This window comes from Streptomyces sp. NPDC021012 (genome assembly GCF_044333355.1).
In the GTDB taxonomy this organism is placed as follows: domain Bacteria; phylum Actinomycetota; class Actinomycetes; order Streptomycetales; family Streptomycetaceae; genus Streptomyces.
In genome coordinates, this window is the sequence record NZ_JBIRQU010000004.1 from 113,249 (window position 1) to 170,414 (window position 57,166).

The following is a 57,166-nucleotide window of genomic DNA, read 5'->3' on the forward strand; positions in this document are numbered from 1 at the left end:
CCCCCGGCCGCGACCGCGAAGAGCACCGGCGACAGCTCGTGCCGCCGCGCCATCGGGATCCGTCCCAGGTGCAGCGCCTCGATCAGCGCGTACATCGACTCCAGGCCGAAGTGCGCGGGCAGCGCGCCCGCCAACTCCGTCGGCTCTCCCCGCCCGTCCTCGGCGCGGGCCGCGAACCACAGCGCCTCGTCGGCGAGTCCGCCGCCCCCGCCCCAGTCCCCGGAGATCTTCCCGATCGCCGGGAAGCGCGCGGTCCGCCCGTCCGGGGTCATCCCGACGCAGTTGATGCCCGCCCCGCACACCACGGCCACACCGCGCGGCTCGTCGACCCCGGCCCGCAGGATGGCGAAGGTGTCGTTGTGCACCCGCACGGACGGGCTCCAGCCCCGGCCGAGCAGCTCGGTCCGGAGCGAGGCCTCCTCCACCGGCAGGTCGGCATTGGCGAGACAGGCCGCGACCCGCGCGAACTCCACGGGGACACCCGCCTCGGCGCACGCCCTCCCGACGATCTCCGCGAGCCCGTCGACCGCCGCCCCCACCCCCACCAGCGGGGGCTGGAACCCGCCGCCGCGCGCCGCCCCCAGGACGGTCCCGTCCCGGTCGAGCACCGCGACGTCGGTCTTGCTGTTCCCCGCGTCGACCGCGAGGAGGAGGCCGTTCAGGTTCACGCCCACGCGAGGTGCTCCCGGTTGTGCGCGATCAGCCGGTCGGTGAGCCCGTCGGCGTACGCGTACTGCCCGACCAGCGGGTGCGCGAGCAGCGCCTTGAACACCCGGTCCCGGCCGCCGCGCAGCGCCGCCTCCAGGGCCAGGTCCTCGTAGGCCGTGACGTTCGCGATGAGACCGGCGTACAGCGGGTCCACCGGCGCGACCGGCAGCGGCGTGGCGCCGTGCGCGCCGACCGCCGCCTGCGTCTCGATGACGGCGTCGTCCGGCAGGAACGGCAGCGTGCCGTTGTTGTACGTGTTCACCACCTGGTACGGCGAACCCCCGCCGCCCAGCAGGGACGCCGCCAGGTCCACGGCCGCCTCCGAGTAGAAGGCGCCGCCCCGCTTGGCCAGCAGCGCCGGCTTCTCGTCGAGCGCCGGGTCCCCGTACATCTCCAGGAGCTCCCGCTCCATCGCCGCGACCTCGGCGGCCCGCGAGGGCTTCGTGCCGAGCTCCCGCACGACCTCGTCGTGGGCGTAGAAGTACCGCAGGTAGTACGAGGGGACGACGCCGAGCCGGTCCAGGACCGGGCGCGGCAGGCGCAGGTCGGCGGCGATCGCTTCCCCGTGCTCGGCGAGCAGCCGGGGCAGCACGTCCTCGCCCTCGGGGCCCCCGAGCCGTACCGCCCGCTCCCAGGTCAGGTGGTTGAGCCCGACGTGGTCGAGGTGGACCTCGGACGGGGTGACGTCGAGGAGCTTCGCGAACTTCCGCTGGAAGCCGATGGCCACGTTGCACAGGCCGACGGCCTTGTGCCCGGCCCGGAGCAACGCGCGCGTGACGATGCCGACGGGGTTGGTGAAGTCGATGATCCAGGCGTCGGGGTTGGTGCGGCGGACCCGCTCGGCGATGTCGAGGACGACCGGGACCGTGCGCAGCGCCTTCGCGAGACCGCCGGCCCCCGTCGTCTCCTGGCCGACGCAGCCGCATTCGAGCGGCCAGGTCTCGTCCTGCTCGCGGGCGGCCTGTCCGCCGACCCGCAGCTGGAGCAGGACGGCGTCGGCGCCCTCGACCCCGGCGTCGAGGTCGCCCGTGGTGACGACCTTCCCGTCGTGGCCCTGCTTGGCGAAGATCCGCCGGGCCAGGCCGCCGACGAGCTCCAGGCGCTCGGCGGCCGGGTCGACGAGGACGAGTTCGGTGATGGGCAGGGTGTCGCGCAGCCGCGCGAATCCGTCGATCAGTTCGGGGGTGTAGGTGGACCCGCCCCCCACGACAGCGAGCTTCATGAAATGACTCAGCCCTTCACTCCGGTCAGTGTGACTCCCTCGACGAACGCCTTCTGCGCGAAGAAGAACACGAGGATCACGGGGGCCATGACCAGGACGGTCGCGGCCATGGTCAGGTTCCAGTCGGTGTGGTGCGCGCCCTTGAAGGACTCCAGGCCGTAACTGAGCGTCCAGGCGGCCGTGTTCTCGGAGGCGTAGATCTGCGGCCCGAAGTAGTCGTTCCAGCAGGAGAAGAACTGGAAGAGGGCGACGGCGGCGATGCCGGGCTTCGCCATCGGGAGCACGACCCGGATCAGGGTGCGGAACTCGCCGCAGCCGTCGATCCGCGCGGCCTCGACGTACTCGTTCGGGATGGTCAGCAGGAACTGGCGCAGCAGGAAGATGGCGAAGGCGTCGCCGAACGCCATCGGGACGAGCAGCGGCCACAGCGTGCCGGAGAGGTCCATCTGCTTCGCCCAGAACAGGTACATGGGGATGATCACGACCTGCGGCGGCAGCATCATCATCGCGATGACGAGCAGCAGCGACAGGTGCCGGCCGCGGAAGCGGAACTTCGCGAGCGCGTACGCCACGGGGACGGACGACACCACGACGAGGACGGTGCCGAGCCCCGCGTACAGCAGGGAGTTCTTCCACCAGGTCAGGAAGCCCTCGGTCCGGAAGACCCGGACGTAGTTGTCCCAGTGCCAGGAGTTCGGCGTCAGGTCCCGGGTGAGCGCCTGGTCGTCGCTCATCAGGGACGTCAGGAAGACGAAGACGAACGGGAGGACGAAGAACAGGGCGGCGGCGATGCCGAGCGAGTGCACGGCGATCCAGTGCAGCAGCGCCTTGCGGCGGGCCCGCCGCAAGGCGGGGCTCGCCACCCTCGGGACAGGGACGGTTGCGGTGGTCATGGTTCAGTCACCCGAGCCGATCAGGCCGCCGCGCCGGCGCATCAGCAGCGCGGTGAAGGCCATGGAGAGTGCGAAGAGCACGAGCGCCACGACACAGGCGGCGCCGTAGTTGAACTGGTTGAAGCCGAGGCTGTAGATCAGCTGCGGGAGGGTCAGCGTGGAGTCGTCCGGATAGCCGGGCTGGAAGCCGGCGCCTGACCCGCCCATCTTCCCCGAGGCGACCTTGGAGGCCACGATCGGCTGCGTGTAGTACTGCATCGCGCCGATGATCCCGGTCACGACCGCGAACAGCACGATCGGGGAGATGTTCGGCAGCGTGACGTAGCGGAACCGCTGCCACGGGGACGCGCCGTCCAGTTCGGCGGCCTCGTACTGCTCCTTCGGCACGTCGAGCAGGGCGGCCATGAAGATGACCATGAGGTCGCCGATGCCCCACACGGCGAGGACGGTGAGGGCCGGCTTGGCCCAGGCCGCGTCGTTGAACCAGGAGGGGGCGGGGATGCCCACCGCCTCCAGGAACGAGTTGACCGGCCCGGTGCCGGGGTTGAGCAGGAAGACGAAGGCGAGCGTGGCGGCCACCGGCGGGGCCAGGTACGGCAGGTAGAAGAGGGTGCGGAAGACCCCGGCACCCGTCTTGATCTTGGTGATCAGCATGCCGACGCCGAGACCGAAGACGACCCGGCAGGTCACCATCACGACCGCCAGCCAGAGCGTGTTCTGCATGGCCGGCCAGAACTTCGGCATGTCGGAGAAGACGTACGTCCAGTTCTCCAGGCCCCGCCAGGTCGGCGGGTTGAGGCCGTCGTACCGCATGAACGAGAAGTACAGGGTGGAGACCAGCGGATAGGCGAAGAAGAAGCCGAAGCCGATCAGCCAGGGCGACATGAACAGCGCGGTGCGCAGGGCGTTGCGTCGACGCTTGGACCGCAGGGTGTACGTGGTCATGGTCGGTTACTTCGCGGCGGCGATGTCGCGGTCGATCTGGGCCGCGGCGTCCGCGAGGCCCTTCTTGAGGTCCGTGACCTCGCCCTTCTCGTACTTGTGGGCGAGGTCGGAGAGGGTCTCCTGGTAGGCGGGGCCGTTGATCGCGTTGTCCATGGTGGTGGACTTCGGGTGCGCGGCGATGTCCAGGAAGGTCTTGAAGCGGGCGTCGAACCTCAGGTTCGGGGACTTGAGCGCCTCGAAGGTGGAGGGGACGTTCCCGATGGCATTGGCGAACTCCACCACGGCGTCGGTGTCCGTGGTCATGTACTTGACCAGCTCCCAGGCCGCGTTCTGCTTCTTGCTCTGCGGCGCGATGCCCATGATCGTGCCGGAGAGGTAGCCCTTGCCGTACTCGGCGATCTCGTCGTCCGCGACCGGCAGCGGCGCCACGCCGACGTCGAACTTCACCCCGGCGTTCTTGATGAAGTTCAGCCGCCACTCGCCGTCCAGCTGCATGGCGACCTGCCCGGTCTGGAAGGGGTGCTTGGCGCCCCACTCGTCACCGAAGGTGGTGCGGTACTTGTCGAGCTTCTCGAAGCCGCCGAGCGAGTCCACCAGGGACTTCTGGTACGTCATCATCTCGGCGAACGCCGGGTCCTTCGCGACGTTCGACTTGCCGTCCTTGTCGAAGTACGCGTGGTCCCACTGCGACATGTAGTGCTCGACGACGGTCTCGTAGCCGAGGTAGTTCGGCATGAAGCCGAGCTGCTCGTACGAGTCGCCCCGGGACTTCGTCAGCGTCTTGGCGATCTTCGCGAACTGGGACCAGGTCTTCGGCGGGGCCTCGGGGTCGAGACCGGCCTTCCGGAACGCGTCCTTGTTGTAGTAGAGCCCGTACGCGTCGGAGAGCAGCGGCAGGGCGCAGCGCTTCCCCTCGAACCGGGTGTACTCCTGGAGGACCTTCGGGAAGGTCTTGTCCAGGTCCAGCTTCGACTTCTCTATGAAGGGCCCCAGGTCGGCGAGCGCGCCCGAGGAGCAGAACTTGCCGACGTTCGAGGTGGTGAACGAGGAGACGACGTCCGGGCCGTTCGAGCCGCCCGCGCGCAGCGCCTGGCCGAGCTTCTCGTCGTTGATGTCGCCGACGACCTTCACCTTGATGTTCGGGTGGGTCTTCTCGAAGCGGGCGACGTTGTCCTCGATCGCCTTGACCTCGGCGGGCGCGTTCCAGCCGTGCCAGAAGGTGATGGTGGTCTCGGCCTTGGGGTCGTCGGTGGCCGCGTTGTTCGCGGAGCCGGTACAGGCGGAGGCGAAGAGGGCGATCGAGGCGGTGGCGGCGAGCGCGGCGGCGGCTCTGCGGGGGCGTACGGGCATGGCGGTGTCTCCCTGGACGGTTTCGGTCTTGTGGGGGGGGCAGGGACGGTCAGCGCGAGGTGTCGAAGACCTCGTCGCGCGTGGTGGCGAGGGCGCTTTCGAGGGCCCCGCGCAGGACGGGGCTCCGGCGCACGGCGGAGAGGACCAGCCGGGGCCGGGACGGGGCGAGATCGGCGAGTTCGGACTGCACGCGCGCGCGGAGGGGTTCGCCGCCGGTGACGAGGGCGGACCCGGACAGCACGATCAGTTCGGGGTCGAGGACGGTGACGAGGGCGGCGAGTCCGACGGCGAGCCGCTCGGCGTACCGGTCGAGCAGCTCCGCGTACCGGGGGTCCTCGCCGTGCGTCTCGGCGGCGCGCGCGAGGAGCCCGGTCACCACCGGTACGTACGGCTGGTCGGGGGTCTCGATCCCGGCCTCGCGGGCGATCCGGGGCAGGGCCTGGATGCCCGCGAGCTCCTGGAAGCCGCCGGAGTTGGCCTTGGTGACCTGCCGTACGAGCGGGGTGCCGGGCACGGGCAGGAAGCCGAGTTCGCCGGCGCCCCCGGTGAAGCCGCGGTGCAGCCGCCCGCCGAGGACGAGGGCGGCGCCGAGGCCCCCCTCGTTCCACAGCACGGCGAAGTCGGAGTGGCCCCGGGCGGCGCCCAGGCGCTGTTCGGCGACGGCGACGAGGTTGACGTCGTTCTCGTACTCGAACGGCATGGGCAGGACGGCGGCCAGCTCCTCCAGGAGGGTGGGGGAGTGCCAGCCGGGCAGGTGGGAGGCGTACCGCAGCCGCCCGGTGGCCGGGTCGAAGGCGCCGGGGGTGCCGATGACCAGGCGCCGCACGTCCGCGCGGGTCAGTCCGGCCGCCTCGACGGCCCCGTCGAGGGCGTCGGTGACCTGGCGGACGACGCCGGAGGCCGCCCGGCCGGGGGTGCGGAGCTCGTACTCGCCGACGATCTCGCCCGTGACGTCGGCGACGGCCGCGTGGACGCGGTGCTGGTCGACGTCGAGCCCCGCTGCGTACGCGGCCCGCGCGTTCACCGCGTACAGCTGCGCGTTCGGCCCGGGCCGGCCCTCGCTGGTGCCGGTGGCGACGACGAGCCCGGCCGCTTCGAGCCGCGCGAGCAGCTGGGAGGCGGTCGGCTTCGACAGCCCGGTGAGCTTGCCGATCCGGGTCCGCGAGAGGGGACCGTGCTCCAGGAGCAGGTCCAGGGCGGCGCGGTCGTTCATGGCCCGCAGGACGCGCGGGGTGCCGGGGGTTCCCGGCGGCGTACCGGCCATGGGGATCGCACCTGCCCTCATACGGTGAAGCGCACTGTTAGGAAAGTTTCCTATCTGGTTGGGAGGAAGGTAAGGCGGCCGTCGCGACGTCGTCAATACCTGGGAACGCGGCACGCCCCCGAAGGCAACCGAAGCGTTACCGGCGGGGGCGTGCGACCCGTGAAAAGGGGGTTACTTGGTGAGGTCCGGCTTCGGCAGCGGGGTCGCCGCCGCGGACTGCGGGGAGCTCGTCGAGGCGAAGACCGAGGGGGCCGCCATGCCGGCCGTCGGGTCGGACTTGGGCTCCTCGGCCTGCGGCGGAACGCCGCCCACGATGCGGATGCCGGCCTCGTCGAGGCCCTGCTTGATGCGCCAGCGCAGCTCGCGCTCCACGCCCAGCTTCTTGCCCGGCATCGTCTTCACCGAGACGCGGACCGTCATGGAGTCGAGCAGCACCTCGCTGAGGCCGAGCACCTCCACCGGGCCCCAGAGGCGCTCGTTCCACGGCTCCTCCTTGGCCATGGCCTCGCCCGCCTGGGCGATCACGGCCCTCACCCGCTCCAGGTCCTCCGTCGGCCGGACGGTGACGTCCACACCGGCGGTCGCCCAGCCCTGGCTGAGGTTGCCTATCCGCTTGATCTCGCCGTTGCGCACGTACCAGATCTCGCCGTCCACCCCGCGCAGCTTGGTCACCCGCAGGCCCACCTCGACGACCTCGCCGGAGGCCACGCCCGCGTCGACCGAGTCACCGACGCCGTACTGGTCCTCCAGGATCATGAAGACGCCGGACAGGAAGTCCGTCACCAGGTTCCGCGCGCCGAAACCGATCGCCACGCCCGCCACACCGGCCGAGGCCAGCAGCGGCGCCAGATCGATCTTGAAGGCGCCGAGGACCATCAGCCCGGCCGTGCCCAGGATCAGGAAGGACGTCACGGAACGCAGCACAGAGCCGATCGCCTCGGAGCGCTGCCGCCGCCGCTCGGCGTTGACCAGCAGACCGCCGAGGGCCGTCCCCTCCACCGCCTGAGCCGAGCGGTTCATCCGGTCGATCAGCTTCGTCAGGGCCCGGCGCACGGCCCAGCGCAGCACGATCGCCACGACGAGGATCAGCAGGATGCGCAACCCGGTGTTCAGCCAGGTGGACCAGTTCTCCTCCACCCAGCTCGCCGCACTGGTGGCCCTCTCCGCGGCCTCGTCCAGGGTCACCGGTATCGGTTCGGGTTCGGTGGCAGCCGCCAGGGCGGACCAGGACACGGGACAACCTCCAGGCATCGCGTACGCAGGCCATCCACACTAACGGGGCGTCGGACAGGAGCCCGCAGCCGTGTTCGAGGGAGAGACGGACCTCACCCGGGCACATACCGGGGAGAGATGCCGATGTGGTCGAGAACACCCAGGTGCCACCACCCCGATCCCGGTACGTGGTGGCGCCGCGACCGGGCATGAGGAGAGACTGAGAGCAGTTCGTCCCGGCGCGAGCCACGCGCCGCCGGCGTCATAGGAGGCATCCGTGCCGCATGTCCTGGTCCTCAACGCGTCGTACGAGCCACTGGGCGTCGTACCGCTCCGCCGCGCACTCGTCCTCGTACTGGAGAACAAGGCCCTCTGTATCGAGGAGTCCGGCGCCTTCCTGCACAGCGAGACCCAAGTCCTCCCCGCGCCCAGCGTGGTGCGACTGAAGCGCTTCGTGCGGGTCCCCTACCGGGGGCCCGTTCCCTTGACCCGCAGAGCGCTCTTCGCGCGCGACGGCGGGCGCTGCGCGTACTGCGGGGGCGTCGCGACCAGCGTCGACCACGTCATCCCGCGCAGCCGCGGGGGCACGCACGCCTGGGAGAACGTGGTGGCGGCCTGCCGCCGCTGCAACCACGTCAAGGCCGACAAGCACCTGCGGGAGATCGGCTGGCGGCTGCGCCACCAACCCGCCCCGCCGACCGGCCTGGCCTGGCGGATCATCGGGACCGGACACCGGGACCCCCGCTGGCTGCCCTACCTGGAGCCGTACGGCGCCGAGGACGTCATGGCCCGGATCGACTCCGTCGCGGAGACCCCTGTGGGGGCGCTGACGACGGGTTGAGCCGGGCCTTTCGCGTACGCGGGACTTCCGTACGCGGGGACTTCCGGCGCGGAGAGCGGTCCACGCCTCAGGGGGTGGGCCGCTCCTCCGGCGTGTCCCGGGGTTCCTCCGGGGCGTCCTCGGGTGCCTCCGGCGGGGCTACCGCGTACGTCTCCACCGACCAGAGCGAGTAGCCGAAGCGGGTCGCCCGGGTCTCCCCCTGGACCCGCAGGAAACGGGTGTCCGCCGCGTCCATCCGGACCGACTCGCGGCCGCCCCTGCCGTCCGCGACGGTCGCCGCCGTCCGCCAGACCCGCCCGTCGGCCGAGACCTGGACCCGGTAGCGGGAGGCGTACGCGTCCTGCCAGTGCAGCACCACCTGCCCTATCCGGGCCGGCTCGGGCAGCTCCAGCTGCCACCAGGCACCGTCCTCCGCCGGGGAGGACCAGCGGGTCGCCGGATCGCCGTCCACCGCCGAGGCGGCAGGGAAGTCCGGGGTCTCGTCGCCCGAGGAGGAGGCCGTCGCCGTGCGCGCCAGGTCCGGGCCCGCCGTGCGCGGGAAGGCCCGCACCGTCAGGACCCGCTCCTCGCCCGCGAAGGACACCGGCACCCGGTACGAGCCCGCCGGCACGCCCGCGGCCACCGACACCTCCAGGGGGACGGTCGTCCGCGCGCCGCGCTCCACCGCCGCCCGCCCCGGCAGCCGCACCGCGATCCCCTTCGGGGTCTTCGCCGTCAGCGCCCCGCGCACCTCGCCCGCGCGCCGGCCCGTCAACTCCACGTCCACCCGCTGCGCCGGGCCGCCGATCTCCGCGTCCGTCTCCGTCCGGGCGAGCTCCAGACCGGCACGGGGCCCGTCCGCGAACCACGGCACGAGCGAGCGCACCCCGGGAGCCGGGCCGTCGCCGCTCCACACGACCCGCAGCGCGTCCGCCCGCAGCCCCTTCAGCTCGGTCTGCGTCCACCCGGAATCCGACAGCGGGCCGAGCGGCCGCCAGCCCTCGCCGGGCACGGACGCCTCCACGCGCGCGTTCCCGGCGACGTCCGGCTCGGCCATGACCGTCAGCGCCTCCACGGGCCGTGCCCGGCCGAGCCGCACGGTGTACGAGCCGGGGGCGCGGTCGGCCTTCGCCGCCGGGGTCCGGTCGGCGCCGGTCCAGGCCGCCGCCTCCGTCACCGCGCGCGTGAGGAACGGATCGAGGACCCCCGCGCCGACCGTCGCCCGGCTCGCCTTCAGGGCCTCCCGCTGCGTCTCCAGGGCGAGCTGCGCCCGCCAGGCCGCCCCGCCGTCGCCGCGCTCCTGGGCGAGGAGCATGTCGACCGCCGTCTCGCCCGCCCGGCCGTACCGGGAGAGCTGCTCCAGCCAGGGGCCCGTCTCGTCGTCGAGGGTCCCGTCGGCCGTGGCCGCGAGCCGCTCGGGAGCCCGGCGCATCACGGTGAAGGCGGCCCGCAGCTCGCGCGCCGCCTTCTCCCGCGCGACCGTGCCGGCCGTGCCGCCGCCCGTGCGGGACGCCCAGAACGCCTCCAGGAGCGGCTTCAGATAGGCCGATTCGCCCGCCGGGTCCAGGATCGAGGAGGAGCCGTTCCCGGCGAGCGCGCGCAGCGCCTCACGGGCGGCCGGATCCCGGCCCGCGAGGTCGTCCACCGCCGCCCGCCAGGACTCCCGGGGCCGGTAGCCCTTCGGGTTCCAGGCGTAGTCGGCGGCGGTGAACAGCGGGACGCGGGAGGCCGCGGGCTGCTCCATGGCGTGCGCGAGATAGGCGGCGGAACCGGCGGCCACGGCCGGCTCCCGGCCGGTGGCGGGGCCGAGGAACAACCGGTCCTGCGCGTAGTCGTTGACCGGGTAGTTGTCCATGGTGACCAGCGGGTGGCCGCCGAGCGCCTTGCGCGCCCCCGCCAGTTCGTTGCCGGTGATCGTGCGCGGGACGACGCCGACGCCCGTCCACGCCACCCGCACGCCCGCGTCGAGCGCCTCGGCGAACTTCGTGCGGTACGCGCTCGCGCCGTCCTGGTAGTACTCCGTCGGCATCACCGTCAGCGGCTCGGCGTCCGGGTGCCGTTCGGCCAGCCACCCGGCCACGGCGTTCGCCACGCGCGCGTGGGCGCCGGCCGCGGCCTCCGGGCCGCGCCCGAAGGCGTCGGCGTCCTTGTCGCAGTGCCACTCGTCGTAGGAGGCGTCCTGGAACTGGAGCTGGAAGGAGCGCACCCCCAGCCCCCACATCGCGTCCAGCTTCCGCGTCAGCGCCGTCACGTCGCCGTCCGAGGACAGGCACATGGACTGGGCGGGCGCCACGGCCCAGCCGAGCGTCACGTGCCGGGCGCGGGCCCGCTCGGCGAGCGCCCGGAACTCGTCCCGCTGCGCGGCCGGGTAGGGCTCGCGCCACTGCGCCTGGCGGTACGGGTCGTCCCCGGGCGCGTACAGATAGCGGTTCTGCTTGGTCCGGCCCAGGAAGTCCAGCTGGGCGAGCCGCTGCTCCAGGGTCCAGGGGCGGCCGTAGAAGCCCTCGGTGACGCCGCGCTCGGCCGTGCCGGGCCAGTCGCGGACGACGACCCCGGGGACCTCCCGGCCGCTCCCGAGGAGCTGACGCAGCGTCTGGACCGCGTGGAACAGGCCGTCCTCGCCGACCCCGTCCAGGACGACGGTGTCCCGCCCCTGGAAGCGGCCCGTCGCCAGCCGGTAGCCGCCGCGCGGCAGATCGAGCCGCTCGGGCACCCGCAGGGCCGTCAGCGCCGCCTCCGCGCCCGAGCCGCCGTCGTCGCCCGAGGGCCCGGCGGCCCGCAGCACCGGGCCCCGGCCCGGCAGCGCGGTGTGGACGGTCCGCACCCCCGAGGCCCGCAGCAGCTCGCGCAGGGCGGCGACCGCGTACGGATCGGCGTCGGCGTCCGTCAGCAGCGTCACCTCGTCCCCGAGGCGTACGGAGGGCCCGGCGGCGGCCAGGGACTGCGGGCGCGGCCAGACGGCCGGTACGCGCGCGGGGGCGGCGTCCGCCGAAGACGCGGCGGGGGGCGCGGGAGCCGAAAGCACGGCGGGCTTCGCGGGAGCCGTCCGCGTCGCGGGAGTCGGAGACGCGGCCGGGGCCACGGGGGCCACCGGTGCGGTCGGGACCGCCTGCGCCGAGCCCGGCACCGCGCCGCCGAGGAAGCCGCCGATGACGGCGGCGACGACGGCCGTCGCGGTGCGCTTCCTGCTCCCGAGGTGCACGCGGGTCTCCCTTCGGCCGGTCCCGGCGGCCCTGCCGGTTGGTCACGAATGAATCACGAGCCCACCACCCGTCGCACGGAAGTGTCAATGCACGTGGCCGATGTGTCGGCTTTGCCCGGCGAGCCGTCGGCGAGGTGACATCGCTTCGCCACGATCCGCCGGTAAAACGAGGTGCGGTGGGTAGGGCTTCAGTCATGCCTCAGGTCCCGCCTGTCGAGACGAACCGGGAGACCCCCGTGACCACGACCGCCCGCCCCCTCGGACGGATACGGCTTCCACAGCAGTCGGCACCGGCCGGCGCACCGCTGACCAGCGAACCACCCCTGCCCGCCGCCTCGCCCCTCACCAGCGAACCGCCCCTCGCCGTGGCGGCCCCCCTCACCAGCGAACCCACCGCCCCCGGCAGCGCGGGCGGCCCGGAGTCCCCCGGAGTGTGAAGTGACCCTGGCCCGTCTCGCCGCCCGCCACGGCGTCGCCACCGCCCACAGCCCCTCGGAAGGCGTCACCGTGCCCGTGCCGGGCGCCACCGTGGTGGCCGTCCTCGGCGCCCTGGGCGTCGACGCGACCACCCCGGAGGCGGTCGCCGCCGCCCTCGACGCGGCCGAACGGGCCGACCGGGAGCGCCTGCTGCCCCCGACCCTGGTCCGGTGGCAGGGGGAGGAGGTCCGCCCGCCGGAGGACCTGCCGCCCGGCACCCGGCTGCGGGTCACCACCGAGGACGGCGCGGTCCTCGGCGGCCGGGACTGGTCCGGGCTGCCGCCCGGCGTCCACACGGTCCGGGCGGAGGCCCCCGACGGGCGCGCGGCCACCGGCACCCTGATCGTGAGCCCCGCGCGCGTGCCCGGCCCTTCCCGCCGCTCGTACGGACTGCTCGTCCAGCTGTACTCGCTGCTCTCCACCCGCTCCTGGGGCATGGGCGACCTCGGCGACCTGCGGGAGCTCGTCACCTGGGCGGGCCGCGCGCACGGCGCCGGGTTCGTCCAGGTCAACCCGCTCCACGCGGGCGTGCCCGGGGCGCCGAGCGACCCCTCCCCGTACCGGCCGTCCTCCCGCCGCTTCCCGGACCCGGTCCATCTGCGGATCGAGGAGGTCCCCGAGTACGCCCTGGTGGGCCCCGAGCGCCGCGAGGAGCTCGACCGGATCCTCGCCGAGGCCGCCGAACTGCGCGAACGGGTCCTCGGCAAGGGCGCCCTGATCGACCGGGACGCCGTCTGGGAGGTCAAGCGGCGGGCCCTGGAGCTCGTCCTCGGCTCCGTGGACCCCGGGCCCGGCCGGCGCGCCGACTTCCACGACTTCCTCGCCGAGCGGGGCCGCGCCCTGGAGGACCACGCCACCTACCAGGCCCTCGCCGAGCGGCACGGCCCCCACTGGCGGAGCTGGCCCGAGGAGCTGCGCACCCCGCGCGCGGCCGAGACCGCCGTGCGCGCCGACCCCGCCCTGGCCGCCCGGGTCGACTTCCACTGCCGGCTCGCCTGGCTGACGGACCGGCAGCTCGCCGCCGCCGCCGCGGCCGCCCGCGAGGCCGGCATGGCGGTCGGGATCGTCCACGACCTGGCCGTCGGCGTCCACCCCGAGGGCTCGGACGCCTGGGCCGGGCAGGAGGCCTTCGCGGCCGGCATGTCGGTCGGCGCCCCGCCCGACGCCTTCAACTCCCGGGGCCAGGACTGGGGCCTGCCGCCCTGGCGGCCCGATGCCCTCGCCGCCGCCGGCTACGCCCCGTACCGGGGGCTCCTGCGCGAACTCCTGCGCCACGCGGGCGCGCTGCGCATCGACCACGTGATGGGCCTGTTCCGCCTGTGGTGGGTGCCGGAGGGCCGCGAGCCCACCGAGGGCACGTACGTCCGGTACGACGCCGAGGCGATGCTCGCGGTCCTCGTCCTGGAGGCGCACCGCGCCGGCGCCCTCGTCATCGGCGAGGACCTCGGCACGGTCGAGCCCGGCGTACGGGAGGAGCTGGCCCGGCGCGGGGTGTTCGGCACCTCCGTGCTCTGGTTCGAGCGGGACTGGGCGGGCACCGGCCGCCCGCTGCCGGCGGGGGAGTGGCGCGCGGAGTGCGTCGCCACCGCCACCACCCACGACCTGCCCCCCACCGCCGCCCGGCTCTCCGGCGAGCACGTCTCCCTGCGGCACCGGCTCGGGCTGCTCCCCGGCGACCTGGAGCACGAGCGGGCGGCGGACGCGGCGGAGACCGCCGAGTGGCTGGACGTGTTCGAGCGGACGGGGCTGCTCCCGGAGGGGCCCGGCGACGAGGAGGCCGAGATCAGGGCCGTGCACCGCTTCCTGCTCGCCACCCCGGCCCGGATGGTGGGCGCCTGGCTGCCGGACGCGGTGGGGGACCGCAGACCGCAGAACCTGCCGGGCACCTGGGACGAGTACCCCAACTGGCGGCTGCCGCTCGCCGGTCCGGACGGCCAGCCGCTCACCCTGGAGCAGTTCGCCGCCTCGCCCCGGGCGCACGCCCTGCTGCGCGAGCTGAGGGCCCGTACCACCGGCGGGAACGCCCGTACGGCACCCCCGGGCGCGCGGCTCGTTTAGGTGTTCGCTACTTTGGGGCCGTGGACAAGAAGAACGCTCTGCGCGCCGGCTCGCTCGCGGCCGGTACGACGCTGATGATGCTGCTCATGTCGTCCCCCGCGCTCGCGCTCACCCGCGACGACGGTGACGACCCGGCCCCCAAGCTGAGTGTCGTCGAGACCCTCGGCCTGTACGTGGCGGCGCCGCTGGTGCTGTTCCTGGTGATCGCCGGCCTGGTGATGGTGCTCGACAAGTCCAAGAAGAAGGCCTGACCGCCTTACGGGCAGCCGCCTCACGGGCGACCGCCCCACACGTCTCCGCCGAGGGCGCCGCACGGTACGCGAGGTACCGCGCGGCGCCCTCGCGTGCGTCGGGGCACGTCACACGGTGGTGGCGAGCAGCTTCCTGAGCAGCCCGGCCAGCTGCTCCGTCTCCTCCTCGGTGAGGGCGGAGTGCAGGGCGGCCCGCTGCTCCGCGAGACCGGCGGCGACGGCCTGGTCCACCAGTTCCATGCCGCGCTCGGTGAGGGTGACCCGCAGCCCGCGCCGGTCGTTCGGGTCGGGGCTGCGGGTGAGCAGCCCGGCCTTCTCCAGCTTGTCCAGCCGGCCGGTCATGCCGCCGGTGGTGATCATCAGCGTGGCGGTCAGCTCGCGCGGCGAGAGCGTGTAGGGCGCTCCGGACCTGCGCAGGGTCGCCAGTACGTCGAACTCCCCGAGCGCCATGCCGTAGGGCGCGTACGCCTTGTCCACCTTGCCGCGCATGGCGTTGGCCAGCCGGTAGATCCGCCCGAAGACGGCCATGGGGACGGTGTCCAGATCGGGGCGGACGAGCGCCCACTGGTCGGTGATGGCGTCGACGGCGTCGTGCTCGGGGGTGTGCGTGTCCATGTCCTCAGTGTTCCCTTCTCCGCTCCTCGGTCGCAAGAAAGCCACTCAGGAGCAAGCCGCTCGGTAGCAAGTCATTCGACAGCAAGTCACTCATGAGCAAGTCACTTACAGAAAAGCCTCTTGCGAGAAAGTAGCTTAGTGGTAAGTTACTCATCACGAAGTCAGTCCGGCGCCCGCCGGGCAGGTACTCACCGCAGGGGGAACCGTCATGTCCCGCAAGGCCGCAGTCACCGCGCTCACCGCCCTCGCCCCGATCTCCTGGGGGTCGACCTACTTCGTCACCACCGAGTTCCTGCCGCCCGACCGGCCGCTCTTCACCGGCCTCATGCGCGCCCTGCCCGCCGGCCTCCTGCTCCTCGCCCTCACCCGCAAGCTCCCGCAGGGCGCCTGGTGGTGGAAGTCCGCGGTCCTCGGAGCCCTCAACATCGGCGCCTTCTTCCCGCTCCTCTTCCTCGCGGCCTACCGGCTGCCCGGCGGAGTCGCCGCGGTCGTCGGCTCCGTCGGCCCGCTCTTCGTCGTCGGCCTCGCGGCCCTCTTCCTCGGCGAGAAGCCCACGGTGAAGACCCTGCTCACCGCCGTCGCCGCCGCCTTCGGCGTCAGCCTCGTGGTCCTCAAGGCCGGAGCCGCCTTCGACCTGATCGGCGTGGGCGCCGGACTGCTCTCCTCCCTCTCGATGTCCGCCGGCATCGTCTTCACCAAGCGCTGGGGCCGCCCCGAGGGCGTCGGAGCCCTCGCGGTCACCGGCTGGCAGCTCACCGCGGGCGGTCTGGTCATCGCGCCCCTCGCCTTCCTGATCGAGGGCGCCCCGCCGGCCCTGACCGGCACCAACCTGGCCGGCTACGCCTACCTCGCCTTCGGCAACACCGCGATCTCGTACTTCCTCTGGTTCCGCGGCATCGAGCGGTTGAGCGCCTCCTCGGCCACCCTCCTCGGCCCGCTCTCCCCGATCACGGCGGCCGTCATCGGCTGGGCGGCGCTCGGCCAGGCCCTCGGTGCGGTGCAGCTGCTCGGCATGGCGATCGCCTTCGGCGCCACCCTGGCGGGCCAGCTGGGCCCCCGTAAGGCCAAGGCCGTCGAGCCGGCCGCCGAATCGTTCAGCTCGGCTGAAAAGAACGGTCAGGAAGTTTCGATGGACCTGGAGGTTTCGGGGGTGCGACGGTAAGGGGCATGAGCCTCGACGCCGCCCGCAAGTCGACCGCCACCACCCAGGAAACCAGCGACGGAACCACCGACAGCACCACCGCAGCCACCGAGAGGCCGGCGCCCGCCAGGGACGCCGGCCTCGGCGTGCTCCTCGCGCTCCTCGCCACCGTCGTCTGGTCCGGCAGCTTCGTCGTCGCCCGCGCCCTCCACGACACCGTCCCCCCGGTCCAGGCCGCCTTCTGGCGCTGGATCGTCGCCCTCGTCGCCGTCGCCCCGCTCGCCGCCCGCGAGACCTGGCGGCAGCGGCACCTGATCCGCCGCCACCTCGGCTTCCTCGCCCTCGCCTCGCTGCTCGGCATCACCGTCTACAACACCCTGGTCAACCAGGCCGGGACCGCCACCTCCGCCGGCAACATGGGCATGATCATGGCCGCGTCCCCGGTCCTCATGGCGCTCTTCGCCCGCCTCGGCGGCAACCGCCTCGGCCCGCGCCGCACCACCGGCATGTCCATCGCCTGCGCGGGCGTCCTGCTCCTCGTCAGCAAGGGCTCGCTCGCCCCGGACTTCGCCACCGGCGACCTCTGGGTCATGGCCGCCGCCGTCTGCTTCGCCTCCTACAGCGCCCTGCTCAAGCGCCGCCCCGCCGAACTCGGCGGCCTCGCCTTCCTCTTCACCACCTTCGCCCTCGGCGCGCTCATGCTCCTCCCCGCGTACGGGATCAGCCTCGCCGTCCAGGGCGGCTTCGAGCCCACCACCGGCACCGTCGGCCCCCTCGTCTACGTCGGCGTCCTCTCCTCCGCCGTCGCCTTCTTCGCCTGGAACAAGGCCGTCACCCTGATCGGCGCCGCCCGCGCCGGGATCGTCTACTACCTCCAGCCCGTCTGCGTCGCCCTCCTCTCGTACGCCCTCCTCGGCGAGCGGCTCGGCCTCCTCGGCGGGGCGAGCATGGTCCTCATCCTCGGCGGGGTCGCCATGAGCTCGGCCCGGTAGCCGAGGCCGGATGACCGAGGCCAGATGACCGAGGCCCTGAGGAACGAGGCCAGGTAACCGGGGCCAGGTAACCGGGGCCAGATAACCGAGGCCCTGAGGAACGAGGCCCGATATGTTGCGCCCCATGACCGAGTGGGACATCAAGAAGCTCCAGATCCTCCGCACCCTCCGCGACCGCGGCACCGTCACCGCGACCGCGGAGGCGCTGCTCATGACCCCCTCGGCCGTCTCGCAGCAGCTCACCAACCTCGCCAGACAGCTCGGCGTGCGGCTCCTGGAGGCCCAGGGCCGCCGGGTCCGCCTCACCGACGCCGCCCATCTGGTGCTGCGCCACGCCGAGGTGGTCTTCGCCCAGCTGGAGCGCGCCGACGCCGAACTCGACGGCTACCTGCGGGGCGAGGCCGGGCAGGTGCGGGTCGCCGCCTTCTCCACCTCCGTGCCCGCGCTCCTCGTGCCCGCCGTACGGCAGCTGCGGACCGCCCACCCCGGGCTCGACGTCCGCGTCCGGGAGGCCGAGGCGGCGGAGGCGTACGAGCTGCTCACGGCCGGCGAGGTCGACCTCGCGCTCTCGCTCGCCGCCCACGCGCCCTCCGCGCGCGACCCCAAGTACAGCAGGGTCCCGCTGCTCGCCGACCCCCTCGACGTCGCCCTGCCCACCGGCCACCCGCTCGCCGACGCGCCCGGCCTGCGGCTCGCCGACCTCGCCGCCGAGCCCTGGATCTTCGGCGGCTCGGGGCCCTGGTCCGAGATCACCACCGCCGCCTGCGAGGCCGCCGGTTTCGTGCCCGAGCAGGCCCACAGCGCCTCCGGCTGGGCCGCGATCCTCGCCATGGTCGAGGCCGGGATGGGGATCGCGCTCGTCCCCCGGATGGCCTCCGCGGACCGCTGGGGCGGCGGGAACGGGGTCGTCATGCGGGTCCTCTCCGCCGACCAGCCGCGCCGCCACGTCGTCGCGGCGGTGCGCAGCGGGGCGGAGGAGGGCCCGGCGGTGGCCCGGGTGCTCGCCGCGCTCCGGCAGGCGGCGGCGGCCCGCGAAACCGTTCAGCAGAGCTGAATACATTCATCGAAAACATTCGATGGACCGGAGGGCGGGCCGCACGGGAGAGTCGAAGCCATGAGCAGCCTCGACGCGCACCAGGACCCGCACGCCAACGACGCCGCCCCCTACTCCGGCGGCGACCCGTACGCCGACTACCGCACCGGTGACTTCCCCTTCACCGAGCTGGTCGACCTCGCCGACTGCCGCCTCGGCGCCGGAGTCGTCGCGGCCAACGACGAGTTCTTCGCCGAGCGGGAGAACCTCCTCGTCCGCGAGCGCGCCGTCTTCGACCCGGAGCACTTCGGCCACAAGGGCAAGATCATGGACGGCTGGGAGACCCGCCGCCGCCGCGGCGCCGACGCCGAGAACGTCTTCCCCGCCCCCGAGGACCACGACTGGGCGATCGTCCGCCTCGGCGCCCCCGGAGTGATCCGCGGGATCATCGTCGACACCGCCCACTTCCGCGGCAACTACCCGCAGAAGGTGAGCATCCAGGCCACCGCCGTCGAGGGCTCGCCCAGCCCCGCCGAGCTGCTCGAAGCGAAGTGGGAGGAGCTCGTCCCGCCGACCCCGGTCCGCGGCCACGCCGCCAACGGCTTCGGGATCACCGCCGAGCGCCGCTTCACCCACGTACGGCTCTGCCAGCACCCCGACGGCGGCGTCGCCCGGCTCCGCGTCCACGGCGAGGTCGTGCCCGACCCCGAGTGGCTGGAGCTCCTCGGCACCCTCGACCTGATCGCCGTCCTCAACGGCGGCTCGTACGAGGACGCCTCGGACAGGTTCTACTCCTCGCCGACCCAGATCATCCTGCCCGGCACCTCCCGCAAGATGGACGACGGCTGGGAGAACCGCCGCCGCCGGGTCCGCGGCACCAACGACTGGGTCCGCTTCAAGCTCGTCGCCCAGGGCGCCGTCCGCGCCGTCGAGATCGACACCGCCTACCTCAAGGGCAACTCGGCCGGCTGGATCGCCCTCCAGGGCCGCAACGGCGAAACGGGCGAGTGGTTCGAGATCATCCCGCGCACCCGCCTCCAGCCCGACACCCTGCACCGCTTCAAGCTCCCCGCGCAGGCCGTCGTCACCCACGTCCGCCTCGACGCCTTCCCCGACGGCGGCGTCGCCCGCATGAGGCTCCACGGGGCGCTCACGGAGCAGGGCGCGGCCGACCTGCGCGCCCGGTACGCCCGCCTGGGCGGCTGACACGCTTCCGCCCGGCGGCGCGGCCGCGCGCCGACGCCCGCCCGCCGGGCGGACTCCAAGCACGGCGAAGGGGCGCCCCCGCGGGGGAGGGCGCCCCTTCGTCGTTCAGACGGGTGTTACTTCGCGGCGGCCGCGTCCGCCGCCCGCGCCTTCAGGGCGCGCTCGACGCCCGCGCGGGACTCCGTCACCATGCGCCGCAGCGCCGGAACGGGGTTGTTCTCGGCGATCCACGCGTCCGTCGCGTCCAGGGTCTCCTGCGAGACCTGGAGCGTCGGGTAGAGGCCGACCACGATCTGCTGGATCATCTCGTGGCTGCGGGTCTCCGAGACGTGCTTGATCGACGCGAAGTACTTCGCCGTGTACGGGGCGAGCAGCTCGCGCTGGTCGGCCTGGACGAAGCCGCCGATGACGGCCTCCTGCACGGCGTTCGCCAGCTTGTCGTCCTCGACGACCGAGGCCCAGGCCTCCGCCTTCGCCGCCTCCGTCGGACGGGCCGCGCGCGCGGTGGCCGCGTGCCGCTCGCCCGCCGCCGTACGGTCGCGCTCCAGCTCGGCGGCGATCTCCGCCTCGTCGAAGCGGCCGGTGGCCGCGAGGCGCTGCACGAACGCCCAGCGCAGCTCGGTGTCGACGGCCAGGCCCTCGATGACCTCGGAGCCGTCGAGCAGTGCGGCGAGCACGTCGAGCTCCGCGTCCTCACGGGCCGTCGCGGCGAACGCCCGCGCCCACGCCAGCTGGTGGTCGCTGCCGCCCTCGGCGGCGCGCAGCTGCTCCTGGGCGAAGGCGCCCCAGCGCGCCAGACCGGTCGCGCGCCACTCCGGCGCCGCGTACAGGTCGAGGGCCGCCTTCACCTGGCCCTGGAGCGACTGCACCACGCCGATGTCGGACTCCTTGGCGATGCCCGAGAGCACCAGGTCCAGGTAGTCGCGGGTGGCCAGCTCGCCGTCGCGGGTCATGTCCCAGGCGGAGGCCCAGCACAGGGCGCGCGGCAGGGACTCGGCGAAGTCGCCGAGGTGCGCGGTGACGTTCGCCAGGGACACGGCGTCGAGGCGGACCTTCGCGTACGACAGGTCGTCGTCGTTGAGGAGGACGACCGCCGGACGGGCCTTGCCGGCCAGCTCCGCGACCGGGGTCAGCTCGGCCGCCGCGATGTCCAGCTCCAGGCGGTCGGTGCGGACCAGCTTGCCGGCCTCGTCCAGGTCGTAGAAGCCGATCGCGATGCGGTGCGGGCGCAGCACGGCCTCGCCCTTGGCGCCGGCGGGCAGCGCCGGGGCCTCCTGGCGGACGGCGAAGGAGGTGATGACGCCGTTCTCGTCGGTCTCGATCTCCGGGCGGAGGATGTTGATGCCGGCCGTCTCCAGCCACGCCTTCGACCAGGTCTTCAGGTCACGGCCGGAGGTCTCCTCCAGCGCGCCGAGCAGGTCGGACAGGCGGGTGTTGCCGAAGGCGTGCGCCTGGAAGTACGCCTGGACGCCCTTGAAGAACTCGTCCTGGCCGACGTAGGCCACGAGCTGCTTCAGGACCGAGGCGCCCTTGGCGTACGTGATGCCGTCGAAGTTGACGAGCACGTCCTCCAGGTCGTTGATCTCGGCCATGATCGGGTGCGTCGACGGCAGCTGGTCCTGGCGGTAGGCCCAGGTCTTCTCCGCGTTGGCGAAGGTGGTCCAGGCGTTCGGCCAGCGGGTGCCCGCGACGGAGGCCTGGCAGGCGACCGAGGTGTAGGTGGCGAACGACTCGTTCAGCCACAGGTCGTTCCACCACTCCATGGTGACGAGGTCGCCGAACCACATGTGGGCGAGCTCGTGGAGGATGGTCTCGGCGCGCCGCTCGTACGCCGCGTCCGTCACCTTCGAGCGGAAGACGTACTGGTCGCGGATGGTGACCGCGCCCGCGTTCTCCATCGCGCCCGCGTTGAACTCCGGCACGAACAGCTGGTCGTACTTGGCGAACGGGTAGTCGTACGCGAACTTCTCCTGGAACCAGTCGAAGCCCTGGCGGGTCACGTCGAAGATGTGGTCCGCGTCGAGGAACTCGGCCAGCGAGGGACGGCAGTAGATGCCGAGCGGGACGACCTGGCCGTCCTTGCCCTCGTACGTCGAGTGCACCGAGTGGTACGGGCCGACGATGAGGGCCGTGATGTACGTGGAGATGCGCGGGGTCGGCTCGAAGACCCACACGTCGTTCTCGGGCTTCGGCGTCGGGGAGTTCGAGATCACCGACCAGCCGCTCGGGGCCTTCACGGTGAACTGGAAGGTCGCCTTGAGGTCGGGCTGCTCGAAGGAGGCGAAGACCCGCCGCGCGTCCGGCACCTCGAACTGGGTGTACAGATAGGCCTGGTCGTCGACCGGGTCGACGAAGCGGTGCAGGCCCTCACCGGTGTTGGTGTACGCGCAGTCGGCGACGACCTTCAGCTCGTTGCGGCCCGCGACCAGGTCGGCGAGCGCGATCCGCGAGTCGCGGAAGACGGCGGCCACGTCCAGCGAGCGGCCGTTGAGCACGACCTCGTGGACGGCGGGGGCGACGAGATCGATGAAGGTCTCGGCGCCGGCCTCGGCGGAATCGAAGCGGACGGTGGTGACGGACCGGTAGGTGCCGCCCTCCTGCGCACCGGTGAGGTCGAGGTCGACCTCGTACGCGTCCACGGTCAGCAGCGCCGCCCGCTGCTGAGCCTCTTCACGGGTCAGGTTTGTCCCAGGCACCCGGTCAACTCCTCGGTTTCGTGACGTTTGGGCCATCCTTCCACGGGTCGGCTCACCGGCGCACGGAGCATTTCCACGGCCCGTCGCCGCTGATCCGCAGCAGCCCCGGGCCCGGCACCGGAGCGCTCACCCGGACCTCGCCGATCTCGTTGACCAGCAGGTCCTGCTCCTCGTCGTCGTAGAGCGGGTCCAGCGGCGGGGTGTGCTGGTGCACGGTGACGTTGGACTCCCCGTGGTGCAGGAAGTCGAGCACCCCGGGCGGCCCCTCGTAGATCACCAGATCGTGCGCGATGCCCTCGATGTGGCTGTCGAAACGGCGGGCGTGGGTCAGCGGCAGCACCCGCAGCGTCCACGGCGCGTCGGCCTCCACCCGCAGCGTCAGCGGGCGGGCCCGCGGCACCAGGGCGACCGTACGCGCGCGTACGTCGTCCTCGTACGCCGTGAGCAGGAAGTCCTCGGCCCGCCCGTACGCGTCGCAGGTCTCGATCGTCGTCGACAGCGAGTGGTACGACTCGATCTCCAGGAGCACCCAGTGCCCCGCCGGAAGCCCCGGGTCGCAGTGCACGGTCTCCTTGCCGCGCCCCTGGTACACGGAGGGCCGGAACTCCCCGCCGTACGGATCGGCCACCGGCACGGGCGGGGCGGCGGGCGCCGGGGGCGGCGGCGGGGGGACGTAGCCGGGGCCCGGGATCGGCGGCGGCGGGGACTCCACCACGATGCCGAAGTCCGTCGCGAGCCCGGCGAGCCCCGAGGCGTACCCCTGGCCGACCGCCCGGAACCGCCAGCCGCCGTCCCGCCGGTAGAACTCCCCGAAGACGAAGGCCGTCTCCGTCGTCGCGTCCCCGATCGCGCAGGACGCCACCGGGGTCCCGGCCCCGTCCGTGACCCGCACGTCGAGCTCGGGCACCTGCCCGAAGGAGCCGCCGTCGGCGGAGGCGGCGATCACCAGGCGCCCCACGTCGGGCTCCACGCGCGCGAGGTCCAGCCACAGCCAGTCCGCGGCCGGGCTGCCGGGCGCGCCCGGCGCCGACTTCCCCAGGTGCCGGACGGCCCCCGAGGGGTGCTCGGCGTGGTTGTAGAAGACCAGGTCGGCATCGCCCCGCACCCGCTCCCCGGCCCCGAGGAGCAGCGCGGACACGTCCACGTCGGGCACCCCGTGCCCGGTGCGCCAGCTGATCGCGACGTGCAGGTCCTGCGGGGGCACCGCGACGTTGGCCCCCTTGGGTATCTGGGTCATGGGGGAACTCTGGCACGGCCGGGCACGCCGGAGGGGGGGGGGCCCCCCCCCGGGGGGGCCCCCCCCCCCCCGCCGGGGGGGGGCGGGCGGGGGGGGGGGGGGGGGCGGGGCGGGGGGGGGGGGGGGGGCGCGGCCCCCGGGGGGGGGGGGGGTGGGGGGGGGGGGGGGGGGGGGGGGGGGGGGGGGGGGGGGGTTTGGGGGGGGGGGGGGGGGGGGGGCCGGGGGGGGCGGGGGGGGGGGGGCCCCCCCCCCCCGGGCCCCCCCCCCCCTCTCGAATGTCGGCTAGCCCTTGAGCTCGGCGGCGACGAGCTCCGCGATCTGCACGGCGTTCAGCGCCGCGCCCTTGCGCAGGTTGTCGTTGGAGAGGAAGAGCGCGAGGCCGTTCTCGACGGTCTCGTCCACGCGGATGCGGCCCACGTACGAGGCGTCCTTGCCGGCGGCCTGGAGCGGGGTCGGGATCTCGGAGAGCTCGACGCCCTCGGCGTCCTTGAGGAGCTCGTAGGCGCGCTCGACGCTGATCGGACGCTCGAAGCGGGCGTTGACCTGGAGCGAGTGGCCGGAGAAGACCGGGACGCGCACGCAGGTGCCGGAGACCTTGAGCTCGGGGATCTCCAGGATCTTGCGGGACTCGTTGCGGAGCTTCTGCTCCTCGTCGGTCTCGTGCGTGCCGTCGTCGACGAGGTTCCCGGCGAGCGGGATGACGTTGAAGGCGATGTTGCGGCGGTAGACGCCGGGCTCCGGGAAGGCCACGGCCTCGCCGTCGTGGGTCAGCTCGGTGGCGCGCTCGGCGACGGCCTTGACCTGGCCGTCCAGCTCGGCGACACCGGCCACGCCCGAGCCGGAGACGGCCTGGTAGGTGGTGGCGATCAGCGCGGTGAGCCCGGCCTCCTGGTGGAGCGGCTTGAGGACCGGCATGGCGGCCATCGTGGTGCAGTTCGGGTTGGCGATGATGCCCTTGGGGCGGTCCTTGATCGCGTGCGGGTTGACCTCGGAGACCACCAGCGGGACCTCGGGGTCGCGGCGCCAGGCGGAGGAGTTGTCGATCACGACGGCGCCCTGCGAGGCGACCTTCTCGGCGAGGGCCTTGGAGGTGGCGCCACCGGCGGAGAAGAGCACGATGTCCAGGCCGGTGTAGTCGGCGGTGGAGGCGTCCTCGACCGTGATGCCGTCGACGACGGTGCCGGCGGAGCGGGCGGAGGCGAAGAGGCGCAGCTCGTCCACCGGGAAGTCGCGCTCCGCGAGGATCTTGCGCATGACCGTGCCGACCTGACCGGTGGCTCCGACGATTCCGACCTTCACGGGGACTCCTCCGTACGAATGTGCAGGGTGCTGCCGGTCCATGATGCGTATGTCCCGGGGCACCTTGTCCAATCCATTGTCCAAGGGGCGGACGACTCGCGGACGGGGACGGGGACGCGAAGGGGGCGGGCACCGGTTCCGGCGCCCGCCCCCTCACGCGTGCGGTGTTACGGAGTGACGGCGCCGATCAGGACGCTGCCGGTGCCCGCGACGGTGCCGCGGGCGTTGAGGAGCTGGACCTCGCCGAAGAACTGGCGGCCCTCGGGGGCCGCGCCGGCGACGAGGACCTCGGCCGAGACCGGGGCGGTCGCGCCGTTGGCCAGGGTGACCGGCTTCGAGGCGTCGACCTTCACGGAGCCGAGCGCGGACGAGTAGTACACGTCCTTGTAGTCGTACGTGGTGCCGCCCGCGGCCTGGACCGAGTAGCCGTCGATGGTGACGGTGTACGTGCCCGCGGCCGGGTTGAGCAGGGAGACGGACTCCTCCGAGTCGCCGTCCGCCGACTGGGCCACCTTCACGCCGTTCAGCGTGACCGTGAGGTCGAGGTCGGCGGCCCGGTCGGAGGTGTTGCCGATCCCGATGTCGAGCCGCTCCACGCCCTCGCCGATGGTGACGGTCCGGGTCTGCTTCTCGTGGTTCTGGATGGTCGGCGTCTCGGTCTTCTGCGAGCCGAGGGAGCCGCCCTTGAGGGTGCCCGTGATGCCCGCGAAGCGGTTGGAGACCTGCCACTGGACGGCGGCCGGGGTGCCGATCTTCGCCTCGGGGACCGTCTGGACGGCCGGGTCGAAGTCGGCGCCGAGGGCGGTGACGTTCAGGGTGTACGGGTTGTCCAGGTCCGGCGACGTGCGGCGGGCCTCGACCTCGATCTCCCAGACGCCGGGCGTCGGGTTCGCGTAGGACCGCAGGTCCGGGCGGCAGGTGTTGGCCGGGTTGTAGTGCGGGTAGCACGTCGTCGAGGCGCTCGACTCCATGCCGACGCCGAACGGGTGGATGGAGATGAACCGGGTCTGGCTCTTCTCCTTCAGACCGCCGAGCGCGACCTCCAGCGTCTTGGCGCCCTTCGGCACGGTGACGAAGTAGGACTTGGTGCTGTTGCGCTGCACCGAGCCGGAGGCGGTGAAGCCGTAGCCCGGGGCGACCAGGTCGTCCGCGACGACGGTGGTGGCGAGGATCTGCTTGTCGACGCCCTCGGTGCGCTCGTCGTCGGCCTCCAGGATGACGCTGTGCACGCCGGCGGTGGCGGCGCGGGCCTGGAGCTTGACGGTGACCGGCTTGTTCAGCGGCAGGTCGATCTCGTCGTCGCCGAGGATGCGGAAGGTGCCGTCGTTGTACTTGAGGTCGAGCTCGTGCTCGATCGGCCGGTCCGGGCCGCTCGTGCGCGTGATGGTGACGTCGTAGACCTTCTTCTGGCCGACCTTGAGGCCGCCCTCGCGGTCGTACACACCGGTGCCGGTGTGCGGGGCCGGGAAGATCACGGTGTCGACCGGGGCCTGGACCTTGTAGTCGTGGGCGGTGGCACCGTCCTTGATCGACTCCCAGGCCTCCACGATGTTGATGAGGCCCGAGCCCTGCTCGTGCGCGGCGACACCGGGGATGCGCTTCGCGGTGGAGGTCAGCGCGGTCCGCAGGGTGAGCGGGGAGAGCGCGATGCCCTTCTGCTTCGCGGCCGAGATCAGCAGCGCGCTCGCGCCCGTCGCCTGCGGCGAGGACATCGAGGTGCCGTTGAGCATGCCGTAGCCGGCGGGCAGGGTGTAGCCCGCCTCGGCGACGCCGGCGCCCGGCAGCCAGGTCGGGATGGTGTTCACGGCCGAGCCGGGGGCGGTGATGGTCGGGGTGAAGCCGCCGTCCTCACGCGGGCCGCGCGAGGAGAAGTTGAACATGGCGTACTTCTTCTCGACGGCCGAGCCGTAGTTGGCCGCCCAGGTCGACTGGGAGATGGCCGCGCCGACCGAGATGACCTTGTCGGCCAGGCCGGGGTCGCCGATCGTGTTGATGCCGGGGCCCTCGTTGCCGGCCGAGATGACCAGCTGGACGCCGTAGGTGTCGATGAGCCGCGTGTAGAGGCGCGAGCGGACGTTGTCGCCGTCGTTCTGCTGCGGCAGGCCGCCGATCGACATGTTGACGATGTCGACGCCGCGGTTGACGACGAGGTCCGTCATGCCCTCGGTGAGGGCGGTGTTGGTGCAGCCGCCGGACCAGGTGCACGCGCGCGAGGAGACGATCTTCGCGCCGGGCGCGGCGCCGCTCATCCTGCCGCCGAAGAGGCCGTTGGCGGCGGTGATGCCGGCGACGTGGGTGCCGTGCTCGGACTCGACGAGGCCGATGTTGACGAAGTCGCGCTTCTGGCCGACCCAGGTCCCGCCGAGCGGGTCCATCGGAACGTCCTTGCGGATCTCGACGACGAACGGGGTGCGCTCGGAGACCTCGGTGGCCGGGTCGTCGGTACCGAAGTAGCCGATCTGGTACCCGTCCTTGTACGGCTTCATCGGCGCGTCGTCCGTGAAGTCGTTGTTCTGGTTCGTGTCCACGCGGACGGTTCCGGCGGCCGGGTCGTACAGCATGCCGAAGACGTCGGTGGTGTCGCCGTCCCGGTTGATGTCGCCCTTCGGGTCGCCGCCCGCGGTGACCGCCTCGGTGAAGCGGCTGAACTGGTACGAGCCCGCCGGGGCCTTCCAGCTCTGGGAGGCGGCGGTGAAGACCGGACCGGTGACCGGGGTGACCTGGGCGCGCCAGGTGGCGTCGCCCTCGGTCAGCGGGTCGGTGGCGGTGACCCAGTCGACGATCTTGCGCTCGCCGGTGGTGGTCTTCTGCAGGGCCGGGTGGGCCAGGTCGACGCCCGAGTCCAGGATGCCGATGGTCACGCCGCGGCCGTCGGCCTTCGGGTGCTCCTTGACGAAGTCGACCGCGCCCGTCTCGTACGAGGGGTTGTACGGGTTCTTCGCCGGGGTGTCCTTGCCCGGGGCCGGGTACGTCGTCGTGACGGTGGTGCCGTCGACGGCACCCTTCACGGCGTCCGCGCCGGGCGTCGGGTCGTCCAGCGCGATCTCGGCCTGGAGGTCGATGGACTGGACGGAGGAGAGCTGGGTGGCGGCCTTGATGGCGGCCGCGGCCTTGGCGGTCGGCAGGGTGGCGCGGACGTAGCCGAGCGCGTCCTGCTGCTTGCCGACCGAGGCGCCGGCGACGGCGTCGAGCTGGGCCGCGACCTGCTCGGTGGCGCCGGGGACGGTGGCGACGAGGACGGTGACGTTCTTCTCGCCGCTGGCCTCGGCCTCGGTGAGCCGCTGGGCGTCGACGGCGCCGAGCTTGTCGGCCGGGTCCGAGGACTTGACCGGGGGAGTGGCCGCCGGGTCCTCGGCGGCGAGCACGGGCGCGGCACCGGTCGCGATGAGTGCCGCGACGAGTCCCGCGGCGGCAGCGATGCGCGCCGCGCGTCTGGGCCCGTGCGTCGCGCTTCCGGGTATGGAGCTCCGAGTTTCGGGGGTGGTCATTTACATCCCTGTTTGTGAAAGGAGGGTGTCCGGATGCTGATGCCGGATGACCGCTCAGCCTTTCGCAAGAGGCAGGGGTTTGGGGAGAGTTGCCCGGGACCGGATTGCCGCCGCGGCGTAAACCCGCCAGCGCCGTGGAAGCGTCACACGGGACGAACTCCCCTGAACGGGGGCGAGTTGCCGTGCGGTACGGCTCAACTCTCCTTCGTGCGGGCGTAATGGCGGGAGGCCTTGGCGCGGTTGCCGCAGACCGCCATCGAGCACCAGCGACGGGTGCCGTTCCGCGAGGTGTCGAAGAAGTGCAGGATGCATGCCTCGTGGGCGCAGGCCCGGATCCGGTCGGGCGCCGTGCGCAGCAGGTCGAGGTAGTCGCGGGCGGCGGTCCAGCCGGGCCCCCAGGCGGGGTCCGCGAACTCGGGCTCCTCGCCGGGGCCCTCGGCGGTGAGCGTGGCCCGGATGCGGCCGTGGTCGAGGACGGTGTCCACGCGCGCGGTGGCGGCGGGGTCGCCGGGGCGGTCGACGAGCGCGGCGAGCGCGTCCCGGGCGGTGAGGGTGTGCCGCAGGGTGGTCGCGTCGGCGGCGAACCGCTCCTCCAGGCCGTTGGCGGCGAGCCAGACGGCGAGCCCCTCGACGTCCGTCAGCAGGTCCTGGCGGACGCCCTCCAGGTTCCAGCGGGTGTTCAGCAGGTCCAGGGAGACGGGCTCGCCGGTGAGCGGCCGGGGGTCGATGGCGGTCATGGCGGCACCCTCCTCGATGAACTAACCCCTCAAGAGTACGTGAGCGGTTGACTCTCGCTCTGGCTAACCCCTAAAGTCGAGATAGAAGGTTAGCCCGAGAGGGGCTGCCCTGTCCGAGGGGAACCGTCATGTCCGCGATCGGCACGCTCGCCACCCACCACGTCGGCCTCAACGTCACCGACCTGACCCGCTCGCTCGCCTTCTACGGCGACGTCCTCGGCTTCGAGGTCCTCGGCGAGGGCGCGGAGAAGGACAGCCGCTACGCCTTCCTCGGCCAGGACGGCCGCCTGGTCCTCACCCTCTGGCAGCAGTCCGAGGGCACCTACGACTCCGCCCGGCCCGGCCTCCACCACCTCGCCTTCGAGGCCGAGTCCCTCGACCACGTCCGCGCCGCCGAGGCCGCCCTCACCGCCCGCGGCGCCACCTTCGCCTACGAGGGCGTCGTCGCCCACCGCGAAGGCGCTGCCTCCGGCGGCATCTTCTTCCACGACCCCGACGGCACCCGCCTGGAAATCTCGGTCCCGAAGGGCGCGGAGGGCGCGGAGGCCCCGAGCGAGACGGCCCCCACCTGCGGCTTCTTCTAGTCGCGCCGGGCTGCGGGCGCCCGCCCGCCGCCCCCTTTGTGGGCAGTCGTTCCTCCCCCGGACTCCGTCCGGGAGGTGCCCCCTGGGCGGAACGGACCCGCGCCCTGCCGGCGCCGGAGGCTTCCGCGCCCGCACCCGCACCCACCGCCGACCCCGCACTCCGGAGGCCTCCGTGAACACCGCGTACCACCCCGGCTCCCTGGCCGTACAGGCGCGCGAGGGCGTCCAAGACCTCGCCGCCCACGTGGGCCGCTCCATCACCAACGGCATCCGCCCCATCGCCGCCGCCTTCCTGGAGGCCCAGCCGATGCTGATGATCGGCGCGGCGGACGCCGAGGGCCGCGTCTGGTCCACCCTGCTCACCGGTGAGCCCGGCTTCGTCCGGGCCACCGGCCCCCACACGGTCTCCGTCGCCGCCGCCCTCCCCGAGGGCACGCCCGACGGAGCCCCCGTCGGCACGATCGCCCTCGACCCCCGCACCCGCCGCCGCATGCGCCTCAACGGCACCGCCCGGACCAGCGCCCGCGGCTTCACGATCGAGGCCGAGCAGGTCTTCTCCAACTGCCCGAAGTACCTCCAGAAGAGGGAGTGGTACGGCTCCGAGCCCGCCGGCCCGGAGCCCGTCACCGCACACCACGGCGAGGAGCTCACACCCGACCAGATCCGCCGGATCCGGGCGGCCGACACCTTCTTCATCGCCACCGCCGCCCCCGACGGCGTCGACACGAGCCACCGCGGCGGCAACCCCGGCTTCGTCCGGGTCGACGCGCCCGGGGAGCTCAGCTGGCTCGACTACCCGGGCAACGCGATGTTCCTGACCCTGGGCAACCTGGAGTCGGACGGCCGCGCGGGCCTCCTCTTCCTCGACTGGCAGACGGGCCTGACCCTCCAGCTCAGCGGCCACGCCCACACCGAGTACGGCCCCGACGCCCGCGTGACCCGCTTCCGCATCGCCCACACCATCGAAACCCCCTCCGGCAGCCCCCTGCGCTGGTCACCCCCGGAGTACTCCCCTGCCAACCCCGCCTAGTTGTGGGCTCACGCCCGCCGCCCAGTTGTGGGCAATCGTTCCGCAGGGGCGGAACGGGTGGGCACAACGCCGAACGTGCCACCCGCACCCAGGGCCCCCGACCCGCACCTCGACGAACCCGCACCCATGGAGGCCCAGTTGACGACCGCCACCGTCCCACCCCGCCCCCGTCCCCGAGCCGTCCTCGTCTCGACGACCGCCGCCGTCACCGCCCTCCTCCTCCTGGCAGCCATAGGCACCCTCCTCCACCAACCCCTCCTCATCCCGCCCCTGGCGGCCAGCATGGCCCTCGTCGCCGGCGCCCCCGACCTCCCGCTCTCCCAGCCCCGCTCGGTCGTGGGCGGCCAACTGCTCTCCGCCCTCACCGGCTTCGCGGTCCTGGCCGTCGCGGCCCCGGGCCCCTGGGCCGCGGCCGTCGCCGGCGGCCTCGCGCTCGGCGTGATGATGACGGCCCGCACCCCGCACTCGCCCGCCGCGGCCACGGCCGTGATCGTCGCCCTCCAGGACCCGCCCTTCTGGTCGTTTCTCGGCCTTCTCGCGCTCGCCTCCGTCCTCCTGGTCGCCGCCGGACCGGCGGCCGCCCGTGCCACGGGGCGGACGTATCCCGCGTACTGGCTCTAACCTCGTTCCATGCAGCAGGAGTTGAGGGTGGCGGCCTACGCCGTGTGCGTCCGGGGCGACGAGATACTCCTCGCCCGCTGGGTGGCGAAGGACGGGGTCAAGCGGTGGACCCTGCCGGGCGGCGGCATGGACCACGGCGAGGAACCCGTCCACACCGTCGTCCGCGAGGTGGAGGAGGAGACCGGGTACCTGACGGAGCCCACCGCCCTCCTCGGCATCGACTCCATCCGGCGCTCCTGGCTCCGCCGGCTCGGCGGGCCCGGAGACTGGCAGGGTCTGCGGATCATCTACGAGGCGCAGGTCACCGGGGGTACGCTGCGCCACGAGACCGACGGCTCCACGGACCTCGCCGCCTGGCATCCGCTGGACACCGTGCCCTCCCTCACCCGCGTCGAACTCGTCGACATCGGCCTCGACCTGTGGCGGGAGAGGCCCCCGGTGGGCCGCTCCCGCCTCACGAACCCGGCAAACGGCTGAAAAGCGCTCAACCGTCAAGATCGCTCTCAACCCGCTCCCCGGACCCCGCGGTCCCCTCCCGTGACCGATCACGTCCGTACGTCAGGGGAGCCCCGCATGTCAGCCGCACGCGCCACCGTCCGTACCGTCCTCGCCGCCACCCTCGTCGCGGGCCTCACGGCCACCGCCCTCGCCACCCCCGCCCTCGCGGCACCGGCGAACCACGAGGACCGCAAGGACCACGCGGCCACCCAGCAGGCCCTGGACGCGGCCGTCGCCGACGGCGTGCCCGGTGCCGTCGCCCAGGCCCGCGACGGCCGGGGCCGCTGGACCGGCACCGCCGGCGAGCGCCACGGCGACGACCGCTTCCGCGTCGGCTCCATCACCAAGACGTTCACGGCCACCGTCCTCCTCCAGCTCCAGGCGGAGGGCCGCATCGACCTCGACGACCCGGTCGAGAAGTGGCTCCCGGGCGTCGTCCGGGGCAACGGCCACGACGGCAGCAGGATCACGGTCCGTCAGCTGCTCAACCACACCAGCGGGATCTACAGCTACACCAGCGACCCTGCCTTCCAGGCCAGGGTCTTCGGCCCGGACTTCCTGGAGCACCGCTACGACACCTGGACCCCGCAGCAGCTGGTCTCCGTCGCCATGGCCCACAAGCCGGACTTCGAGCCCGGCACCTCCTGGAACTACTCCAACACCAACTTCGTCCTCGCCGGCATGGTGATCGAGAAGGTCACCGGCCGTCCGTACGGCAAGGCCGTCGAGAACCGGATCATCAAGCCGCTCAAGCTCCGCGCCACCACCGTCCCCGGGACCCGCTCGGCCATGCCGGAGCCCAGCAGCCCGGCGTACTCCAAGCTCTCCCGGGACGTGAACGCCCCCGTCCACGACGTCTCCGCGCTCAACCCGAGCATCGCGGGCGCGGCGGGCGAGATCATCTCCGACTCCCGCGACCTGCAGACCTTCTACCGGGCCCTCCTCAAGGGCCGGCTCCTCACGAAGCAGGGTCTGAACGAGATGACGACCACCGTCCCGATCTCCCCGACCGTGGGCTACGGCCTCGGGCTCATGAAGGACGAGCTGAGCTGCGGGGTGGAGGTCTGGGGCCACGGCGGCGGCATCCACGGCTCCTCCTCGTTCGCCCAGGCGACCCGCGACGGCGAGCACTCCCTCGCCGGCAACTTCAACGCCGACTGGACGGGCGACACCCAGAAGGTCGTCGAGGCGGAGTTCTGCGGGACCGCCCCGAAGAAGTAGGCCGTCACCTGGGCAGGACGACGACGTACGCGGCGGGGTGCCGGTCCGGCGCGGCCATCAGGGCCGTACGGACCACCGTGGCCTGCTGGTCCATCGCCTCGCGCAGCTTGCGCGGGGTCAGGTGGACGACCGTGATGCCGAGCCGCTCCAGGTGCTCCCGCTTGCGGGTGTACTCGGTCCACAGCTCGTCGTCGTCCTGCCGGGGCGCCCGGGTGTCCAGCTCCACGGCCACCGCCTGGTCCGGCCAGTAGGCGTCCACCCCGCCCAGGTGCGGGCCGCCCGGCAGCCGCAGGTCCACGTTCCACAGCGGGTCCGGCAGCGCGAACTCCCGCACCATTTCGTACAGCCGCTGCTCGGAGAGCGAGCGCCCCTCGGCGAGCAGCGAGTCCACCGCGTCCACCACGTGCGGCCGGGACAGCAGCCGGGCCCGGCTCAACTCCCTCACGACCGCGCCCGGTTCGCAGTGGCCGCCGCGCACGGCCTCGGTGAGCAGCCGGCGGGCCGTCTCCGCGTCCGAGAGGCCCGACACCGCGTCGGCGACGGCGCGGGCGACCGGGGCGACGGGGAGGCCCGTGAGCTCCACCGGCTCCGGCGGCTCGGGGGCGCGGACCACCCGCACCCAGCCGGTGGAGCGCAGCCGCCGGGTGCGCGGCACCAGGACGTCGATGCGCTCCAGGGCGGTCAGCGGGGGAGCGGAGGAGAAGCGGTGCAGGGTCAGCGCCGCGAGGCCGGTGATCATCGCGTCCGGGCCCTGCGTGGGTACGGCCCCGGTCCTGCGGGCGTAGAGCAGTGCGGCCCGCAGCCGGTCCTCGCTGGTGGGCGGTCCGGGGTGGAGCAGGAAGACGCCGGGCAGCAGTTGCTGCCAGCCGCCGGGCCGGCACCGGGCGGCGACCTCGGCGGCGGGGACGCCCTGCGCCCTCAACTGGTCGGCGGACGCGAGGCGTTGCGCCTGGGCGGTGCGGGAGGAGAGGGGGAGGGGGCGGGGGGTGATGGGGGTGTTGTGGTTCATGCCGGGGGTCTTCCGCTCCCGAAGGCTCCCCTAACCCCTGTTACACGCTCGTCGACATTTAGGGACAACCTCGCCCTAAAGTACGCGCGTTCGACTGCCGATGGGGGCCGCGGACCGCGACCCCCACCGGCAGGGACTCACGAGGCCAGGCCGTCGCACTCCTGGGCCCGCAGCGCCCGCGCCAGGTCGTCGCGCGCCTCGAGCACGAGCCGCCGCAGCGCCGGCGCGGCCGCCTCGTGCTCCGACAGCCAGGCGTCCGTCGCGGCCAGGGTCTCCGGGCGGTCCTGGAGCCCCGGGAACAGGCCCCGGACCACGTCGATGCCGATCTGGATCGACCGCTCGCCCCACAGCCGCTCGATCGCCGCGAAGTACTTCTCCGCGTACGGCGCGATCAGCTCGCGCTGCGAGGGCTGGACGAAGCCCGCGATGGTCGCCTCGACCAGCGCGTTCGACAGGGTGTCCGACTCGACGACCTGAGCCCAGGCCTGCGCCTTGACCGCCGCCGAGGGCCGCGAGGCGAGCAGGCGCGTCTGGTGGCGCTTGCCGGTGGCGGTGTCGTCCCGGGCCAGCTCCTCGCCGATCCGGGCCTCGTCCGCGCGGCCGTGCGCGGCCAGCGGGGAGAGCAGCGCCCAGCGCAGCTCCTGGTCGACGTCGAGGCCGTCGATCTTCGCCGTGCCGTCGAGCAGCCCCTCCAGGAGCTGGAAGTCGGCCTCGGTCGTGGCGGTCGCCGCGAAGAACCGCGCCCAGGTCAGCTGGTGCTCGCTGCCCGGCTCGGCGACCCGCAGCTCGCGCAGCCCGCCCTCGGCGAGCAGCCGCCCGCCCTCCTCGCGCCACGCGGGCGCCGCGTACAGGGTGACGGCCGACTTCGCCCAGGCGTGCACCATCTGGAGGACGCCGATGTCGGTCTCCCGGCCCGCGAAGGCGAGGGCGACGGCGACGAAGTCCCGGGCGGGCATCAGCCCGTCACGGGTCAGGTTCCACAGCGCCGACCAGCACAGGGCGCGGGCGAGCGGGTCGGTGATGTCGCCGAGGTGCGCCCGCAGGGTCGCGAGCGAGCCCTCGTCGAAGCGGATCTTGCAGTAGGTGAGGTCGTCGTCGTTGACGAGCACCAGGTCGGGCCTGGCCTCGCCCGCGAGGTCGGTGACGACGGTCCGGACGCCGGTGATGTCGGCCTCGGCCCGCGCGTACCGCACGAGCTCCCCGTCCGAGAGCCGGTAGAGGCCGACGGCGGCGCGGTGGGGACGGAGCTCGTCGCCCTCCTGGAGGACGGCGAGCTCGGTGATCCGGCCCTCCGCGTCGTAGGTGACGGCCGGGGTCAGGCTGTTGACGCCGGAGGTCTGGAGCCAGGACTTCGCCCAGGCCTTCATGTCCCGCCCGGAGGTCTCCTCCAGGATGGAGAGGAGGTCGGCCAGGCGCGTGTTCCCGTAGGCGTGGCGCTTGAAGTAGCGGCGCGCGCCCTCGAGGAAGGCGTCCCGCCCGGCGTACGCGACGAGCTGCTTGAGGACCGAGGCGCCCTTGGCGTAGGTGATGCCGTCGAAGTTGAGCTTGGCGTCCTCCAGGTCACGGATGTCGGCCGTGATCGGGTGCGTGGACGGCAGCTGGTCGGCGCGGTAGGCCCAGGCCTTGCGGTTGTTGGCGAAGGTCACCCAGCTGTTGGTGAAGCGGGTGGCCTCGGCGTTCGCGAAGGAGCCCATGAAGTCCGCGAAGGACTCCTTCAGCCACAGGTCGTCCCACCACACCATGGTGACCAGGTCGCCGAACCACATGTGCGCCATCTCGTGCAGGATGACGTTGGCCCGGCTCTCGTACGCGGCCTGGGTGACCTTGCCCCGGTAGATGTACTCCTCGCGGAAGGTCACCATGCCCGGGTTCTCCATCGCGCCGAGGTTGTACTCGGGGACGAAGGCCTGGTCGTACTTCCCGAAGGGGTACGGGTAGTCGAAGTTGTCGTGGAAGAAGTCGAAGCCCTGCTTGGTGATCAGGAAGACGTCGTCCGCGTCGAAGTGCTTCGCCAGCGACTTCCGGCACATCGCGCCGAGCGGGATCTCCAGCTCGCCGCGCGTGTAGCTGTCGGTCACGTAGTGGTAGGGACCGGCCACGACACAGGTGATGTACGTGGAGATCGGCGCCGTCTCCGCGAACCGCCAGACGCCCTCGGCGTCCTGCTCGCCCGCGCCGTTGCTCCACACCGTCCAGCCCTCGGGCGCGGTCACCGAGAAGCGGTACGGGGCCTTGAGGTCGGGCTGCTCGAAGTTGGCGTACACCCGGCGGGCGTCGGCCGGCTCGTACTGCGTGTAGAGGTAGACCTCGCCGTCCTCCGGGTCGACGAAGCGGTGCATGCCCTCGCCGGTGCGGCTGTAGGCGCACTGCGCGTCCACCACGAGCACGTTCTCGTCGGCGAGGCCGTCGAGCGCGATCCGCGCGCCGTCGAAGACGACCGCCGGGTCGAGGGAGCGGCCGTTGAGCGTGACCGTGTTCACCGAGGGGGCGATCAGGTCCACGAAGGTGGCGTCGCCCGTCCCCGTGCGGCGGAAGCGGATCGTCGTCCGCGAGCGGAAGGTGCGCACCGCCTCGTCGGAGTCGCCGACCGCCGACCTGAGGTCGAGGACGACCTCGTACCCGTCGACGGACAGCAGCGCGGCCCGCTCGTGGGCCTCGTCGCGGGACAGATTCTCACCGGGCACGGTCACTCCTTCGTGGCGCGTTCGAAACAGCACCGATCCTCCCACGCGCTGCTGTCACCCGGGACACGGGAATGCGTCCGCGCGTCCGCGGGTTGCCTCCTTTCGGCGCACCACCTTCTTCCTTCACGAGGCCTCACCGAGGAGAGACATGTCCGAGAGCAGGACCACCGCCGACTTCTACTTCGACCCGCTGTGCCCGTGGGCCTGGATGACCTCCCGCTGGATGCTGGAGGTGGAGCAGGTCCGTCCGGTCGACGTGCGCTGGAAGGTCATGAGCCTGGCCGTGCTCAACGAGAACCGGCTCGACGAGGTCCCCGCCGAGTACCGCGAGATGCTGGAGACCCAGGCCTGGGGCCCGGTCCGCGTGGTGATCGCCGCCCAGCAGCTGCACGGCGACGAGGTCGTCGGCAAGCTCTACACCGCGCTCGGCACCCGCATCCACAACAACGGCGAGGGCCCGACCCACGAGGCGATCGTCGGCGCCCTGGCCGACGCCGGCCTGCCCGCGGACCTGGCGGACTTCGCCGTCAAGGACACCTACGACGCCGAGCTGCGCGCCTCCCACAAGGAGGGCATAGACAAGGTCGGCCAGGACGTCGGCACCCCGGTCATCGCGGTGCCGGGCCCGACGGGCGAGGAGGTCGCCTTCTTCGGACCGGTCGTCACCCCGACCCCGCGCGGCGAGGCGGCGGCCCGGCTCTGGGACGGCACGCTGCTCGTGGCGTCGACGCCGGGCTTCTACGAGATCAAGCGCACGCGCACGGCGGCGCCCAGCTTCGAGTAGTCCGCACGACCAGACGGCCCCCGCGATCCCTGTCATCGCGGGGGCCGTCCTCTTTTCCGCCTGCCCGGTGAAGGTTGAGAAGACGATCACGAGCAGGAGCGCGGGGTCAGAACGAGATCAGCGGTACGGAGGCCTTGGCGGCGTGGTAGCGCCTGCTCACGTCCTGCCAGTTGACGACCTGCCACATGGCCTCGATGAAGTCGACCTTCTGGTTCTTGTACTGGAGGTAGAAGGCGTGCTCCCAGGCGTCGAAGACCAGGATCGGGACCGAGCCCTGACCGACGTTGCCCTGGTGGTCGTAGACCTGCTCGACGATGAGGCGGCCGCTGACCGGCTCGTACGCGAGGACGCCCCAGCCGGAGCCCTGGGTGGTCGCGGAGGCCTTGGTCAGCTGGGCCTTGAACTTGGCGAAGGAGCCGAAGGACTCGGTGATCGCGTCCGCGAGCTCACCGACGCCGTCGGCGGCGAGCGGCTCGCCGCCGCCCCCGTTCTTCGGGCTGTCCATGTTGTTCCAGTAGATGGAGTGGAGGATGTGGCCGGAGAGGTGGAACGCGAGGTTCTTCTCCAGGCCGTTGACCGCCCCCCACTGGTCCTTCTCGCGCGCCTCTTCCAGCTGCTCCAGGGTGTCGTTCGCCCCCTTCACGTACGCGGCGTGGTGCTTGTCGTGGTGCAGCTCGATGATCTGCGGATTGATCACCGGCTCCAGCGCCGCGTAGTCGTACGGCAGCTCCGGAAGTGTGTAGATCGCCATGTGCCCGAGCCCTTCGACGGCTTGTTGCAACCTATATGCAAGTGCAGGCTAACAGTAGGTGCGGGGGAAATTGATCAGACCCTCGGCCTGGGTCCGCTGTGCCGGGCACGACGAAACCCCCGGACCGAGCGGTGGTCCGGGGGTTTCGCCGTCCGTGCGGGAAGGGCTCAGGAGGCCCGGTCGGCCGCCGCCTTCTGGCGGACGAAGCCGATGGCGGCGAGCAGCAGGGTCAGGCCGCCCGTCGAGTACAGCTGGACGCGGGTGCCCTCCTCGCGGGCCATCAGGACGAAGACCGCCGCCATGCCGGCCAGCGCCACCCAGGTCAGCACCGGGAAGGCCCACATCCTCACGACCAGCTTCTCGGGCGCCTCGCGCTCGGTGCGGCGGCGCAGCTTCAGCTGGGCGGCGGCGATGAAGAACCAGACGACCAGGATGATCGCGCCGATGGTGTTGAGCAGCCAGATGAAGGCCTTGTCCGGCGACCAGTAGCTCAGCAGCACGCAGCCGAAGCCGACGACCGAGGAGACGAGCACGGCCGGACGGGGGACCCCGCCGTACAGCCTGCCCAGCGCCTTCGGGCCCTGGCCGCGCTCGACCAGCGAGCCGGCCATCCGGGAGGCGCCGTAGACGTTGGCGTTCATCGCCGAGAGCAGGGCGACGAGCACGACCACGTTCATGATCTGGCCGGCCGCCGGGATGCCCAGGTGGTCGAGGGCGGCGACGTACGGGCCCTTCTCGACGACCGCCTTGTCGTCCCAGGGCAGGAGGGTGACGATGACCGCCATCGAGCCGATGTAGAAGAGCGCGATCCGCCACATCGCCGTACGGACGGCCTTGGCGACGCCCTGGACCGGGTGCTCGGACTCGGCCGCCGCGATGGTGACCGTCTCCAGACCGCCGTACGCGAAGACGGAGGCGAGCAGGCCCACGATGAGGCCCTCGGAGCCGTGCGGGAAGAAGCCGCCGGCGCCGCTGAGGTTCGCGGTGCCGGGGGCGTCCGTGCCGGGCAGCAGACCGAGGATCGCGAGGACGCCGATGCCGAGGAAGAGGACGATCGCGCCGACCTTGAGCGCCGCGAACCAGAACTCGAACTCGCCGAAGTTCTTCACCGCCGCCAGGTTGGTGGCGCAGAAGAGCAGCATGAAGAGCGCGACCCAGGCCCACTCGGGGCTGCCGGGGAACCAGCCGGTCATGATCTTCGCGGCGCCGATGCCCTCCAGGCCGACGGCCACGCAGAGCAGGAACCAGAAGGCCCAGCCCGAGGTGAAGCCCGCCCAGGAGCCGAAGGCGCGCTCCGCGTGGACGGAGAAGGAGCCGGAGGCCGGGTTCGCGGCCGACATCTCGCCGAGCATCCGCATCACCAGCATCACGAGGATGCCGGAGATGGCGTAGGCGATCACGATCGACGGCCCGGCGGCGGCGATGCCGGCGCCGGAGCCGACGAAGAGCCCGGCGCCGATGACGCCGCCGAGGGCGATCATCGAGAGGTGGCGCTGCTTGAGGCCGTGCGTGAGGCCCTCAGCGGGTGCGGTCGCGCCGTCCTTGCGGTCGGCCGGCGCGGGCGCGGTGGTCCGAGACATGAGAGAGCTCTGTTCGCTAGCTGAGACGGGGAGGGAGCCCACAGTCTGGGCGGGCGCCCCGCTCGGAGGGAACAGGAATCCGCTATACGGACACGGGCCTCACACATTGTGAAGGATCAGTTCCGGTTCGTGCGCAGTTCCCTCGCCCACGCCACCAGCAGGACGGCCCCGGTCGCCCCCGCCGACCACAGCACCTGCGGCCGCGCCCCGTCGTCGACCAGCATCAGGACGAGCACCGCGCCCATCGCGGCGAGCGCCACCCAGGTCAGCCACGGGAAGCCCCACATCTTCAGCGTCAGCGTCTCCGGCGCCTCCCGCTCGATCCGGCGCCGCAGCCGCAGCTGCGAGACCGCGATCAGCGCCCAGACGAAGAGGAGCACCGCCCCGACGGCGTTGAGCATGTAGAGGAAGACGGAATCCGGCCACTTGAGATTGAGCAGGACGGAGACGAAGCCGAAGGCCACCGAGGCGAGCACCGCCCGGCGCGGCACCCCTCCGCCCGCGATCTTCAGCAGCCCCTTCGGCGCCTCCCCGCGCTCCGCGAGCGAGAACACCATCCGGGAGGAGCCGTACAGGTTCGCGTTGAGCGCCGAGAGCAGCGCCACGAACACCACCACGTTCATGATCTGGCCCGCCGCCGGCACCCCGATCGCGTCCAGGACCGCCACGTACGGCGACTCGCCCGGCTTCATCGAGGTCCACGGCAGCAGGGTCACGATGACCAGCATCGAGCCCACGTAGAAGAACAGGATCCGCCAGACCGCGCTGCGCACCGCCCGCGCCACGTTCCGCGCCGGGTCGTCGGACTCGGCCGCCGCGATCGTGACGACCTCCAGACCGCCGAAGGCGAAGACGACGGCGAGGACCCCGGACACCACCCCGGACCAGCCGTTGGGCAGGAAACCGCCCTGCCCGGTCAGGTTCGCGAGGCCCACGGGATCGGTGTCGGGAAGCCGGCCCACGATCGCGAGCACACCGAGCACCAGGAAGAGGACGATCGCGCCGACCTTGAGCGAGGCGAACCAGAACTCGAACTCGCCGAAGTTCTTCACCGCCGCCAGGTTGGCCAGGGTGAACACGATCATGAAGACGAGGACCCAGCCCCACTGCGGCACCCCCGGCACCCAGCCGTGCGCGATCCGCGCCGCGCCCGTCGCCTCCACGGCGAGGACCACGACCAGCAGGAACCAGTACAGCCAGCCCACCGAGAACCCCGCCCAGCGGCCGAGCGCCCGCTCCGCATGCACCGAGAACGCCCCCGAGGCGGGCATCGCCGCCGACATCTCGCCGAGCATCCGCATGATCAGCATCGCGAGCGCGCCGGCGATCAGGTACGAGACCACGATCCCGGGCCCGGCGACGGCGATGCCGGCGCCCGAGCCCACGAAGAGCCCGGCGCCGATCACCCCGCCGAGCCCCAGCATCGTCAGGTGACGCTGCTTCAGACCGTGGGAGAGGGGCTCCGGTTCGGGGGTGGGGGAGTCGTGCATGTGGGGGCTCTTGCTCTCTGACGATTTATGGAGACTCCACAGTCTCTCCAGTGAACCTCCACCGGCGCAAAAGGGGCCTCTGCATACGAGTTCCCAGTGACAAGCGTCACGCGGTGAGAGGTGTGAGCGGCTGGCTTTGTGTGGTCTCCACGAAGTGCTCGCCCGTCGCTTTGTCGGCGGCTGACGGTGATCGGGCGCTCACTCCTGGCATAGCGTCGACCTGTCCCTTCCACCCTCACCCCGCGGAGTACCGATGAGCACCGCCGCCGCCCCCGTCCGCTCCCTCCGGGCGGGCACCGTCCTCGCCGACCTCATCCCGGCGAGCCGCGCCCGCGACATCGCCCTGGTCGTCGGCGGCGCCGCCCTCACCGGTCTCGCCGCGCAGCTCTCGGTCCCGGTCCCCGGCTCCCCGGTCCCGGTCTCCGGCCAGACCTTCGCCGCCCTGCTCGTCGGCACCGCCCTCGGCGCCCGCCGCGGCTTCCTCTCCCTCGCCCTGTACGCGGTCGCGGGCATGGCGGGCGTCCCGTGGTTCGCGCAGGCCTCCTCCGGCTACGCGATGCCGTCCTTCGGCTACATCCTCGGGATGCTCCTCGCCTCGACCGTCGTCGGCGCCCTCGCCCGCCGCGGCGCCGACCGCTCCGTGCTCCGCACCGCCGGCGCGATGGTGCTCGGCTCCGCGATCATCTACGCGGTCGGCGTGCCCTACCTGGCCCTCGCCACCGGCATGACCCTCGGCCAGGCCGTCGCCGCCGGCCTCGTCCCGTTCCTCATCGGCGACGCCCTCAAGGCCGCGCTCGCCATGGGCGCCCTCCCGGCCGCCTGGAAGCTCGTCGGCCGCAAGGGCTGACCCCGGAGCCGTACGCGAAGGGCCCCGCCGCTCCGGGAGGAGCGGCGGGGCCCTTTCGCATGCGGCCTCGCGTACGGCCGGGATCAGACGGGTTCGGCGGACTTCTCGGCGGACTTCCCGACCCGCTCCCGGACCAGCGCGATCGCGATCACCAGCGCGGCCACGAGCAGGGACAGCACGACCTGCTCACGGTTGCTGCCCCCGTCGACGACCATGTAGCCGAGGACGCCGACGATCATGGCGATGGTCGCCCAGGTCAGGTACGGGAAGAGCCACATCCTCACGACCAGCTTCTCCGGCGACTCGCGCAGGATGATGCCGCGCATCCGCAGCTGGGTCACGCAGATGACCAGCCAGACGAAGAGCGCGACCGCGCCGGAGGAGTTCAGCAGGAAGGCGAAGACGGTGTCCGGCCACTTGTAGTTGAAGAAGACCGCGAGGAAGCCGAAGACGACCGAGCCGAGGATCGCGGCCGTCGGCACGCCCCGCTTGTTGGTCTTCGCGAAGGCCTTCGGCGCGTCACCGCGCTGCCCGAGCGAGAAGGCCATGCGGGAGGCGGTGTAGAGCCCCGAGTTCAGGCAGGACAGGACGGCCGTCAGGACGATCACGTTCATGATCTGGCCGGCGTGCGGGATGCCGATGGAGTCGAGGGCGGCGACGTACGAACCCTTGTCGACGATCGACTTGTCGTTCCACGGCAGCAGGGTGAGGACGACGAAGATCGAGCCCAGGTAGAAGACGCCGATCCGCCAGATCACGCTGTTGGTGGCCTTGGTGACCGCCTTCTGCGGGTCCTCGGACTCACCGGCGGCGAGGGTGACGATCTCGCTGCCCATGAACGAGAAGACGACCATCAGCACACCGGTGAGGACCGCGCCCGCGCCCATCGGGAAGAAGCCCCCGCTGTCGGTGAGGTGCGCGAATCCGGCGCCCGGGTTGTCCGAGCCGGGGAGCACCCCGAAGATCGCGAGCAGGCCGATGACGACGAAGGCGCCGATGGCGACGACCTTGATGCCGGCGAACCAGAACTCGAACTCTCCGTACGAGGCGACGGAGCCCAGGTTGGTCGCGGTGAGCACCACCATCACGATGAGCGCCCAGCCCCACTGCGGGACGGCCGGGATCCAGCTCTCCAGGATCTTGGCGCCGGCGGTCGCCTCGACGGCGAGGACGACGACCCAGAAGAACCAGTACAGCCAGCCGATGCTGAAACCGGCCCAGCGGCCCAGGGCCTGGTCGGCATAGGCGGAGAAGGAGCCGGAGGACGGCCGGGCGGCGGCCATCTCGCCCAGCATCCGCATCACGAAGACGACCATGGCGCCGACGAGAGCGTACGAGAGGAGGATCGCGGGGCCGGCCGCGGCGATGCCGGAGCCGGAGCCGACGAAGAGACCGGCGCCGATGACGCCGCCGATCGCGATCATCGACAGGTGGCGGTTCTTGAGCCCGGCCTTGAGGCCGTCGGAGGACTGCGAGCCACCGGTGGTGCCGGTCTCCTGGCCGTCCTTCGTCAGGGTCGGTTGCGTGTTCATCGACGCTTCCTCGTGTGTGGGGGGCGCTCGGGTCGCGAGCCCAAGCATTGAACCCCGGGAACAGGGATGATCGGAAGACCTCATTCCGGAACGTTGTACGGGCGACCTCGCGAAAGTCGAAGGTCCGTACCAGGTCGGGTGAAGCTCCGACCCCGCTGCCTGCTACCCGGGCCCTGACGTGCCACACTCGGCATCATGCGCGTCTATATCGGTTCCGACCACGCCGGCTTTGAACTAAAGAACCACCTCGTCGAGTGGCTCAAGGCCCACGGCCACGAGCCCGTCGACTGCGGCCCCCACATCTATGACGCCCTGGACGACTACCCGCCGTTCTGCCTGCGTGCCGCCGAGAAGACGGCCGCGGACCCGGACAGCCTGGGCATCGTCATCGGCGGCTCCGGCAACGGCGAGCAGATCGCCGCGAACAAGGTGAAGGGGGTCCGCGCCGCCCTCGCCTGGAGCGAGCAGACCGCCGCCCTCGGCCGCGAGCACAACAACGCCAACGTGATCTCCGTCGGTGGCCGGATGCACACCCGGGAAGAGGCGACCAAGTTCGTCGAGATCTTCCTGAACACCCCGTACTCGGGTGACGAGCGTCACACCCGCCGCATCGACATGCTGTCGAAGTACGAGACCACCGGTGAGCTCCCGCCGATCCCCGCACACCACCCGCAGGAGCCGACCGCCTGATGCCCGAGGGGCACACCATCCACCGGCTGGCCGCCGACCACCGCGAGCGGTTCGGCGGCCGGCCCGTGCGCGTCTCCAGCCCCCAGGGCAAGTTCGCCGACTCGGCGGCCCTGCTCGACGGCACGGTCCTGGAGACGACGGAAGCACACGGCAAGCACCTCTTCCTGGGCTTCCCCGGCGAGGAGTGGATCCACATCCACCTGGGCCTCTTCGGCAAGGTGGACTTCGGCGACGCCCCCGCCCCGCCGCCCACGGACACGGTCCGCCTCCGCCTCGCGAACCCCGAGGGCTACGTCGACCTGCGCGGCCCCACCACCTGCGCCCTGATCACGGACGCCGAGAAGCGGGCGGTGCACGACCGCCTCGGCCCCGACCCCCTCCGCGCCGCCGACGACCCCGCCCGCGCCTGGCGCCGGATCTCGAAGTCCCGCACGACGATCGCCGCCCTCCTCATGGACCAGAAGGTCATCGCCGGCGTCGGCAACGTCTACCGCGCCGAGGTCCTCTTCCGCCACGGCATCGACCCGTACCGCCCCGGCAAGGACCTCACGCCGGGGGAGTGGACCGCGATCTGGGAGGACCTGGCGGAGCTGATGCGCGAAGGCGTACGGAACAACCGCATCGACACGGTCCGCCCCGAACACACGCCCGAGGCAATGAACCGCCCACCCCGCGTGGACGACCACGGCGGCGAGGTCTACGTCTACCGCCGCGCGAACATGCCGTGCCACATCTGCGGAACCGACATCCGCACGGCAGACCTCGCCAACCGCAACCTCTTCTGGTGCCCGAACTGCCAGCAGCGCTAGCTGCGGGCTTCCGCCCGCCGGTCGCGCTGTGGGCAATCGTTCCGCAGCGGGGGTCCGCCCTGGACGGAGTCCTCGGGGGAGGAACGGGTGGGCACAACACCCCAAGGGCGGTGCCCGACCCCGTCACGCCCACCCCCAGGACCTCGCCCTAGAACCCGTGCGGCAGCCACGGCGCAACGGGTGACCCGAAGGCCACGGACGCCTCGACCAGCGCCCCCTCCCGAAGCTCCCGCACCCGCCCGGCCGAGGCCAACGACACCAACGAGGTCCCACCCAGATAGGCGGCGCCCAACTCCCGCACGGACAGCGCGAGATCCGCGGGATCGGACGTCCGGACGCACACCGCCCCCTTCGCGTCCCCCGTCACCCGCCACCGCCCCTCGTTCCACGGACAGAACGCGTCCGAGACCTCGAACACCACGTCCACCGGCGCCTGGTACGTCCGCGCCTCCAGCGCCGCACCCACCTCCACGAGCCGCACGTGCAGCCCGTCCCGGATCGTCGGCTCGCACCGCCGCACGTCGCTCACCAGGTGCTGCCAGCCGTCGTCCACGGGCCGGCTGCGGAACCGTACCGACGAGGTCAGGTCCAGCGAGCAGAGGAACCGCCACAGCGCCGCCTCGGCCAGCGGGTCGAGGCCCGTCAGCTCGTGCACGTGCACGGTCCCGCCGGAGCCCGCGTGCGACCACTCCGGCTTGATCGCGTAGTGCGCGAAGCCCACGACCTCCCCGTCCCGCTCCGCGAGCACGCACTGCCGCGGCGACGCGCCCTCCCGCTCGCCCACCGGGTCGAGCAGCGGCAGCCGCTCCCACCCCGGCCGCCGCGCGAGCATCCCGGGCCGCGCCGGGACGAGCTTCGCGTACACCGCCTCGCACACCGCCGAGGACTCCGTCAGGTCGGCCAGGCGCAGGGAGACCCCGTCCGTGCCCTCCGGAACCGTCAGCCGCACCCGGTTCGTGTCGATCCTCGCGTGCACCGAGTACGCCCCGACGCCGTAACCGAACCGCCCGTAGATCTCCGGCTCCGAGGCCGTCAGCACGGCCAGGCACTCGCCCGCCGCCCGCAGGTCGTCCAGCTGCCGACGCATCATCGAGGTGAGGATCCCGCGGCGCCGATGAGTTCCGGCCACGCTCACCATCGTCACCCCGCCCGCCGGGACCGACGCCCCGCCCGGCACCGTCAGCCGGAACGAGAAAGCCCCCGCCGTACCGACGCACAAGTCGCCGTCCCAGGCGCCCAGGGAACGGTCGAACTCGGTCAGGTCACGCCACAGTCGGCTCTCCTCCGGGGACTCCGGCACACCGCCGAAGGCGAGCAACAGCACCCCGTACCAGCGGTCCCACTCCGAAGGGTCGAGAACCCGCAGTTCAGTCGTCATATGCCATCGATATCAGCGCCACGCGTCCGGGGCGACCCGATTTCAGGCACATTGTCACCGGGGTACCCCTGCACGATGTCCGACGGGATGGATAGGGTCCAGGCCAATGGGACAGCGCGCCGGAGTGAACACGTACGCGGCCCGGGCACGCAGGCGCGTGCGCCGGGCCCGCGTCACGCTGCGCAGATCCGCCGTCGACTACTTCCGCGGCGACGGCGCCGACTGGCTCGCCTTCGCCGGACTCCTCCTGATGATCCCGGCCATCGCGTGCGGGACCCTCTTCGACCCCGTCTGGTGCGCGCCCGCCGCGCTCGTCCTGCCCATCGTGGCCGGCGGCCTGCTGCTGCGCCCCGCGAGCCTGCTCGCCCTGTACGCGGCGGCCGCGGGCGCCCTCATCGTCGAGTCCGTCGTCCTCGGCCCGTACACCCAGGGCCCGGCCAGGGTCACCCCCGGCACCGTCCTGGTCGTCGCCGCCTGCGGGCTCTTCGGGCTGCTCATCGCCCAGTTCCGGGCCCGGGTCGGCGTGCCCTGGCGGCGCGGCGGCACGATGCTCTTCGACCTGCGCGAGCGCATCCGCGTCCAGAGCGCCCTGCCCCGGCTCCCGCAGGGCTGGCACCGCGAGATGGCGCTGCGCCCGGCCGGCGGCCAGTCCTTCTCGGGCGACTTCGTCGTCGCCGCCCGCACCCACGGCGGACGCACCCTGGAGGTCGTCCTCACCGACGTCTCCGGCAAGGGCATGGACGCGGCCTCCCGCTCCCTGCTGCTCTCCGGCGCCTTCGGCGGACTCCTCGGCTCGCTCCCGCCGCACGGCTTCCTCCCCGCGGCCAACGGCTACCTCCTCCGCCAGAACTGGGACGAGGGCTTCGCCACCTCCATCCACCTCGTCCTCGACCTGGAGTCCGGCGACTACGAGCTGTTCTCGGCCGGCCACCTGCCCGCCCTCCAGCTCCACGCGGGCAGCGGCCGCTGGGAGGAGAAGGCCGCCGACGGCCCCCTCCTCGGCGTCTACGACGGGGCCGAGTTCCACCCGGTCAAGGGCTCGCTGCGCCCCGGCGACGCCCTCATGCTCTTCACCGACGGCCTCGTCGAGGCCGCCGACCGGGACATCGCCGAGGGCATCGACCGCCTCACCGGCGAGGCCGACCGCTGCGTCGCCGAAGGCTTCGAGGGCGTCGCCTGGCACCTGATCGAAGCCGTCGCCAAGGACGTCAACGACGACCGGGCCCTGCTGATCCTGTCCCGCCCTTCCTGAAGGCCCAGGCCAGCTCCGGCTCCGTCAGCGGCTTCATGACCCGGTGCACCGGGGGGGTGCACAGCAGCGTCATCACGACGAGCGTCGTCACGGTCAGGAGGACCCGGCCGCCCGGCGTGCCCAGGGACGGGTAGCGGTCGAAGAAGCCCGAGTACTGCCCGCCCCGGATGAGGAGGCCGTGCAGCAGATAGCCGCAGATGGTCCCGGACCCCAGCACCGTGCACCAGAGCCTCCGGGCGGGCACCAGGGCGAGGAAGGCCGCCGTGAGGATCAGCGCGCAGACGAACAGGGCGCCGACCCTGACGAGTCCGGGCCACCAGGCCACGCCCATCTCCTGGGCGCTCACGGTCCGGTAGAACCAGGTCATGTAGATGCTGGCGGTCGCCCAGTACGTGAAGGGCGCGGCGCCGGCCAGGACCAGGGCGGCCGCGATCCGCACCGGCCGCCGCCGCAGGAACCGGAAGTGCTCCGGCCGCATGCGCAGCCCGATCACGAAGAACGGCAGGAACTGCAGCACCCGCTGCATGCCGATGACCCCGTCGAGACCGGGGGTGATCGCCGCCAGCGCCGCGATCCCGATGGACACCGGCACGGGCAGGCGGATGACCGACCAGAACGGGGCCGTCACCCGCCAGACGAACAGCGCGATCAGGAACCACATCAGGTACGAGGGGTGGAGCAGGCTGTACGGCCGCTCCGGCTGCGCCCCCCACCGGATCAGCAGCGTGTACGCGACCTCGAAGACGAGGTACGGCACGACGACCCCGGTGAGCAGCCGTCGCAGCTGGTCGGGCCGCCCGGTGTAGCTCCGGGAGAGGTGGCCGGATATCAGCACGAAGGCCGGCATGTGGAAGGCGTACACCAGCATGTAGAGGGCTCTGGTCGCCCGGCTTCCCTCCACCACCACGGGGAGCACGTGGCCCACGGCCACGAGCAGGATGGCGAGGTACTTCGCGTTGTCGAAGTACGGGTCGCGCCGCCGCACGGGAGCGGGGGCGGGCGCGGTCAGGAGGGGGGCGGCGGTGATTCCCGGGTGAGTGGTGGACGACATTGCCGAGACGCTAGCTGTGGGCCCACTGTCCGAAAAGGATGGGGCGTATATCGCCCATGTGAGGGCAAAGAGGCATTTAAAGGGACGGCGAACGGCGCCACAAAAGCCTCAGAACAACGCAATGGCCCTCTGGTTGTACGGATGTGGCAATGCTCTCCCTTCACGCCGCCCGCCCCTCGACGATTCGTCACCCGGCAGCGGGGGCAAGGGGGTTGATGGCACGATGGAGACAGCGGGGGGCGTTCCGAGACGGGGACTCCCTGGTGGGCAAGGCGGACCGACCGAGGGTGTGATCAGTTGTGGCCATTTCACTGTCTGTGGTGTTGCTGTTGGCAATCATCCTGGTGGTGCTGATCCGCGGGGGGAACCTCAAGGGCGGTCCGGCCGTGGTCGCTGTCCTCTTCGGCTTCTTCCTCGCCTCCACCGGCATGGCGGACGACATACAGCGCTTCCTGGACTCCATCACGCAGACGATCGCCTCCATCAAGTTCTGAGCAACTGATGGCGCGAAACGAAGAAAACCCCAGGTGACCTGGGGTTTTCTTCGTTCAGAGCGGGTGACGGGAATCGAACCCGCGTAGCTAGTTTGGAAGACTAGTGCTCTACCATTGAGCTACACCCGCACAGCATCGCGCCGCAGGTCACGAGGACCGCGGCACGAGGAGCATGGTAGCCGGTCAGTGGCCTTTCGCGCACACCCGGAAAATCGGGGGGCGCCGCACAGTCCCCGTCCATGTACCCTACGTGTCGCACCGACGGGGTGTGGCGCAGCTTGGTAGCGCGTCCGCTTTGGGAGCGGAAGGCCGTGGGTTCAAATCCCGCCACCCCGACCATGACGATCACGCGCCGAGCGCGCGCTCATTGATCACGTTGTGGGCGTCATCCCGCTTGCGGTTACTATGCAAGCTGCGTGCCCGTGTGTCTCTCTGACCGGGCCGACCCGCCGGAACCGCCACACGCGGCCCCGGCGGATTCCAGGAATCAGCCACAAGGAGACCGAACCGTGAAGAGCGCCGTGGAGACCCTGAACCCGACCCGGGTTCGGCTCACTGTCGAGGTGCCCTTCGAGGAGCTCAAGGACAGCCTCGACGCGGCGTACAAGAAGATCAACCAGCAGGTCACGGTCAAGGGCTTCCGTAAGGGCAAGATCCCGGCTCGCGTGATCGACCAGCGGTTCGGCCGCGGCGCCGTGCTGGAGGAGGCCGTCAACGACGCGCTCCCGAAGTTCTACACCGAGGCCGTCAACGAGGCCGAGGTCAACCCGCTCGGCCAGCCCGAGGTCGACATCACCGAGCTGAAGGACGGCGAGCTGCTGGCCTTCACCGCCGAGGTCGACGTCCGCCCGACGATCGAGATCCCGGACTACTCCGGCATCGAGGTCACCGTCGACGCGGTCGAGGTCACCGACGAGGACGTCGAGAAGTCCGTGGAGCAGCTCCGCGAGCGCTTCGCCTCGACGAAGGCCGTCGAGCGCGCCGCCGCCGAGGGCGACGTCGTCACCATCGACCTGGAGGCCAAGGTCGACGGCGAGGTCCTGCCCGACGGTGTCGCCTCGGACGTCTCGTACACCATCGGCTCCGGCGAGCTGCTCGACGGCATCGACGAGGCCGTCAAGGGCCTGGAGGCCGGTGGCGAGGCCACCTTCACCTCGCAGCTGAAGGGCGGCTCCGCCGAGGGCAAGGACGCCGAGGTCACCGTCAAGGTCACCGCCGTCGCCGCCCGTGAGCTCCCCGAGCTCGACGACGAGTTCGCGCAGATGGCGTCGGAGTTCGACACCCTCGACGAGCTCAAGGCCGACAGCCGCAAGCGCCTCGAGAACATGAAGCAGTTCGACCAGGCCACCCAGGCCCAGGAGCGCGTCCTCGACGAGCTCCTCAAGCTGGTCGAGGTCCCGATGCCCGAGAAGCTTCTCGAGGACGAGATCAACACCCGCAAGCACAACCTGGAGCACCACCAGCTCGGCCAGATGGGCCTCGACCTCGCGAAGTACCTGGAGATCCAGGGCAAGACCGAGGAAGAGTTCCTGGCCGAGACCAAGGAGCAGGCCGAGAAGGGCATCAAGACGCAGTTCATCCTCGATGAGCTCGTCAACAAGGAGAAGCTCGACGTCTCCCGCGAGGAGCTCACCGAGCACCTGTTCCGCCGTGCCGCCTCCTCCGGCATGAGCCCCGACCAGTTCGCCCAGGCCGTGGCCCAGCAGGGCCAGGTCCCGATGCTCGTCGGCGAGGTCGCCCGCGGCAAGGCCCTCGCGGTCGTCGTCGAGGCCGCCACGGTCAAGGACACCAACGGCGAGATCGTCGACCTCTCGGACGACGAGGACGAGGTCGAGACCGCCGCCGAGGCCGTCGAGGCCGTCACCGGCGAGGCCGAGGTCTCCGAGGACAAGTAAGGGCCCCCGCCCCCGGCGGACCCTGCTCCACGGGCCCGTACGCACTGCTGTGCGTACGGGCCCGTGGACGTACCCGGACCGGCTTATGCGCCCCCAACTACCTTGCGCTCCCAGCGAACAGTTCGGGAACCGGGATGGCGTTGTCCGACCTGCGCGTTAGGGTCCATGAATACGAGGGCACTGCCCTCAGAACAAGACGCTGAGACGGCTTGGGGCCGTCGGAGACGAGCAGGTGGATACGTGACGAATCTGAAGCCTTACGCCGCGGGTGAGCCGTCCATCGGTGGCGGCCTCGGCGACCATGTCTACAACCGGCTGCTCGGCGAGCGGATCATCTTCCTCGGCCAGCAGGTCGACGACGACATCGCCAACAAGATCACCGCGCAGATGCTCCTCCTGGCCGCCGAGCCGGACAAGGACATCTTCCTGTACATCAACAGCCCCGGCGGCTCGGTGACGGCCGGCATGGCGGTCTACGACACCATGCAGTACATCCCGAACGACGTCGTCACCATCGGCATGGGCATGGCGGCCTCCATGGGCCAGTTCCTGCTCACCGGCGGCACCCCCGGCAAGCGCTTCGCGCTGCCGAACACCGACATCCTGATGCACCAGGGCTCCGCCGGCATCGGCGGCACGGCCTCCGACATCAAGATCCAGGCCGAGTACCTCCTGCGCACCAAGAAGCGCATGGCCGAGATCACCGCGCACCACTCCGGCCAGACCGTCGAGGCGATCATCCGCGACGGCGACCGCGACCGCTGGTTCACCGCGGAGGAGGCCAAGGACTACGGCCTCATCGACGACATCATCACGCACGCCGCGGGTGTTCCGGGCGGCGGCGGCACGGGCGCCTGAGCGCCGGCAGCCCGCCGAAGAGCCCCCAGCCCCCTCCGAACGCCACCAGGACGGTGAACACCCAGATGCAGAACAACCTCTCCCCGAGCGGCCTCTACACCGGCGCGCCGATGGACAACCGCTACGTCGTGCCGCGCTTCGTCGAGCGCACCTCGCAGGGCGTCCGCGAGTACGACCCGTACGCGAAGCTCTTCGAGGAGCGCGTGATCTTCCTCGGCGTGCAGATCGACGACGCCTCCGCCAACGACGTCATGGCGCAGCTGCTGTGCCTGGAGTCGATGGACCCGGACCGCGACATCTCGATCTACATCAACAGCCCCGGTGGTTCCTTCACCGCGCTGACGGCGATCTACGACACGATGCAGTTCGTGAAGCCGGACATCCAGACGGTCTGCATGGGCCAGGCGGCCTCCGCCGCGGCCGTGCTGCTCGCCGCCGGCACCCCCGGCAAGCGGATGGCCCTGCCGAACGCCCGCGTGCTGATCCACCAGCCGTCCGGCGGCACCGGCCGTGAGCAGCTCTCCGACCTGGAGATCGCGGCCAACGAGATCCTGCGGATGCGCAGCCAGCTCGAAGAGATGCTGGCCAAGCACTCCTCGACGCCGATCGAGAAGATCCGCGACGACATCGAGCGCGACAAGATCCTGACGGCCGAGGACGCCCTGGCGTACGGCCTGATCGACCAGATCGTCTCGACCCGCAAGAGCACGGCCGCCGCGGCAGCCTGACGCTCAACCTTCCCTCGCCGTGGTTGGTGTGGCCGAATTGCGACCATGCCAACCACGCCAAGGGGGGCCCGAACGGGGGGCCCGGCAAGGTACCGTCGAATATGAGGCACCAGGAGTCGCTGAACCAAGCACTCCCAGGCGAAGGGGAAGCACCTCGTGGCACGCATCGGTGATGGCGGCGATCTGCTCAAGTGCTCGTTCTGCGGAAAGAGCCAGAAGCAGGTGAAGAAGCTCATCGCGGGACCCGGTGTGTACATCTGCGACGAGTGCATCGACCTCTGCAACGAGATCATCGAGGAAGAACTCGCGGAGACGAGCGAGGTGCGCTGGGAGGAACTCCCCAAGCCCCGCGAGATCTACGAGTTCCTGGAGGGGTACGTCGTCGGCCAGGAGCCGGCCAAGAAGGCCCTCTCCGTCGCGGTGTACAACCACTACAAGCGCGTCCAGGCCGGCGAGAACGGCGGCGCGCAGGGCCGTGACGACGCCATCGAACTGGCGAAGTCCAACATTCTGCTGCTCGGCCCCACGGGCTCGGGCAAGACGCTGCTCGCGCAGACCCTGGCCCGCATGCTCAACGTGCCGTTCGCCATCGCCGACGCGACGGCGCTGACGGAGGCCGGCTATGTCGGCGAGGACGTCGAGAACATCCTGCTCAAGCTGATCCAGGCGGCCGACTACGACGTCAAGAAGGCCGAGACCGGGATCATCTACATCGACGAGATCGACAAGGTCGCCCGTAAGAGCGAAAACCCGTCGATCACGCGTGACGTGAGCGGTGAGGGCGTGCAGCAGGCCCTCCTGAAGATCCTGGAGGGCACGACGGCCTCCGTCCCGCCCCAGGGCGGCCGGAAGCACCCGCACCAGGAGTTCATCCAGATCGACACGACGAACGTGCTCTTCATCGTGGGCGGCGCCTTCGCCGGCCTGGAGAAGATCATCGAGTCGCGGGCGGGCGCCAAGGGCATCGGCTTCGGGGCGACCATCCGTTCCAAGCGCGAGATCGAGGCGAGCGACCAGTTCCAGGAGGTCATGCCGGAGGACCTGGTGAAGTTCGGGATGATCCCCGAGTTCATCGGCCGCCTCCCCGTCCTCACCTCCGTCCACAACCTGGACCGCGAGGCGCTCCTCCAGATCCTCGTCGAGCCGCGCAACGCGCTGGTGAAGCAGTACCAGCGCCTCTTCGAACTCGACGGCGTGGAGCTGGACTTCGACCGCCCGGCCCTGGAGGCCATCGCCGACCAGGCCATCCTCCGCGGCACCGGCGCGCGCGGCCTGCGCGCCATCATGGAGGAGGTCCTCCAGTCGGTCATGTACGAGGTCCCGTCCCGCAAGGACGTGGCCCGCGTGGTCATCACGGCCGACGTCGTCCGCAACAACGTCAACCCGACGCTGGTCCCGCGGATCGTGAAGAACGACGGCAGGCACGAGAAGTCGGCCTGAACCGCCCGGACATGAAAGGGGCGCCCCGCCGGTCGGCGGGGCGCCCCTTCGTCGTAAGGGTGCCGCGGATCAGAGCTTGACGCGGACTTCCTTGCGGAACTTGGCGGTGAGGGCGGCGGCGTCCTCGGGGGACTCGGCCTTGCCCGCCATCATCGAGGCCATGTCGGCCGGGACCACGAAGCCCACGGTGCTGTGGTCGGCCCACACGCACATGTTGATGGTGAACGAGGGCATCTTGGTGGTCGGATCGGCCTTCGTCTTGGCCTGCTGGCACTTCAGGACCGCGCCGTCGAGGTCGGCCGGCTCGTACGCCTGGGGGCTGCCCTGCAGCTGCGGCTCGTCGTCCTTGCCGGCGTCCTTCTCGGCCTCGGCCTTGGCGGTGGCGAAGATGAGGTCGACGACCTTCTCGGGGTCGTCGATCTCGCCGTAGAGGCCGCTGAACTGGAGCATCTTGCTGGCGAGGGGGTTGGCCTTGTTCTCCACCTGGTAGCCGGCCTGGACCTCCTTCGCGTTCTTGACGCCCTGCTTCTCGGCCTCCTCCAGGGACTTCTTGTCGGAGGAGTTCCCCTTGTCCGGCGCCTTCTTGTACTCGGTCAGCACCGTCTCCGGCGTGATCAGCTTGTGCGGGCCGTCGTCCGCGACCGCGCCGCCGCCACCGCCCCCGATCACGAAGTACGCCGCCACGCCGATCGCCGCGACCACCGCGATGCCGCCGATGACGAGGCCCGCCTTGGACTTCTTCGGGGCCGGGGGGTGGGGCACGTAGCCGCCGGGGCCCTGGGGGGCGCCGTACGGGGGCTGCTGGCCGTAGGGGGCAGGCTGCTGGGGGTAGCCGTAGGGGGGCTGCTGCGGCGGGACGCCCTGGGGGGCCTGCTGGGGGTATCCGTAACCCGGCTGCGGAGCCTGCGGCTGGCCGTAGGGGCCCGGCTGCTGACCGTACGGGCCCGGCTGCGGCGGCTGCTGGCCGTAGGGACCAGGCTGGCCGTAAGGGCCAGGCTGCTGGCCGCCGTACGGGCCCGGCTGGTTGTAGCTCATCGACAGGTTCCCCTCACAGGATGTTTATGCCTGGTGAACATCCTGTCGGAACCACGGAGCCGCAGGTGCGGCGGGGGCCACACCGTTACCGAACCAAAGCGTTTCGGGACAGTGGCGGGACACCCCTAAACTGGCCCCGTGACCGAGAACACTCAGCAGCAGACAGCGCCCACCACCGAACTGCCGACCACCTACGCGCCGGCCGAGGTAGAGGGGCCGCTGTACGAGCGCTGGGTAGACCGGGGGTACTTCACCGCCGACGCGAAGTCCGAGAAGCCGCCGTACACCATCGTCATCCCGCCGCCGAACGTCACGGGCGCCCTCCACCTGGGCCACGCCTTCCAGGTGACGCTCATGGACGCGCTGACCCGCCGCAAGCGCATGCAGGGCTTCGAGACGCTCTGGCTGCCGGGCATGGACCACGCCGGCATCGCGACCCAGAACAAGGTCGAGCAGCAGCTCGCCGAGGAGGGCAAGTCCCGCCACGACCTGGGTCGTGACGAGTTCGTCGACCGCGTCTGGCAGTGGAAGGACGAGTACGGCGGCCGGATCCTCGGCCAGCTGCGCCGCCTCGGCGCCGGCCTCGACTGGTCGCGCGAGCGCTTCACCATGGACGAGGGCCTCTCCAAGGCCGTCCAGAAGATCTTCAAGGACCTCTACGAGGACGGTCTGATCTACCGCGCCGAGCGCATCATCAACTGGTGTCCGCGCTGTCTGACCGCCATCTCCGACATCGAGGTCGAGTACCAGGACGACGCCGGCGAGCTCGTCTCCATCCGGTACGGCGAGGGCGAGGACAGCCTCGTCGTCGCCACCACCCGCGCCGAGACGATGCTCGGTGACACGGCCGTCGCCGTCCACCCGGACGACGAGCGGTACAAGCACCTGGTCGGCAAGCAGATCAAGCTGCCGCTGACGGACCGCACGATCCCCGTCGTCGCCGACGCGCACGTCGACCCCGAGTTCGGCACCGGCGCCGTCAAGGTGACCCCGGCGCACGACCCGAACGACTTCGAGATCGGCCGCCGCCACGAGCTGCCCTCGCTCACCGTCATGGACGAGCACGGCGTCATCACCGTCCACGGCCCCTTCCTCGGTCTGGACCGCTTCGAGGCCCGCTCGGCGATCGTCGGCGCGCTCAAGGAGCAGGGCCGGATCGTCGCCGAGAAGCGCCCGTACATGCACTCGGTGGGCCACTGCTCGCGCTGCAAGACGACCGTCGAGCCGCGCCTGTCGATGCAGTGGTGGGTCAAGGTCGGCCCGCTGGCGCAGGCCGCCGGCGACGCCGTCCGCGACGGCTCCGTCGAGATCCACCCGAAGGAGCTCTCCAAGCGCTACTTCGACTGGGTCGACAACATGCACGACTGGTGCATCTCGCGCCAGCTGTGGTGGGGCCACCGCATCCCGATCTGGTACGGCCCCGAGGGCCAGGTCGTCTGCGTCGGACCCGACGAGGAGGCGCCCGGCACCGAGGCCGAGGGCTGGACCCAGGACCCCGACGTCCTGGACACCTGGTTCTCCTCCGGCCTGTGGCCGTTCTCCACGCTCGGCTGGCCGGAGAAGACCCCGGACCTGGCGAAGTTCTACTCGACCGACGTCCTGCTCACCGGCCACGACATCATCTTCTTCTGGGTCGCCCGGATGATGATGTTCGGCCTGTACGCGATGGACGGCGAGGTCCCGTTCAAGACCGTTGCCCTGACCGGCCTCGTCCGCGACGAGTTCGGCAAGAAGATGTCGAAGTCCAACCCGAACGCGGTCGACCCGCTGGACTGGATGGACGCGTACGGCTCCGACGCCGTCCGCTTCACCCTGGCCAAGGGCGCCACCCCGGGTGCCGACGTCCCGATCGGCGAGGACTGGGTCCAGGCGTCCCGCAACTTCGCCAACAAGATCTGGAACGCGACCCGTTTCGCGATGATGAACGGCGCGAACATCGAGGGCCCGCTGCCGGACGCCTCCGAGATGTCGGCGACCGACCGCTGGATCCTGTCCCGTCTGAACGAGACGGTCGCCCAGGTCGACGCGTACTACGAGGACTTCCAGTTCGCCAAGCTGA

47 protein-coding genes and 2 tRNA genes (2 of these 49 cut by a window edge) are annotated in these 57,166 nt (G+C 71.7%); 25 read left to right on the plus strand and 24 right to left on the minus strand.

Annotated elements, in window-relative coordinates; all coding sequences use genetic code 11:
• The 7 genes from ACH4TP_RS14700 to ACH4TP_RS14730 form a co-directional block, all read right to left on the minus strand.
• On the minus strand, positions 1–674 hold the 5' portion of the coding sequence (locus ACH4TP_RS14700; protein ID WP_398437989.1) for an N-acetylglucosamine kinase. Its footprint begins 310 nt before the window's first position; only the first 674 of its 984 coding nucleotides appear in the window; the start codon lies at positions 672–674; the stop codon falls past the left edge of the window.
• On the minus strand, positions 665–1,930 hold the full coding sequence (locus tag ACH4TP_RS14705; protein WP_389221998.1) for a 6-phospho-beta-glucosidase: 1,266 nt from the start codon (positions 1,928–1,930) through the stop codon (positions 665–667). The genes ACH4TP_RS14700 and ACH4TP_RS14705 overlap by 10 nt, the downstream gene beginning before the upstream one ends.
• A gap of 8 nt (positions 1,931–1,938) precedes the next feature.
• The gene (locus ACH4TP_RS14710) at positions 1,939–2,823 is read right to left on the minus strand and encodes a carbohydrate ABC transporter permease (protein ID WP_398437991.1); all 885 of its coding nucleotides are present in this window, start codon (positions 2,821–2,823) and stop codon (positions 1,939–1,941) included.
• A 3-nt stretch (positions 2,824–2,826) separates the two neighbouring features.
• Complete coding sequence (locus ACH4TP_RS14715; protein WP_389221994.1) at positions 2,827–3,768, minus strand: carbohydrate ABC transporter permease; 942 nt, start codon at positions 3,766–3,768, stop codon at positions 2,827–2,829.
• Positions 3,769–3,774: 6 nt separating this feature from the next.
• Positions 3,775–5,118, minus strand: a complete 1,344-nt coding sequence (locus ACH4TP_RS14720) for an ABC transporter substrate-binding protein (protein WP_398437993.1) — start codon at positions 5,116–5,118, stop codon at positions 3,775–3,777.
• Positions 5,119–5,167: 49 nt separating this feature from the next.
• Entirely contained in the window at positions 5,168–6,382 is a 1,215-nt protein-coding gene (locus tag ACH4TP_RS14725; RefSeq protein WP_389221990.1) for an ROK family protein, read from the minus strand.
• Positions 6,383–6,553: 171 nt separating this feature from the next.
• Positions 6,554–7,615, minus strand: coding sequence for a mechanosensitive ion channel family protein (locus tag ACH4TP_RS14730; RefSeq protein WP_389221988.1), 1,062 nt, complete (start codon positions 7,613–7,615; stop codon positions 6,554–6,556).
• A 256-nt stretch (positions 7,616–7,871) separates the two neighbouring features.
• Between ACH4TP_RS14730 and ACH4TP_RS14735 the strand changes: the two genes are divergently transcribed.
• Positions 7,872–8,435: an HNH endonuclease gene (locus tag ACH4TP_RS14735; protein WP_389221986.1), complete on the plus strand. Its 564-nt coding sequence runs from the start codon at positions 7,872–7,874 to the stop codon at positions 8,433–8,435.
• Positions 8,436–8,502: 67 nt separating this feature from the next.
• Here ACH4TP_RS14735 and ACH4TP_RS14740 read toward each other — a convergent pair whose 3' ends face one another.
• Complete coding sequence (locus tag ACH4TP_RS14740; RefSeq protein WP_398437996.1) at positions 8,503–11,616, minus strand: beta-N-acetylglucosaminidase domain-containing protein; 3,114 nt, start codon at positions 11,614–11,616, stop codon at positions 8,503–8,505.
• Positions 11,617–11,810: 194 nt separating this feature from the next.
• On the opposite strand from ACH4TP_RS14740, the gene ACH4TP_RS14745 reads away from it, so the two are divergent.
• From ACH4TP_RS14745 to ACH4TP_RS14755, 3 genes are read left to right on the plus strand one after another with little or no spacing between them, the layout of a single operon-like run.
• Positions 11,811–12,053: a hypothetical protein gene (locus tag ACH4TP_RS14745; RefSeq protein WP_389221982.1), complete on the plus strand. Its 243-nt coding sequence runs from the start codon at positions 11,811–11,813 to the stop codon at positions 12,051–12,053.
• A 1-nt stretch (position 12,054) separates the two neighbouring features.
• On the plus strand, positions 12,055–14,151 hold the full coding sequence (gene malQ, locus ACH4TP_RS14750) for a 4-alpha-glucanotransferase (RefSeq protein ID WP_398437998.1): 2,097 nt from the start codon (positions 12,055–12,057) through the stop codon (positions 14,149–14,151).
• Between the two features lie 20 nt (positions 14,152–14,171).
• Positions 14,172–14,402: a hypothetical protein gene (locus ACH4TP_RS14755; RefSeq protein ID WP_389221978.1), complete on the plus strand. Its 231-nt coding sequence runs from the start codon at positions 14,172–14,174 to the stop codon at positions 14,400–14,402.
• A gap of 108 nt (positions 14,403–14,510) precedes the next feature.
• Here ACH4TP_RS14755 and ACH4TP_RS14760 read toward each other — a convergent pair whose 3' ends face one another.
• On the minus strand, positions 14,511–15,017 hold the full coding sequence (locus ACH4TP_RS14760) for a MarR family winged helix-turn-helix transcriptional regulator (protein WP_389221976.1): 507 nt from the start codon (positions 15,015–15,017) through the stop codon (positions 14,511–14,513).
• A 208-nt stretch (positions 15,018–15,225) separates the two neighbouring features.
• On the opposite strand from ACH4TP_RS14760, the gene ACH4TP_RS14765 reads away from it, so the two are divergent.
• The 4 genes from ACH4TP_RS14765 to alc all read left to right on the plus strand — a co-directional run bounded on the left by ACH4TP_RS14765 (position 15,226) and on the right by alc (position 19,389).
• The gene (locus tag ACH4TP_RS14765; RefSeq protein WP_398438001.1) at positions 15,226–16,179 is read left to right on the plus strand and encodes an EamA family transporter; all 954 of its coding nucleotides are present in this window, start codon (positions 15,226–15,228) and stop codon (positions 16,177–16,179) included.
• Positions 16,180–16,184: 5 nt separating this feature from the next.
• Positions 16,185–17,150: a DMT family transporter gene (locus tag ACH4TP_RS14770; RefSeq protein ID WP_398438003.1), complete on the plus strand. Its 966-nt coding sequence runs from the start codon at positions 16,185–16,187 to the stop codon at positions 17,148–17,150.
• Between the two features lie 124 nt (positions 17,151–17,274).
• Positions 17,275–18,204 (plus strand): LysR family transcriptional regulator, encoded by a 930-nt coding sequence (locus ACH4TP_RS14775; protein ID WP_389221970.1) that lies wholly within the window; start codon positions 17,275–17,277, stop codon positions 18,202–18,204.
• A gap of 60 nt (positions 18,205–18,264) precedes the next feature.
• On the plus strand, positions 18,265–19,389 hold the full coding sequence (gene alc / locus ACH4TP_RS14780) for an allantoicase (protein ID WP_398438005.1): 1,125 nt from the start codon (positions 18,265–18,267) through the stop codon (positions 19,387–19,389).
• A gap of 116 nt (positions 19,390–19,505) precedes the next feature.
• Here alc and pepN (ACH4TP_RS14785) read toward each other — a convergent pair whose 3' ends face one another.
• The 5 genes from pepN (ACH4TP_RS14785) to ACH4TP_RS14805 form a co-directional block, all read right to left on the minus strand.
• Entirely contained in the window at positions 19,506–22,085 is a 2,580-nt protein-coding gene (gene pepN, locus ACH4TP_RS14785; RefSeq protein ID WP_398178702.1) for an aminopeptidase N, read from the minus strand.
• 52 nt (positions 22,086–22,137) lie between these two features.
• Positions 22,138–23,322, minus strand: a complete 1,185-nt coding sequence (locus ACH4TP_RS14790; protein WP_398438007.1) for a TerD family protein — start codon at positions 23,320–23,322, stop codon at positions 22,138–22,140.
• 282 nt (positions 23,323–23,604) lie between these two features.
• Positions 23,605–24,621, minus strand: a complete 1,017-nt coding sequence (locus ACH4TP_RS14795) for an aspartate-semialdehyde dehydrogenase (RefSeq protein WP_389221961.1) — start codon at positions 24,619–24,621, stop codon at positions 23,605–23,607.
• Between the two features lie 167 nt (positions 24,622–24,788).
• Entirely contained in the window at positions 24,789–28,109 is a 3,321-nt protein-coding gene (locus ACH4TP_RS14800) for a S8 family serine peptidase (protein ID WP_398438009.1), read from the minus strand.
• 194 nt (positions 28,110–28,303) lie between these two features.
• A complete protein-coding gene (locus ACH4TP_RS14805; RefSeq protein ID WP_398438011.1) occupies positions 28,304–28,846 on the minus strand; it encodes a CGNR zinc finger domain-containing protein in 543 nt (180 codons plus the stop codon).
• A 128-nt stretch (positions 28,847–28,974) separates the two neighbouring features.
• Here ACH4TP_RS14805 and ACH4TP_RS14810 point away from each other — a divergent pair, with 128 nt between their 5' ends.
• From ACH4TP_RS14810 to ACH4TP_RS14830, 5 genes are all read left to right on the plus strand, one after another.
• The gene (locus tag ACH4TP_RS14810) at positions 28,975–29,430 is read left to right on the plus strand and encodes a VOC family protein (protein ID WP_398178690.1); all 456 of its coding nucleotides are present in this window, start codon (positions 28,975–28,977) and stop codon (positions 29,428–29,430) included.
• A gap of 172 nt (positions 29,431–29,602) precedes the next feature.
• On the plus strand, positions 29,603–30,460 hold the full coding sequence (locus tag ACH4TP_RS14815; protein WP_398438013.1) for a pyridoxamine 5'-phosphate oxidase family protein: 858 nt from the start codon (positions 29,603–29,605) through the stop codon (positions 30,458–30,460).
• Between the two features lie 126 nt (positions 30,461–30,586).
• On the plus strand, positions 30,587–31,081 hold the full coding sequence (locus tag ACH4TP_RS14820) for an HPP family protein (RefSeq protein ID WP_398438450.1): 495 nt from the start codon (positions 30,587–30,589) through the stop codon (positions 31,079–31,081).
• 9 nt (positions 31,082–31,090) lie between these two features.
• Positions 31,091–31,558, plus strand: coding sequence for an NUDIX hydrolase (locus ACH4TP_RS14825; protein WP_398438015.1), 468 nt, complete (start codon positions 31,091–31,093; stop codon positions 31,556–31,558).
• Positions 31,559–31,654: 96 nt separating this feature from the next.
• Positions 31,655–32,800, plus strand: a complete 1,146-nt coding sequence (locus ACH4TP_RS14830; RefSeq protein WP_398438016.1) for a serine hydrolase domain-containing protein — start codon at positions 31,655–31,657, stop codon at positions 32,798–32,800.
• A gap of 4 nt (positions 32,801–32,804) precedes the next feature.
• Here ACH4TP_RS14830 and ACH4TP_RS14835 read toward each other — a convergent pair whose 3' ends face one another.
• Together ACH4TP_RS14835 and pepN (ACH4TP_RS14840) are read right to left on the minus strand one after the other, a co-directional pair.
• Positions 32,805–33,809 (minus strand): hypothetical protein, encoded by a 1,005-nt coding sequence (locus ACH4TP_RS14835; protein WP_398438017.1) that lies wholly within the window; start codon positions 33,807–33,809, stop codon positions 32,805–32,807.
• A 137-nt stretch (positions 33,810–33,946) separates the two neighbouring features.
• Positions 33,947–36,493 carry an aminopeptidase N gene (gene pepN / locus ACH4TP_RS14840; RefSeq protein ID WP_398438019.1) on the minus strand — a complete coding sequence of 849 codons (2,547 nt, stop codon included), beginning with the start codon at positions 36,491–36,493 and terminating at the stop codon, positions 33,947–33,949.
• A gap of 148 nt (positions 36,494–36,641) precedes the next feature.
• Here pepN (ACH4TP_RS14840) and ACH4TP_RS14845 point away from each other — a divergent pair, with 148 nt between their 5' ends.
• Positions 36,642–37,277 carry a DsbA family protein gene (locus ACH4TP_RS14845; RefSeq protein WP_389221940.1) on the plus strand — a complete coding sequence of 212 codons (636 nt, stop codon included), beginning with the start codon at positions 36,642–36,644 and terminating at the stop codon, positions 37,275–37,277.
• Positions 37,278–37,383: 106 nt separating this feature from the next.
• Here the strand turns inward: ACH4TP_RS14845 and ACH4TP_RS14850 are convergent, their stop codons facing one another.
• From ACH4TP_RS14850 to ACH4TP_RS14860, 3 genes are all read right to left on the minus strand, one after another.
• The gene (locus ACH4TP_RS14850) at positions 37,384–38,028 is read right to left on the minus strand and encodes a superoxide dismutase (protein ID WP_398178671.1); all 645 of its coding nucleotides are present in this window, start codon (positions 38,026–38,028) and stop codon (positions 37,384–37,386) included.
• A 167-nt stretch (positions 38,029–38,195) separates the two neighbouring features.
• Positions 38,196–39,608, minus strand: coding sequence for an amino acid permease (locus tag ACH4TP_RS14855; protein WP_398438020.1), 1,413 nt, complete (start codon positions 39,606–39,608; stop codon positions 38,196–38,198).
• Positions 39,609–39,724: 116 nt separating this feature from the next.
• Entirely contained in the window at positions 39,725–41,098 is a 1,374-nt protein-coding gene (locus ACH4TP_RS14860) for an amino acid permease (RefSeq protein WP_398438021.1), read from the minus strand.
• Positions 41,099–41,351: 253 nt separating this feature from the next.
• Between ACH4TP_RS14860 and ACH4TP_RS14865 the strand changes: the two genes are divergently transcribed.
• Positions 41,352–41,945, plus strand: coding sequence for a biotin transporter BioY (locus ACH4TP_RS14865; RefSeq protein WP_389221932.1), 594 nt, complete (start codon positions 41,352–41,354; stop codon positions 41,943–41,945).
• An 83-nt stretch (positions 41,946–42,028) separates the two neighbouring features.
• Here ACH4TP_RS14865 and ACH4TP_RS14870 read toward each other — a convergent pair whose 3' ends face one another.
• Positions 42,029–43,477 carry an amino acid permease gene (locus ACH4TP_RS14870; RefSeq protein WP_398438023.1) on the minus strand — a complete coding sequence of 483 codons (1,449 nt, stop codon included), beginning with the start codon at positions 43,475–43,477 and terminating at the stop codon, positions 42,029–42,031.
• A gap of 195 nt (positions 43,478–43,672) precedes the next feature.
• Between ACH4TP_RS14870 and ACH4TP_RS14875 the strand changes: the two genes are divergently transcribed.
• Positions 43,673–44,167 carry a ribose-5-phosphate isomerase gene (locus tag ACH4TP_RS14875; protein ID WP_389221928.1) on the plus strand — a complete coding sequence of 165 codons (495 nt, stop codon included), beginning with the start codon at positions 43,673–43,675 and terminating at the stop codon, positions 44,165–44,167.
• On the plus strand, positions 44,167–44,976 hold the full coding sequence (locus tag ACH4TP_RS14880) for an Fpg/Nei family DNA glycosylase (protein WP_398438024.1): 810 nt from the start codon (positions 44,167–44,169) through the stop codon (positions 44,974–44,976). The genes ACH4TP_RS14875 and ACH4TP_RS14880 overlap by 1 nt, the downstream gene beginning before the upstream one ends.
• Positions 44,977–45,124: 148 nt before the next feature.
• On the opposite strand, the gene ACH4TP_RS14885 is transcribed toward ACH4TP_RS14880, so the two are convergent.
• On the minus strand, positions 45,125–46,354 hold the full coding sequence (locus tag ACH4TP_RS14885) for a GNAT family N-acetyltransferase (protein ID WP_398178661.1): 1,230 nt from the start codon (positions 46,352–46,354) through the stop codon (positions 45,125–45,127).
• A 106-nt stretch (positions 46,355–46,460) separates the two neighbouring features.
• Between ACH4TP_RS14885 and ACH4TP_RS14890 the strand changes: the two genes are divergently transcribed.
• Positions 46,461–47,606: a PP2C family protein-serine/threonine phosphatase gene (locus ACH4TP_RS14890; protein WP_389221922.1), complete on the plus strand. Its 1,146-nt coding sequence runs from the start codon at positions 46,461–46,463 to the stop codon at positions 47,604–47,606.
• Here ACH4TP_RS14890 and ACH4TP_RS14895 read toward each other — a convergent pair.
• Positions 47,563–48,657 carry an acyltransferase family protein gene (locus ACH4TP_RS14895; RefSeq protein ID WP_398438026.1) on the minus strand — a complete coding sequence of 365 codons (1,095 nt, stop codon included), beginning with the start codon at positions 48,655–48,657 and terminating at the stop codon, positions 47,563–47,565. The genes ACH4TP_RS14890 and ACH4TP_RS14895 overlap by 44 nt on opposite strands.
• Before the next feature lie 299 nt (positions 48,658–48,956).
• Here ACH4TP_RS14895 and ACH4TP_RS14900 point away from each other — a divergent pair, with 299 nt between their 5' ends.
• Entirely contained in the window at positions 48,957–49,151 is a 195-nt protein-coding gene (locus ACH4TP_RS14900; RefSeq protein WP_116165539.1) for a hypothetical protein, read from the plus strand.
• Positions 49,152–49,209: 58 nt separating this feature from the next.
• Here ACH4TP_RS14900 and ACH4TP_RS14905 read toward each other — a convergent pair.
• Positions 49,210–49,280, minus strand: a tRNA-Gly gene (locus ACH4TP_RS14905).
• 133 nt (positions 49,281–49,413) lie between these two features.
• Between ACH4TP_RS14905 and ACH4TP_RS14910 the strand changes: the two genes are divergently transcribed.
• The 5 genes from ACH4TP_RS14910 to clpX all read left to right on the plus strand — a co-directional run bounded on the left by ACH4TP_RS14910 (position 49,414) and on the right by clpX (position 54,072).
• Positions 49,414–49,490, plus strand: a tRNA-Pro gene (locus ACH4TP_RS14910).
• Between the two features lie 170 nt (positions 49,491–49,660).
• Positions 49,661–51,046 (plus strand): trigger factor, encoded by a 1,386-nt coding sequence (gene tig, locus ACH4TP_RS14915; protein WP_389221918.1) that lies wholly within the window; start codon positions 49,661–49,663, stop codon positions 51,044–51,046.
• Between the two features lie 240 nt (positions 51,047–51,286).
• A complete protein-coding gene (locus ACH4TP_RS14920) occupies positions 51,287–51,904 on the plus strand; it encodes an ATP-dependent Clp protease proteolytic subunit (protein ID WP_190156659.1) in 618 nt (205 codons plus the stop codon).
• 65 nt (positions 51,905–51,969) lie between these two features.
• Positions 51,970–52,632 (plus strand): ATP-dependent Clp protease proteolytic subunit, encoded by a 663-nt coding sequence (locus tag ACH4TP_RS14925; RefSeq protein WP_189801817.1) that lies wholly within the window; start codon positions 51,970–51,972, stop codon positions 52,630–52,632.
• 156 nt (positions 52,633–52,788) lie between these two features.
• On the plus strand, positions 52,789–54,072 hold the full coding sequence (clpX, locus tag ACH4TP_RS14930; RefSeq protein WP_015033605.1) for an ATP-dependent Clp protease ATP-binding subunit ClpX: 1,284 nt from the start codon (positions 52,789–52,791) through the stop codon (positions 54,070–54,072).
• Positions 54,073–54,141: 69 nt separating this feature from the next.
• Here the strand turns inward: clpX and ACH4TP_RS14935 are convergent, their stop codons facing one another.
• The gene (locus ACH4TP_RS14935; RefSeq protein WP_389221914.1) at positions 54,142–55,107 is read right to left on the minus strand and encodes a hypothetical protein; all 966 of its coding nucleotides are present in this window, start codon (positions 55,105–55,107) and stop codon (positions 54,142–54,144) included.
• Positions 55,108–55,245: 138 nt separating this feature from the next.
• On the opposite strand from ACH4TP_RS14935, the gene ACH4TP_RS14940 reads away from it, so the two are divergent.
• On the plus strand, positions 55,246–57,166 hold the 5' portion of the coding sequence (locus ACH4TP_RS14940) for a valine--tRNA ligase (RefSeq protein ID WP_389221912.1). The gene runs 707 nt beyond the window's last position; 1,921 of the gene's 2,628 nt are visible here — the first part of the coding sequence; the start codon lies at positions 55,246–55,248; its stop codon lies off the right edge, out of view.

What these genes read in the sequence shown, in the direction of transcription:
- ACH4TP_RS14925 (WP_189801817.1), top strand. Translation starts at nt 51,970, where the DNA reads ATGCAGAACAACCTCTCCCCGAGCGGCCTCTACACCGGCGCGCCGATG.
- ACH4TP_RS14770 (WP_398438003.1), top strand. Translation starts at nt 16,185, where the DNA reads ATGAGCCTCGACGCCGCCCGCAAGTCGACCGCCACCACCCAGGAAACC.
- ACH4TP_RS14790 (WP_398438007.1), bottom strand. Translation starts at nt 23,322, where the DNA reads ATGACCCAGATACCCAAGGGGGCCAACGTCGCGGTGCCCCCGCAGGAC.
- ACH4TP_RS14850 (WP_398178671.1), bottom strand. Translation starts at nt 38,028, where the DNA reads ATGGCGATCTACACACTTCCGGAGCTGCCGTACGACTACGCGGCGCTG.
- ACH4TP_RS14835 (WP_398438017.1), bottom strand. Translation starts at nt 33,809, where the DNA reads ATGAACCACAACACCCCCATCACCCCCCGCCCCCTCCCCCTCTCCTCC.
- ACH4TP_RS14855 (WP_398438020.1), bottom strand. Translation starts at nt 39,608, where the DNA reads ATGTCTCGGACCACCGCGCCCGCGCCGGCCGACCGCAAGGACGGCGCG.
- ACH4TP_RS14895 (WP_398438026.1), bottom strand. Translation starts at nt 48,657, where the DNA reads ATGTCGTCCACCACTCACCCGGGAATCACCGCCGCCCCCCTCCTGACC.
- ACH4TP_RS14715 (WP_389221994.1), bottom strand. Translation starts at nt 3,768, where the DNA reads ATGACCACGTACACCCTGCGGTCCAAGCGTCGACGCAACGCCCTGCGC.
- ACH4TP_RS14725 (WP_389221990.1), bottom strand. Translation starts at nt 6,382, where the DNA reads ATGGCCGGTACGCCGCCGGGAACCCCCGGCACCCCGCGCGTCCTGCGG.
- ACH4TP_RS14870 (WP_398438023.1), bottom strand. Translation starts at nt 43,477, where the DNA reads ATGAACACGCAACCGACCCTGACGAAGGACGGCCAGGAGACCGGCACC.
- ACH4TP_RS14825 (WP_398438015.1), top strand. Translation starts at nt 31,091, where the DNA reads ATGCAGCAGGAGTTGAGGGTGGCGGCCTACGCCGTGTGCGTCCGGGGC.
- ACH4TP_RS14765 (WP_398438001.1), top strand. Translation starts at nt 15,226, where the DNA reads ATGTCCCGCAAGGCCGCAGTCACCGCGCTCACCGCCCTCGCCCCGATC.
- ACH4TP_RS14935 (WP_389221914.1), bottom strand. Translation starts at nt 55,107, where the DNA reads ATGAGCTACAACCAGCCGGGCCCGTACGGCGGCCAGCAGCCTGGCCCT.
- ACH4TP_RS14860 (WP_398438021.1), bottom strand. Translation starts at nt 41,098, where the DNA reads ATGCACGACTCCCCCACCCCCGAACCGGAGCCCCTCTCCCACGGTCTG.
- ACH4TP_RS14820 (WP_398438450.1), top strand. Translation starts at nt 30,587, where the DNA reads ATGGAGGCCCAGTTGACGACCGCCACCGTCCCACCCCGCCCCCGTCCC.
- ACH4TP_RS14890 (WP_389221922.1), top strand. Translation starts at nt 46,461, where the DNA reads ATGGGACAGCGCGCCGGAGTGAACACGTACGCGGCCCGGGCACGCAGG.
- ACH4TP_RS14880 (WP_398438024.1), top strand. Translation starts at nt 44,167, where the DNA reads ATGCCCGAGGGGCACACCATCCACCGGCTGGCCGCCGACCACCGCGAG.
- ACH4TP_RS14705 (WP_389221998.1), bottom strand. Translation starts at nt 1,930, where the DNA reads ATGAAGCTCGCTGTCGTGGGGGGCGGGTCCACCTACACCCCCGAACTG.
- ACH4TP_RS14845 (WP_389221940.1), top strand. Translation starts at nt 36,642, where the DNA reads ATGTCCGAGAGCAGGACCACCGCCGACTTCTACTTCGACCCGCTGTGC.
- ACH4TP_RS14885 (WP_398178661.1), bottom strand. Translation starts at nt 46,354, where the DNA reads ATGACGACTGAACTGCGGGTTCTCGACCCTTCGGAGTGGGACCGCTGG.
- alc (WP_398438005.1), top strand. Translation starts at nt 18,265, where the DNA reads ATGAGCAGCCTCGACGCGCACCAGGACCCGCACGCCAACGACGCCGCC.
- ACH4TP_RS14805 (WP_398438011.1), bottom strand. Translation starts at nt 28,846, where the DNA reads ATGACCGCCATCGACCCCCGGCCGCTCACCGGCGAGCCCGTCTCCCTG.
- ACH4TP_RS14760 (WP_389221976.1), bottom strand. Translation starts at nt 15,017, where the DNA reads ATGGACACGCACACCCCCGAGCACGACGCCGTCGACGCCATCACCGAC.
- ACH4TP_RS14810 (WP_398178690.1), top strand. Translation starts at nt 28,975, where the DNA reads ATGTCCGCGATCGGCACGCTCGCCACCCACCACGTCGGCCTCAACGTC.
- ACH4TP_RS14830 (WP_398438016.1), top strand. Translation starts at nt 31,655, where the DNA reads ATGTCAGCCGCACGCGCCACCGTCCGTACCGTCCTCGCCGCCACCCTC.
- ACH4TP_RS14875 (WP_389221928.1), top strand. Translation starts at nt 43,673, where the DNA reads ATGCGCGTCTATATCGGTTCCGACCACGCCGGCTTTGAACTAAAGAAC.
- ACH4TP_RS14710 (WP_398437991.1), bottom strand. Translation starts at nt 2,823, where the DNA reads ATGACCACCGCAACCGTCCCTGTCCCGAGGGTGGCGAGCCCCGCCTTG.
- ACH4TP_RS14775 (WP_389221970.1), top strand. Translation starts at nt 17,275, where the DNA reads ATGACCGAGTGGGACATCAAGAAGCTCCAGATCCTCCGCACCCTCCGC.
- ACH4TP_RS14865 (WP_389221932.1), top strand. Translation starts at nt 41,352, where the DNA reads ATGAGCACCGCCGCCGCCCCCGTCCGCTCCCTCCGGGCGGGCACCGTC.
- ACH4TP_RS14745 (WP_389221982.1), top strand. Translation starts at nt 11,811, where the DNA reads ATGCCTCAGGTCCCGCCTGTCGAGACGAACCGGGAGACCCCCGTGACC.
- ACH4TP_RS14800 (WP_398438009.1), bottom strand. Translation starts at nt 28,109, where the DNA reads ATGACCACCCCCGAAACTCGGAGCTCCATACCCGGAAGCGCGACGCAC.
- ACH4TP_RS14720 (WP_398437993.1), bottom strand. Translation starts at nt 5,118, where the DNA reads ATGCCCGTACGCCCCCGCAGAGCCGCCGCCGCGCTCGCCGCCACCGCC.